Genomic DNA, 57,671 nt, shown 5'->3' with positions numbered 1-57,671 from the left:
CCTCTCCCTGCGTCGATGCCGATGGAATTGCTGCTAATGCTCAAGACCCCTTTTCGGGGCATCTGCGGCTTTATGTCCAGCACCCATCTTAGCCTGAGCAAGGAGCAGATCCCCTTCATTCTCGCGCCGCCTGAGAAAAACGTGCCGCGCGACGTGGCGTTGCGCCAGTGGCCCCTGCAACGACTGGCGCTGCTGCTGGGTATCGTGGATGAACGGCAGATTGTGCTCTACAGCGAACTCTATCGACGCGGTGAAATCCCTTATCCGTATTGGGATAAATACACCAGCCAGTCTTTAGCGGGGATGAGGGCAATGAATGATATCAAGCGCGGATCGGGTCTGACATTGCCGCAGAAGAAGTTGGTGCTGGGTTTTTATATCAGCCACCCGGATGAGTTCGTCGCTCTGGAGAAGAGCCTGGACAATCTGATTCGGATGGGGTTCCCGTGCATCCTGGCGATTGATGAGACGAGCCCGGACTTTACCGCGGTGTGCGAGCACATGAACACGGTAACACGCAAAGATCTGCAGGCATTTACCCTCGCAGCAATCAAAGAGGCGGACTTCCGTTTCGACTGTTTCGCCGTACCTGCGGGGCGGGAAGACCTGCATACCTGGGGTTATCACTGGACGGAGTATAGCCCCGTGGGCAGTCAGGGCACTCAGCAGCAGATGATTCTGGGGATCCTTAATGCCCAGAAGAAATATGTGATTCTAATGTGAAGTGAGGAAATCGATGAGAACGCGCCTGATGTTCACGCTGTTATCGCTGCTGTCCGCACAGGCGGTGGCGAACCGGACTGAATTCAACATTAATACCGACACTCTCAGCGAACGTGCCTGTTACTTCGACGGTAAACGCTATTCCGAAGGCGCTGAGTTGCAGAACGGCACAGAGACTATTCGCTGCGGTGTGCTGGACGATGTGACTGAAAACGGCGCATTGGGGTGGTTGCGGGAAGGCGATACAGAGAAAACCAGCATCAGGCAACGTCAGGATGACACGGGCCGGGTCATAGAGATCCGTAAATAAGCTGCCCGGAACGGGATGTGGGCTGTTGAGTTAAACACATGACAATTTTTGCCAGGAATCACCATGCTTTCAATACTTCCCCTCATTGGGCGAACTGACGCCTTGTTTGTTCAGGACATCGGCGATGTTGGAACCGCGCTGGATAGGCACGTTTCCCGGTCCCGCTTTCTTGTTTTAGGCGGTGCAGGCTCAATCGGTCAGGCCGTCACCCGGGAGATTTTTAAACGCCAGCCCAAAAAACTGCATGTTGTTGATATTAGTGAAAACAACATCGTCGAACTGGTTCGTGATATCCGCAGTTCACTGGGTTATATCGACGGGGATTTTCAGACCTTTGCCCTGGATATCGGTTCTCTCGAGTATGACGCGTTTATCGAGGCCGATGGCCAGTATGACTATGTTCTCAACTTGTCTGCCCTCAAGCATGTACGCAGTGAAAAAGATCCGTACACCCTGATGAGAATGATCGACGTCAACGTCTTCAATACTGACAAGACACTTCGACAGTCTATTGCGGCAGGCGTTAAAAAATACTTTTGCGTGTCCACCGATAAGGCGGCCAACCCCGTCAATATGATGGGGGCCTCCAAGCGGATTATGGAGATGTTCCTGATGCGCAGAAGCGAACAAATCAGTATCTCTACCGCGCGTTTTGCCAATGTGGCGTTCTCAGATGGTTCCCTGCTTCACGGTTTTAATCAGAGGCTGCAGAAGCATCAACCGATCGTGGCCCCGAACGATATAAAACGCTATTTCGTGACCCCGCAGGAAGCCGGTGAACTGTGTTTGATGTCCTGCATTTTTGGTGAAAACAGAGACATTTTCTTCCCTAAATTGCGCGAAGAGCAGCATCTCATCACCTTTGCGGAGATCGCCGCCAAATACCTCCAACAGCGGGGATATGAGCCATATCTCTGTCGGGATGAAAATGAGGCGCGCGAGCTTGCAAGAACATTGCCGGAGCAGGGGCGTTGGCCTTGCCTGTTCACCACCAGCGATACGACGGGCGAAAAAGAGTTCGAAGAGTTCTTTACGGAAAAAGAAATACTGGATATGGCGCGATTCAACCGTATCGGTGTGATTAAAAATGCCCCCATTTACCCGTCAGAATTGCTGGACGTCTTTGAGCAAAAAATTGCTGCGATGAGAGCAAATCGTCGATGGAGCAAGGAGGAGATCGTTTCTCTTTTCTTCGAGGTGATACCCGATTTCGGTCATCAGGAAACCGGTAAGTACCTAGATGCAAAGATGTAAGGTGGATCAAATGCAATCATCCCGTCTGGTCGCGTTTATTCGCGATATATATAAAACCAATGGGGTTATCCCGTTGCATGCGCCAGTTTTTTCTGAAAAGGAACGCATTAACGTCACGGACACGATTGAGAGTTCGTTTGTGTCCAGCGTGGGTAACTATGTCGGTGAATTTGAACGCCGGATAGAGGCGTTTACCGGCAGTACGCGTGCGGTTGCGACCGTCAACGGAACGGCTGCGCTTCACGCCGCCTTATACATGGCCGGTATTAAGCGAAACGACCTGGTGATCACCCAGGCCCTGACGTTTGTGGCAACCTGCAATGCGCTTTACCACATGGGCGCGCAACCCGTATTTGTCGATGTCTCGAAAACCAGTCTGAGCCTCTGCCCGCGAGCTGTTGAGGCGTATCTACAAGAGCATGCTGTTCTGACCGAGTTGGGGTGCTACCACAAGCGAACGGGGCAGCGTATCAAGGCGGTTGTGCCGATGCACACCTTCGGCCACCCTGCTGAACTGGATGAATTACTGCTGCTATGCCAGCAATGGCACCTGATCCTGATCGAGGATGCGGCTGAAAGCCTGGGATCCTTCTACAAGGGCCAACATACGGGTACGGTGGGCGAGTTTGGCACCCTCAGTTTCAACGGCAACAAGATAATCACCACGGGCGGCGGCGGTATGGTGTTATGTCGGCGTGTAGAGCAGGGCGTTCATACCCGGCATGTCACAACGACGGCGAAGGTGCCCCATCCTTATGAATTTTTCCACGATGAACCGGGGTTTAACTACCGCCTGCCGAACCTCAATGCTGCGCTGGGGTGCGCTCAGATGGAAGCACTCCCGACGTTCCTGAAACAGAAACGGGCATTAGCACAGCACTATGCGGCATTCTTCCAGGGGCAGGATTGTCAGTTTGTACGGGAACCGGGATACGCGAGTTCCAACTACTGGCTCAATGCCATCATCTGCGAGAGCGAGACCCAGCGTGACGCGTTGCTGACAGAAACCAACGCCAGTGGCGTGATGACTCGCCCCGTCTGGAAACTCATGCATCGACTGCCGATGTTTGCCGGTGCGTTTCGCGGCGAACTGAAGGTCTCTGAGTGGCTTGAAAGCCGGGTGATTAACCTGCCCAGTTCGCCTGTTGAGGTCTGACGCAATGAGACGAATTGCTGTCTTTACCGGCACCCGGGCGGAGTATGGGTTGCTCTATTGGTTGATGAAAGAGATCGCTGCGGCTCCCGATCTGGAACTGAAAACGGTGGTTTCCGGCGCGCATTTGTCACCCGAATTTGGACTGACCTACCGGCAGATCGAACAAGATGGTTTTCAGATAGATGAGCGCGTTGAGATGCTGCTCTCTTCTGACACTGCGGTGGGCGTCATCAAAAGCATGGGGCTTGCGCTAATCGGCATGGCCGATGTCCTGGCACGACTTACGCCGGATGTGCTGGTGATCCTCGGGGATCGTTACGAGGCGCTGGCGATGGCACAGGCGGCGATGATCATGCGAATTCCCGTGGCGCACCTGCATGGCGGTGAAATTACCGAAGGCGCTTACGATGATGCCATTCGTCATGCGATCACCAAGCTAAGTTATCTCCATTTCACCGCCAATGACGCCTATCGTCAGCGTGTGATCCAGCTTGGAGAAGCGCCTGAGCGCGTGTTCAATTTGGGGGCCGTGGGGCTTGATCACATCGACAGGACACCGCTGATGTCCAGGGATGCGTTGAGCGCATCCCTCGGGTTCGCGCTCGACAAACCCTATTTCGTGGTGACTTACCATCCCGTCACACTTTTTTCAGAGCCTGCGGTAGAGAGCTTTCAGGCATTGCTGAACGCGCTGGATGATTATCCTGACTACCAGGTGATTGTGACGTACCCCAACGCGGATGATGGCGGGCGACAACTCATTCCGTTACTTGAGCACTATGCGGCGTTACAGCCAGAGCGGGTGCTGGCTATCCCTTCCCTGGGCCACCAGCGATACCTCAGTGCGGTCAAACATTGCGCTGCCGTTATAGGCAACTCTTCCAGCGGCATCATCGAAGTTCCTTCGCTCGGGGTGCCAACGGTGAATATTGGGCAGCGGCAGAAGGGGAGAATGGCGGCTGCCAGCGTGGTGAATTGCCAGCCCGATAGCGCCTCTATTTCGTCTGCCATCAACGACGCGCTGTGTCCTCTTCCCGCCAGTGCCTTTACCAACCCGTATGGCACGGGGGATGTGAGCGCCCGTATTGTGGCGGTACTGCGTCGTTATCCGCTGACATCAGCCAAAGCTTTTCATGATATCGCCAGGAGTTTACCCCAATGATCCGCATTATCGCCGAGGCCGGCGTCAATCATAATGGGGACGAGTCCCTGGCCCATGCGCTTGTCGATGCTGCTCATCAGGCCGGTGCAGACATCGTGAAATTTCAAACGTTCAGGGCAGATAAACTGGTTACCGGCAATGCCCGGCAAGCCGATTATCAGACGACCAATACGGGGAAATCGGAAAGCCAGCTCGCCATGCTCTCCCGATTAGAGCTCTCTTTTGATGCGCATCTTAGCCTCATCCGCCATTGCGAAGCGCTGGGGATCGGATTTCTTTCCACGGCCTTTGATGACGACAGCCTTGATTTCCTGGTCCGCGATATCAAGCTGCAAACCCTGAAAATTCCCTCTGGTGAGCTGACCAATGCGCCCTTTGTCCTCAGGCATGCCCGCAGCGGCTGCAACCTGATTGTGTCCACCGGGATGGCGACCCTTGCCGAGGTGGAATCAGCCCTGGCGGTAATCGCCTTTGGCATGATCCGGGAACACGATGCAACGCCGGGTATGGAATCCTTTATGGCGGCCTATGCCTCACCGCAGGGGCAGGCGGCGCTGCGCGAAAAAGTGACGCTGCTGCACTGCACCACCGAATACCCGGCGCCGATGTCTGATATCAATCTTAACGCGATGGACACTCTGGCCCAGGCCTTCGGCCTGCCGGTGGGTTACTCCGACCATAGCGAGGGCATTACGGTGCCTGTTGCTGCCGCCGCCCGTGGTGCCTGTCTTATCGAAAAACACTTTACCCTCGATAAAACGATGGCCGGGCCCGATCACAAGGCGTCACTGGAACCGTCTGAGCTGGCCGACATGGTCAATGCGATCCGCAATGTGGAGGTGGCGCTCGGCAATGGCATCAAGGGACCGCGCCCGTGTGAGCTGAAAAACAAAGCCATTGCCAGAAAGAGCCTGGTGGCGGCCTGCGACATCGCACCGGGTACCGTGCTCAATGAGCAGAACGTGGCGATCATGCGACCCGGCGAGGGCATGAGCCCCTATTCCTGGTGGGATGTTATCGGCAAGCGAGCAAGCCATGCCTACCTGGCGGGAGATCTGATCCGTGAATAAGCCGCTGATTATGATCGGCGCAGGGGGCCATGCTTCAGTACTGGCCGATATCCTCACCCGACAGGGGCAGACGATCCTTGCGTTGGTTGCGCCAGACTCATCCGGAAAAGGGGCGTTGGCTGGATTACCGCTGTGGCAGGACGAGACGCTCTGTATGACGGTCCCCCCCGAAGAATGCCTGTTGGTCAACGGGATAGGCTCATTACCGGGATGCGGACTGCGCGCCCGAATCTTCTCGCGCTATAGCGAAAAGGGATATCGCTTTGCCTGCGTACTTGCACAGGAAGCGGTTATCTCCCCCCATGCAAGCCTCGGACAGGGGGTACAGGTGATGCCGGGTGCCATTGTACAAAGCGGTGCGCAGATCGGTGACAACAGCATCATCAATACCGGTGCCATTGTCGAGCATGACAGCGTGGTGGGCCGCCACGCTCACCTTGCCCCACGCGCCGTTTTATGTGGTGGCGTGACTCTGGGGGAGCGCGTGCATGTCGGTAGCGGAGCCATCGTTGTCCAGGGGCTGCAACTGGGGAACGAGGCTGTTGTCGGCGCCGGGGCGACTTTGACCCGTAATTTGCCTGAAAATCACATTGTCTATCCTGCCCGTCCTTATCTGACCGAGCGGAATAATAAACAGGGATAATATTGCAATGAGCAAAGATTGGAAAAAGATCTTGTTATCACCCCAGGATTCTCTGCGTGATGCCTTGTCTATCGTCAATGAAGAAGCCCTGCGCGTGGCCATGGTTGTTGATGATCAGGAGAGACTGTTGGGGGTCGTCACGGATGGCGATATCAGACGCGCAATTCTGGCTGACGTGAGCCTGAGCACTGCCGTTGCAGAGGTCATGAACTGCACCCCGGTGACTTCTCCCATGAATTGCAGCCGAAATGAAGTTCTAACAGAAATGAAGACGCGCAGTATTCTTTCTATTCCGGTGGTGGCTGAGGATGGTCGCCTGGTCGGGCTGGAAACCTGGGAGACGGCTTCGGCTCATCGGCGATATGAAAATCCTGTCTTTATCATGGCGGGTGGGTTCGGTACGCGCCTGAAACCGCTGACAGATCATTGTCCAAAGCCGATGCTGAAAATTGGCGGAAAGCCGATGCTGGAAATCCTGGTTGAGCGTTTTGCAAAAACCGGATTCAAAAATATATATATTTCAACCCACTATTTGCCAGACATTATCAGGGATTATTTTGGTGACGGGCGTCACTGGGGGGTTAATATTGAATATGTGCACGAAGAAACGCCTCTTGGTACCGGCGGAGCTTTGGGGTTGCTACCCGACAACATCCCTGACTTACCCCTGATTATGATCAATGGCGATGTGCTGACCTCGCTCGATTTTGAACGTTTCATGCTATTTCATGATACGCACTCACCGGCAGCCACCATGTGTATTCGCCAGTATGAATACCAGGTACCTTATGGCGTTATCAGTTGTGATGGCGAAAAAGTTATCGAAATGACAGAAAAACCGATCCACCGTTATTTCGTTAATGCAGGTATTTATATGCTGAGCCAGACGGTTCTTAAAAGCGTGCCCAAAGGGATATCCATTGATATGCCCGCGCTGCTGGATTCGAATATCAATAATGGCTCCAGTGTATTGATGTTCCCCATTCACGAATATTGGTTAGATATTGGCCGTCTGGATGATTTCCATCGTGCTCAGGCCGATATTCATCAGTTGGTGTGGTAAATGAAAATAGCCATCATCCCAGCACGTGGGGGGAGCAAACGTCTACCTGGAAAGAATATAAAGGTTTTATCCGGTAAGCCCATGATCGCCTGGTCTATTGAGGCGGCGCTAAACAGTACATTATTTGATCGGGTGCTGGTGAGTACCGATTGCCAGGAAATCTCGGATATCGCAGAGCACTATGGTGCCATTGTGCCTTGTTTAAGACCTGCTATACTGGCAAGCGATACGGCAACGACGAATGATGTTATTTCTCATATGGTTGCGATTGTTGAGGCGCAGTGGGGAAACGTGAATACGATCACCTTACTGCAACCGACATCACCGCTACGAACAGCGTCAAATATTGTTGAGGCTCACGCGTTGTATGAGAAAATGGAGGCGTTGAGCGTTATTTCTGTCTGCGAAATGGAGCATCCTGTCCAGTTATGTAATAAACTACCAGCAGATCATTCTATGTCTGGTTTTGTTCAGGAAAAATATAATGTGAGAAGTCAGGAGTTAGAGTCCTATTACCGGATTAATGGGGCTATCTATATTTTTGACAGAACATTTGTGGGTTCTTTAACCGGTATCTATGGCGATAAATCATACGCCTACATTATGAAGCAAGATGACTCTATCGATATTGATAGCATGCTGGATTTCGACATTGCAGAAATCATTATGACCCGACGATGACCTCACGTTTGCCATTAAATAGAGATGTAAAACTACCGACATGATTGAAAATAACGCATACCGTTGAAAAAAGACATATGTCCCATTTCAAGGGTAAATCCTTATAATAAATAGGTGTACTTATTGGCCGAAAAGTAAAAATAGAGGGTTGGCAATAAAACATAATAGGGAGGGGCATAACTTTTTTTAAGGAGTGTTCGTTTTTTTATGTGAGTTGCATCCCATATTTTTGATACAACGTTTCGATTATTTGATTAAAATTCCATTGACTCCCCCTAAGTTAAATTCTTTAATTGGCAACTTTAGTGTTGCAAGTGTGTGTGCCTTATGAAAATACTCCTGGTCGAAGACGACAAGTTGCTTAATCATCATTTAACCAGTTTATTGACTGAGTCCGACAATCAGGTATACAGCACAGATCGTGCCCGGGTAGCACTGCACTATGCGGCTGATTACCCTATTGATGTGGCCATTATCGATCTCGGTTTACCTGATCTGAGTGGTGTGCAACTCATCAGTGAGTTGAGAGCGCGGCGAATACCCTTTCCCATCATTGTGTTGACCGCCCGTGGCAGTTGGCAGGATAAGGTGGAAGGGCTGGAGGCCGGGGCTGATGACTATATGGTCAAACCGTTTCAGAAAGATGAGTTGCTGGCGCGGCTCAACGCCTTAGTGCGCCGAAGCGCTGGTTTCATCTCTCCCAGGGTGAAGGTGGGAAATTATGAACTGGACCTCTCCCGTAAAGTGTTGACCATTGGTAGCGAAGCGGTCGTACTGACCAGCTTTGAATATCAGATCCTGGAGTATTTGATGCGCAATGCTCTCCAGGTCGTCTCTAAGCAACAGCTACTCGACCAGCTTTATGGCGATGGCGAGGGGGATCCGAATGTCGTGGAGGTAATGGTCAGCCGTCTGCGCAAAAAGCTGGATCCAGAAGGAACTATTCTGCCCATTTCCACTATTCGTCGTCAGGGTTACATCTTTACTATCCCCTGCAACTGAATACGACTATTCAGCTTTTTATCTGCTGTCGAGAACCCATGCAACTGATCCTTCGCTCCCTCCATTTCAAGCTGATCATGAGCGCCATGTTGATCATTGCGTTCATGATGTCCTTCTCGGTCTATGTGCTCTACATGGGGCACGCCGAAGAGCAGTCCCAGAAGGTCAGTACCCGCATGCAGGAGAATCTGTCCAGACTCCTCTCTGCCGGGCATCCGGCCTCGCATGGGTTCAAGAATTTTGACAACACCCGGCAGGATATCAGCGATCCCGAGCTGGACACATTGATCTGTCGCGCCGATGGCCAACTGAGCTGGTCGAGCCTGTTTATCCCGGAGGTGATCAAGTCCAAAGAAACCCTTTGCCAGGATCTGATGAACTACCTTGGGGGATTATCTCAGGATTATTTTTTCAAGCATTACACCATCAAAAGCGGTGAGAGTTACTTTATCTACAGCCTGCGCTTCCAGCGCAACCATGGTGATGGCCCCACTACCTACTATGTGGTGATGTTCAACTCCGACGCCGACTTTCGTGCCCACACGCGTGCCTATCTTTACTGGTGCATTCGCCAGGCGCTGTTGGCTTATTCGTTACTCGGTGTTCTGTTGATGCTCGCCTGTTTCTGGAGCCTTTCTTCACTGCGCACCATGGCACATCAAATAGATGAAATCCGGGAAGGTAAACGGGAAGCGCTCTCCCATAATTACGAGCGGGAATTACTGCCGTTAACCGAATCGGTTAACCAGCTACTGGAAAATGAGCGGCAACAGACTCAGCGCTACCAGCATGCTTTGAACGATCTGGCGCACAGCCTGAAGACCCGTCTGTCTTTGATCCAGATTACGACGCAGGAGTTCAGGTCCGGTCGGGAGAGCCATGACAATCTCGAAGATCAGATAGTTATTATGGATCAGATTATCCAGTATCAGCTTCGTCGTGCGGTCTCCGGGCGTAAGCGCCTCGCCAGCAGAGGCACGGAACCGGTGCCCCTCATCGAGAAACTGCTGGCGAACCTCTCCAGGGTCTACCGGCATAAGAAGTTGCAGACTCGCTTTTTATTTGATGATGATGTTTTTTTTGCCGGCGAACAGGGCGATTTGATGGAGCTGATGGGCAATCTCCTCGACAATGCGTTCAAGTTTGCGATCAGTGAAATCAAGGTGACCGTTAGCCATCACTACAATCGGCTGAAGATTGAGGTCGAGGACGACGGTCCCGGTGTCGCGCCGGACAAGTTACAACAGATCTTCTTGCGCGGGGTGCGGGCCGACAGCTCATCCGGTCAGGGGATAGGCCTCGCCGTGGCGACTGAAATCGTACACAGTTATGGCGGGCAAATCAGGGTTGAGAAGTCCCCTCTGGGCGGGGCTCATTTTATTTTGATATTCTCTGACTAGGCAGTCTCCTGTAATGACGTTACGGCGGTCAACGAAATCTGGCCGTCGTTTTCACAGACCCTCTCCGGCGCAAATCCGATCAGTTAATGCTCTGCTGATCCCATTATTAAACGTCATCCTGATGACCACTTCCCCTGCGGGTTGCTTTTTCATGCTACACCTCAACCACCGATCTTTTAATTAACGCATCCATTTTTAAATCGTTTCATTTTTCTAATGGAACTGAGCAAATAGTATACCAGAAAGAATAACCGTCAATGTTCTGAGAATGGCGGCGTTCATCGTTATGACTGAATAAATTATTTATTATTCTAAATTAATTATCTGAATAAGTAATTTTACGTCCTGGGGTATTTTTGTACGCATTATTTAAATAATCCTATTTGTTTAATTTTAGAGATGTGAAAATCATTTCACAAGTCACAGATCTTGTTTGTGAAATGATGTTTTATATTGCAGGGTTCGATGTTCTTGTTTTCTTGGGTTGCTGTTCTTTTAATTTTAGATAATTGTTTTAATGATATTTCAATGTAACCAAAAGATTACTGCGATTGTTAATTTTTATTGCAATTTAATGACATCTCCCCGTTTGTTTGACGTTTTCATGAACAGGTCATGGGGGCGTTCTACTCAGGTGCTGTCTGCTCTTAGGTAACGGCCAGTACTGTTTGATTTGTAGTCTATTTTTTACTCTGAAATTGTTTCGGAGTGCGTTTTTAGTTTAATAAAATAGGAATAAATAATGACGCGTGCTTTTAAACTGAGTTGCATTGCATTAGTTTTATCTTCCGCAAGTGCTCAGGCATTAACACTTGATTATCGCCACGAGTATAAACAAGACAGTAAGACACAAGCTAACCGTTTAAAACTTTCACACACGGCGCCAAATGGTGTTTTCGCCAGCGTTGAAGGTAAAATGGAAGAAAGCACAAAGGTTCAGAGTGATGGTTTCAAAGAAGGTAACGGTTCTTTCTCTGGTAGCGGCAGTGAATGGGAATTAGGCAAGAACTACGTCATCAACGATAAACTGACGTTAGCGCCAGCGTTAAACCTCGATAACGGTGATAAATTTGTTGGCTATCGTGCACAGGTTAAAGCCATTTATAAACTCAACGAGAACTGGGTGACAACCCTTCGCTGGCGTGGTGGTATCCAGAATGATGAAGATCCAAACGTTGCTAACAAAAACTATAACCAGTTTAACTGGGAGTTAGGATATGCAAACTCTCATTTCTCAGTTATGGGTGATGTAGAGCGTCGCTTTACTAACTACGATGATTATGAAGGTGACAACGGTTACTGGTTGTTCAACTTGACGGCGGCAATGCCGATTAATAAGCAATGGACGCCTTATACTGAAGTCGGTTATGTACCGCGTTATAACACCGTGGACGAAGAAGATGAAATGGAATTCCGTTATCGTTTAGGGGTTAAATACAACTTCTAATCGTTGAAATTCTACGATTCGCAGAGTGTTCCTGCGACAGTATAATCCGCTCCCCGGATGACTGATTGATATCAGTCTCCGGGGATTTGCTTAGGAATTATTGTATTTATGAGGCATTGCTCACGTTTTACGGGCGAGTGACGTCTTTTTTTACCGAGAATCCCAGACGCGCTGGTTTGTTTGACACCTGTTACTACGAGAAATCTAAAAACTCTATAAAATCAATATAATATAAATTATCCCTGCTGTTATTCCCGCATTGATGCCTGCCCTTTTTTTGACCTTCCTGACAATAACTCGTTGATCTGTATCAGGGGGTATCGCCCACTCTCCTGGAGAGTACAGAGAACCAACGTCATCTTGTTTACATCAATACAGCCAATGTGGTTATTCCATGTCGACACACCTTAAATGCAAAAACATCTTTATCAACTCTATGTTTATTAAAGAAAATATACAAAGTTTTTGAGTGATTTTCTATGTCAATAATTATTCACGGTTTGCCGATATAAAATCTGTGTAAGTAGATGTTTGTCGACTTTTCATCTTAAATTATGCTATTTGGTACTAGACAAAACTAGCCACTGGTTATCAAATGGTTAAATAATATTTCGCCGAATGTAAAGCAACGACCAGCGTCATAAAGGACGGCGTGCATTCTGGTGTTTATAAACACGACAACACCTCTCCAGGAGAATTTATGTCTTCCACTGTTAATCAAAACGAAAGCCGAACGTTCTTCGGCCATCCCTATCCGTTGGGATCGCTATTCTTCACAGAAATGTGGGAGCGATTCTCGTTTTACGGCATCCGCCCCTTACTGATCCTGTTTATGGCTGCGACCGTCTACGACGGCGGCATGGGACTGGCCCGTGAAAATGCGTCTGCCATTGTGGGTATTTTTGCCGGTACCATGTATCTTGCCGCGCTGCCTGGCGGTTGGCTGGCGGATAACTGGCTTGGTCAGCAGAAGGCCGTCTGGTACGGCTCTATTCTGATTGCGCTCGGTCACCTCTCTATCGCACTGTCCGCCTGGATGGGAGATAACCTGTTCTTTATCGGCCTGATGTTTATCGTCCTCGGTTCCGGCTTGTTCAAAACCTGTATCTCGGTGATGGTGGGGACGCTGTATAAGAAAGGCGATGCGCGTCGTGACGGCGGTTTCTCGTTGTTTTATATGGGGATCAATATCGGGTCCTTTATCGCGCCGCTGATTTCCGGCTGGCTGATTAAATCCCACGGCTGGCACTGGGGCTTTGGTATCGGCGGTATCGGAATGCTGGTGGCGTTGATTATCTTCCGCGTGTTTGCCGTTCCAGCGATGAAACGCTATGACAGCGAAGTGGGTCTGGATTCAACCTGGAACAGTCCTGTCGCGAAGAAGAAGGGCGTGGGTGGCTGGCTTTTGGCGCTGGCTGTCGGTATGGCGATCGTCGTAACGCTGATTGCTCAGGGTGTGATTGTGATTAACCCGGTCGCGGTGGCCAGCATGCTGGTTTACGTGATTGCGGCTTCTGTCGCGCTCTACTTCATTTATCTGTTTGTGTTTGCTGGTCTCAGCCGTAAAGAGCGCGCCAGGCTGCTGGTATGCTTTATTCTGCTGGTTTCTGCCGCCTTCTTCTGGTCTGCCTTTGAGCAGAAACCGACATCGTTCAACCTGTTTGCTAACGACTATACCAACCGCATGATCGGCGATTTCGAAATTCCGGCCGTATGGTTCCAGTCGATCAACGCATTGTTCATTATTCTGCTGGCGCCGGTATTTAGCTGGGCATGGCCGAAGCTGGCGCAGAACAATGTGCGTCCGAGCAGTATTACCAAGTTCGTGATCGGTATTTTGTGTGCCGCCGCAGGTTTCGGTTTGATGATGCTGGCTGCGCAAAACGTCCTGAGTAACGGCGGGGCGGGCGTATCGCCGCTGTGGCTGGTCGGGAGTATCCTGATGCTGACGCTTGGTGAACTGTGTCTGAGCCCGATAGGGCTTGCCACCATGACGCTGCTGGCGCCAGACAGAATGCGCGGTCAGATGATGGGGCTGTGGTTCTGTGCCAGTGCGCTGGGTAATCTGGCGGCAGGTTTGATTGGCGGTCATGTGAAAGCCGACCAACTGGATATGTTGCCGGATCTCTTCGCGCGTTGCTCCATTGCGCTGCTTATCTGTGCCGCCGTGCTGATCGTACTGATTGTTCCGGTGCGTCGTATGCTGGCAAATGCTCAGGTGAAAACAGAGCCAAAACCGGTAACCAACGCCTGATAAGCCGTGGTGTTGAACCGTAAAAAAACCGGCATGTGATGTGCCGGTTTTTTTCGTCTGAAGGGAGCCTTTAATCAGAATGGCTTCCGGCAGAGTGGGGCAGAGATGAACTGCCGGCTTACCCTCACTTCCCGAAAAGTAGCGCGGTATATTTCGTTGAAATGGCGCCGCTACGCTTTCCGTCTGCGCCGTAGTACCGGTCTTCGCGGCATATCCGTTCTTTGACATCGCAGAAAGTACCGTTGGCAAAGGTAAACTCGGTCGTATCAAATTCCCCCTGTGAAAACAGTCTCTTTGCGGCTTTTTCACCGAGGTACTTTTCGGTCTTATCGCGGGAAACGCCCTTCGCGCTGTCAGCGCAAATATACTGGTCGCAGAGCACGCCCGCTTCTGGAGAATGGAGCGCAGCGGGTTGCTTCGCACAGGCAGATGTCGCCACGGCAGCCAGCAGCAATGGCAGTGAATATGAAAGAATGTTTTTATTCAATGGAGTATCTCACTAAGTCGTTGGGAGCGTTCAGTCTAATCGGAACAATAGCGCGCTGCCAACCGCTTATCCTCAGGCATCCGGGAGGAGGGGGGAGTCATTCCCTTAACTCATGGGGTCAATACGACAGAGCCATCGTTAAATAACACCCCCGTGATCTGTTCGCGGGGGTGTTGATGAGGTTAAGGCGTAACGATGTTGAACCAGAACTCAAATTTATCCATGTAGCCGAGCATCTGGTCGAGTTTGGCGCCATCACCGGTCACCTTCACGTCGCCGCTATCCTGCGCCTGTTTCAGCGTGACCTCTTTCAGGATAATTTTGTTCAACGTGTCGCGATTCAGTGAAATGGTTGCGTCAGCCTCTTTCGCTTCGGCATTGGCGGTGTGGTTCAGCACGCCGTTCTCCAGCTCCAGCTTGTACTTGCCGCCGTCGCTACCGAGGTCGATGTTGAACACTGATTTCGCATCACCGGCTTTTTGACCGTTGATATGCACCGCCAGATAATCAAAGAACATTTCCGGGGTCATCGCACGTACGGTATCCGGGCTGGCGGTGTTCGGGGTCGGACCTTTCACCACGCCATTACGCAGTTCCTGCGCGCCGGTCAGGTAGAAGTTACGCCACGGGCCGGACTCGGCCTGATAGCCCAGTTGCTCCAGCGCATCCGCTTCCAGGTTACGCGCATCCTGGTTACCCGGATCAGCGAATACCACTTTACTGACCACCTGGGCAACCCAACGGTAGTTACCCTGGTCAAAGTCGGTTTTCGCTTTTTGCAGGATGGCGTCCGCACCGCCCATATATTCGACGAATTTCTTCGCTGCTTCTTCTGGCGGCAGTTCGTCCAGGGTCGCCGGATTGCCGTCAAACCAGCCGAGATAGAGCACGTAGGTGGCTTTCACATCGTGGCTGACCGAACCGTAGTAACCACGGTTCGCCCACGTATGCGCCAGTGAATCAGGCAGTTTAAAGTTGGCGGCAATCTCATCGCGGGTCAGGCCTTCGTTGGCCATACGCAAGGTCTGGTCGTTGATATAACGATAGAGATCACGCTGGCTCTTCAGCAGTTTGACGACATTCTCGTTACCCCACGTTGGCCAGTGGTGTTGCGCCATGATGATTTCGGCCTTATCACCCCAGCGCACGATTGCCGCGTTGATGTATTTCGACCACGGCAGTGGTTCACGAATTTTCGCGCCGCGCAGCGAGTAAGTGTTGTGCAGGGTGTGGGTCACATCTTCTGCGGATTCAATGAGTTTTTTCTCTTCGATAAACCACAGCATTTCTGAAGGCGCTTCGGAGCCCGGAGCCAGCATAAAGTCATAGGTCAGGCCATCAATGACTTCCTTCTGACCGTCTTTCTCAATGAAATTGGTCGGCGCAATCAGGGTGACGGTACCGGCAGACGTCGTCGTCCCCAGACCCGCACCCACCTGGCCTTTGGCATCCGGCTTCAGCAGGTTGCCGTACATATAGCTGGCACGGCGACTCATTACATTACCGGCCATAATGTTTTCCGCGACGGCGGCTTCCATAAAGCCAGCAGGCGCATACACTTTCACTTTACCGGATTTCACATCGGCTTCATCCACCACACCGCGCACGCCGCCATAGTGGTCAACGTGGCTGTGAGTGTAGATAACAGCGACTACCGGTTTGTTTCCGCGGTTTTTAAAGTAGAGATCCATACCGACTTTTGCGGTTTCCGCAGAAACCAGCGGGTCGACGACGGTAATCCCCTCTTTCCCTTCGATAATGGTCATATTCGACAGGTCAAGGTTGCGGATTTGGTATACACCGTCAGTGACTTCAAACAGGCCGCTGATGTTAATCAACTGAGACTGACGCCAGAGGCTTGGGTTTACCGTATCAGGCGCTTTTTCCCCTTCTTTAATAAAGGCATACTGCTGTGGGTTCCAGACTACGTTCCCCTGTTCGCCATGAATAATGTCGGAAGGAAGGGCGGCAATAAAACCTTTGTGGGCGTCGGTAAAGTCAGTGTTGTCGGAGAACGGAAGCTGGTTGTAGAGTTGTTCGTTGGCTTGCTTAGTGGCGGATGTGGCATCCTTAGAGGCGGTATCGGCATAGGCTGGAACAATGAATGTTGTTAACAAGCCTGCCAGTGCAATCCCTCTGGCGATGGGTTTTAGTCTCATTATGATTCTCACATTTTTTAGGTTTAGTGATGAATATCAGTTCGATCCCTAAAGTTACATTCTGTAACCCTCGCAATTAAATATAACCCGTTGTTAACATTCAGCCAGTTAATCCATACAAAAACTTAATTTAATAAATTTCGCTTAACATTTTGATTAATCTATCAGGATTAAAGCATCAGCGACGGGAAATCGATAAAGGGGATGCTGCCGGGAGAGGGAGGTGTAAACATCACTGCGGGTTTGTACGCCTTGAAAAAGGGCCGCATAAAATCGGGTAACGCTGAAAGGTGATCGCATGTTGGTAGATGAAAAAGCACCAGGCTGGTCTATGCTCAAAAAGAGTAATGACGACCTCTGGTTTTGACTCTATGAATAATAACGATAATTACACATTTTGGGTGGTGGTGATGAACAGGATGCTGCTCACTATTTTGGCGTGTTTTATGGTCATTCTGGCGCTCCCTTCCCAGGCGGCGGAACCCCGACAGCAGCCCACAGAACAAGAGCGTGCGCGCACGGTGTATATTTTTCATCAGCCCATTGTCATGTTGCAGGCGAAGTTTGGCCTGACCACGCCAGAAGAACGCGTTCTGCGTATCCACAATACATTGCGTAATTTCACCCAGGCCGACGTGCGCGAGCCGTTGAAAATTGTGCCTGTCACCCGTTATCGCCAGCAGGGACGGCTGATCGTGATGAACGGTAAACCGGTCATGCTATTGGCGGAAGGGGATCTGGATGAAGGGGACGACCTGACGCTCGACCAGGCGGCACAGCGCGTACTGGCCCGGATGGAGATCCAGCGCACCTCGCTGCGCGACCAGTATGACCGCGGCTGGCTTTCCCTCGCCGCTGTGAAAACCGCTGCAGGTTTGCTGGGACTCACGCTGTTCTGGTATGGCGCTTACCGCTCCTGGCGGTGGGTACGTCGACATTATCGACGTAAAATTTTCGAAAACCGCAGTTGGGTCCCGCAAAACTGGCGGCGTTTCGTTGGTGCGATTGAAACCCGATTATATGCGTTGTGGATGATTTTGCTCGGTATTATGGCGTTCTATGTCTGGCTAAGCTGGGTATTCAGCCTGTTTCCATGGACCCGGGTGTGGGGGGAATCGCTGGGAGACTGGTCAGTGCGGGTGGTCAGGGAAATCGCGCTGTCGATTGTCTCCGCATTACCAGGACTAATGATTGTCCTGCTCATTTTTGCCATCACCGCGCTGATTTTAAAACTGCTCAAAGTGATCCTTAATCAAGTGGAAGCCGGGCGGTTGACGTTGCCGGGCATTCACCCTGAAACGGTTGGCGCGACCCGTAAGCTTATCTCCGTGGTGGTGTGGCTGTTTGCGCTTTCGGCGGCGTATCCTTTTCTTCCCGGCGCGAATTCACTGGCGTTTAAAGGCATTAGCGTCTTTTTCGGTTTGATGCTCACACTCGGTTCTGCGGGGGTGATGAATCACGCCATGAGCGGGCTGGTACTCATCTATTCACGTGCGCTGCGCAAAGGTGATGTGATCCGTATTGCCGACAACGAAGGGCTGGTCAGTGAAATCGGTATGCTGGCTACCAAGATTATTACCCGGGAAAACTACGTCGTCACGGTTCCCAATGCGGTGGTGGTCAGTGGCAAAATTACCAATCTCAGCGCGCAAAATCCGGACGGCGGCGTCAATTTAACTGTGGGCGTCACTATCGGTTATGACACCCCCTGGCGTCAGGTGCATGCCATGCTTGAGCTGGCGGCCAACCGCGCCCAGGGCATCGATCATACGCAGCCGCCGTTGGTGCGCCAGCTCAGTCTGATGGACTGGTACATCTCTTATGAGCTACAGGTTCGTCTGCAGCCCGATACGTCGCTGGCGGCTGCCCGCGATGCCTTGCATAGCAATATTCAGGACGTTTTCAACGAATTCAATGTGCAAATCATGTCGCCGAACTTTGTTATGCAACCGAAAGGGGCGGTGATGGTGGCGAAGGACAATTGGTATGCTTCACCCGCAATGCCGCCCGAAAAGTCAGAGGCATAAAGGGGTTAGCGGCGATAAATTTCCACGCGATTTCGTCCGTTGCTCTTGGCGAGATAGAGCGCCTGGTCTGCCTTCTCGATCAGCTGTTTGTAGTCCGGGTGATAATCGTACTCGGCGATGCCGATGCTGGTGGTGACCGAGAAGGTTTCCACCGGTGATGCCGAAATCCGTAAAGCGGCAATTTTTGTCCGCAGCGTTTCCAGAATGATGCTCGCCTGCGACACCTCGGATTCGACAAGCAGTACCATAAACTCTTCGCCGCCGTAGCGGAAAACGTAATCGCTGCTGCGGATATGTTCATAAATGACCGCGGCGACATTTTTCAGCGTGGTGTCTCCGGCATTATGCCCGTAGCGATCGTTGATCTGCTTGAAATAATCAATGTCGAGCATGGCCAATACGAACGGTTTACGCGAATGCAGCGCAAGGGAAATTTCACGGCGCATAATGGTGGGAATAAAGCGGCGGTTAAGCAACTGCGTCAGCGAATCTTTGCCGTTCTCTTGTTTCACCAACTCTTCAAACATGGAAGACAGGAGAAAGTGGATTTGCGCGGATAACTGGCGAATCTCCTGGAGCAAACTCATCCGTTCGTCTGCTGAAGGCTGTTGGCCATTCAGTAATACCTGAGTCAGGTTGCCGTCGATCTGCTGTATCAACTGCTCCATCCCGGAAAGCAATTTTCCGTTACCGAGAATGTGTTTTCCCTTATGCGATAGCCACATACCAAAGTCAGATTTCGACAAAAAGATCAGCTCTTCGACAGGCAAGCCGGTGGCGATATTGTAGATAAACTGATTTTCCCAGTCCGTCAGGGAGCGGATCTGGCGTTCCCGCTCTACGTTGACATCATCGTAAATCGTCAACAGGCGATACTGTTCCTGCGTGTTCATTGAGTTCTGGTAATTGGGGGAATACGAGACGGTCATTGCCTCTATCGCCGTGTCCATTGCCAGACTGCTAAAGCAGATCGCATCGCTGAGCACGGTCGTCGGGTAAACGGATTTCGCCTTCAGCAGGCGATACAGCTCATCTTTCAATCTACGCGCGCCACGGGCGACCAGGTCTATCGGCAGGCCGATGCGGGCATGAACGACGCCAATATCGCGCTGTTTAGCCAGCAGTTGGTGGAGATCTTCCTGCGCGCTTCCTAACACGCTGCGTAACCAGTGAAACATACTGTGGCTGAGTCGGGTTGCCACCTGCTCGGTATTGAGGAACAGCGCGCTCTCGGCGTGTGAAAGCATATAGTCATAAAAGACGGTAACCAGATGACGAATCTCCTCGTCGGTTAACGAGGTCAAAATCTCGTGAACCTCAGGGGAGGTTTGGTGTAGCAACGTTTGCCATTCTGTAAGGAGTAATTTGTCGTTACCGGGTTCTACCTGTTCCATCTTTCCGCCGAATGTAAATACCATTAAAGAGTTGGGTGGATATTACGAGGAATTTCAGTGCGATGGTCAAGCTAAAGAGTGAGGCCAGGGCGCGCTGAAGCACTCATTGTCTATCGCTTATGCACTTCACTGAAATTATGGCACAGCAAGCGTACAGTCGCTGAGCAGAAGCCGTTCATGGCACGCCGTATCAGTGATTATTTAAAAATAAACGCAAATTGCATTGCCAGGTATTATTCCCTTAACGAAAATAGTCTGTTTAATATCCGTTTGTGTTTTTTTAACGTTAAGATATATAGTTTACAACTCATCCTGGCGTAGACGGTCTGGTATTCGTATGCATATTCATCCTCCTGTACAACCCGATCAGAGTATTGAGCGTTTAACCGCGGTACTGAAACCGTTGGCAGAAAAAATGAAGGTGATACCGCGCAAGAGGATTACGTGGGATTATCAGGGCCAGTCACAGCTCTATCTGTTCATCGAAGGCGAACTTTCAATATTGCGGGCCTCGGATGGGCTTCTGATCGCCACGCTGTATGACCCTCATCTTTTTGGGCTTGCTGAGATGATTCAGCCTGTTCGGGGGCATATTTTACGCGCCGAGAAGGATTCAACAATCCTGCGGGTTGATTCGCAAAAGGCTGCTGAGGTGTTTCGTCGGGAAGGATTATGGGAGGACGTCGCAGCGCTGCTCTCGTATCACTCTGCGTATCTGTTTTATCGGGATGCGTTGATTGTGCAGCAAGGCACCTATTCCGTTATTCGTAGCCACTTGCAGGAGATGATTTTACTGCCGGAGGAGACCCGAATGAGAACCTCGATCCTCGAGTATATTCAGGAGAGAACCCACCTTTCTCGCAGTAGTGTATTGAATGTGCTTTCTGCATTAAAGCAGGGGGGCTACATAGCGTTTAAACGGGGTGGTTATTTGACGGAGCTGACAGAGTTGCCCGAACGGTTTTAATTTCTTAGTGGTTACAGGAATGTCATTATTCTCAACGCGTTATCTCGCCCGTTAATTATTTTGTCCAAAAATAAATAAATTTAAGATTACCCCTCTGCGTGTTTTTATTTATATTTTCTGCGTTTTTATACAAATGCACGCGATCGTATAGATTGCAACACGTGAATAATGGGATAATTATGAAAAAGACGCTTGTCGCTTTAATTATTGTTAACGCGGTTACAGCATCAACCGCATTTGCCGCTGCGGACACCGGAACCTGGTATGCCGGGGGTAAATTTGGCTGGTCGCACTATTTTGATACCAGCAGCAGTAAAAACGGGGGAAATAACTCATCAACGGATTTCGATTTTAATCATGATAATGTGGGTGGCGGAGTGTATACCGGTTATCAGATTACCCCGTGGCTGGCGGTAGAAGGGGGATATGACTATTTGGGGAATATGGGCGTCGAAGGCCATCATGGGGCTTCGGGCGCTAAAATGAAGAGTCAGGGGCTGCAGTTGTCATTAAAAGCCAGTTATGGTCTGAATGATAACTGGGATATTTATGGTCGGGCGGGGGCGATGGGTTACCGTGCGGAATCCGATATCAGTGGTAAAAATCGCTTTGATACTGGCGTGCGTCCGTTAGTTGCGGTAGGGACGGAATATGCTTTCAATCAAAACCTGGCCGGTCGCTTAGAATATCAGTGGGTGAGCAATGTCGGGAATGCGAATCAGATTGGCGTCAGCAGCGATGTCAGTTCCCTGAATGTTGGTCTGACGTACCGTTTCGGTCAATAATGCGAGAGGCCGTAATCGTAAAACCCGATACCGAATGTGTCGGGTTTTAACCGTCAATTGGGTTATGACACTGACTGGAGTGTCATCGAAATTTCCTGCAACCCTTGCACATTATGCTGCGTCAGATAGTTGTCGTTCATATTGCCTAATTGCTCCAGTTTCGTCAGTGCGGCATAAACCCGCGCTGTCTCGCTGTGGGTGTCAAAAATATCTTTCCTGGTGCTCCGTTGCAGATACGTCTGTTTAAGGTTTGCCGTTAACGTGCTTATTTTTTGTTGATTTTGCTGGTGTAGCGGTCGCAACGTGGCTGTGGTTACCTGCGCCTGCACGGTGTCTGGCGCAACCACGGGAACGGTCAGGCTATTTAATTGTTGCACGGTGTCAGGCGAGTGAGTGCTACATGCGGTGAGCATGCACAGACTGAGTAAAAGAGGAGAAATACGGATCTTCATAAAAATATAACGCTCCTGGTAAATAACTTGAAAGCAATTATCCTGTTCGCTTTTTGCCTGGCGAGAAGATATTTGTTTAATTTTAAATTATGTCCGCTGAATGTTTAAAATTAAACAAGTTGGGTTGTGTCAAATAACGGGCTAAGTGATAACCTGATTTCAGTTATCTACACTACGACATAAGCGTTGAACGTTGTCGAAAATATTTAATGTTATTGGGCTGTTTACTCTTTAGCGCGTTACGGCTCGTTTGGAATCTCCACTTAAATATTTGCCTGGCAACACTACGCTAGCAAAGAGGCAATTATGAAGCTGAATAAAATTGTTGGATATATGGCGATGGCCGGTGTGTTATCGACGGCGGTTATCTCATCACCGGTGATGGCAAATGACGCGCCGAAGGAGGCCACGCCGTCCACGAAAGCCGCAAATGAAGCACTTTATCACCAACTGCCATTTTCAGATAACACCGACTTCTCGAATGCACATAAAGGGTTTATTGCACCGTTGCCTCAGGATGTGATTAAAGGCGAAAAAGGCAATGTTGTCTGGAATCCGCAGCAATATGCCTTTATTAAAGAAGGGCAAAAATCGCCTGATACCGTTAATCCAAGCCTCTGGCGTCAGGCTCAGTTGATTAATATCAGCGGCCTGTTTGAAGTGACCGATGGGGTATATCAGATCCGTAATCTGGATCTGTCAAATATGACCATTATCGAAGGGAAAGAGGGGATTACCGTTGTCGACCCGCTGGTTTCTGCGGAAACCGCAAAGGTCGGTATCGATCTCTATTACAAAAACCGTGGCAAGAGACCGGTGGTTGCCGTGATTTATACCCACAGCCACGTTGACCACTATGGCGGCGTGCGCGGCGTGGTGGATGAAGCCGATGTGAAGTCCGGTAAAGTGAAAGTGTATGCGCCAGCTGGATTTATGAAAGAGGCGGTTTCGGAGAACATTATGGCCGGTAATGTGATGAGCCGTCGCGCCAGCTATATGTACGGCAATTTGTTGAAATCCAATGAAAAAGGCCAGGTCGGCGCCGGGCTGGGGACCACCACCTCTGCCGGTACGGTGACGCTTATTGAACCCACCAACATCATTGAGAAAGACGGCCAGAAAGAGGTCATTGATGGGCTGACCTATGACTTTATGATGGCACCCGGTTCCGAAGCGCCTTCTGAAATGCTGTGGTATGTCGAAGAGAAGCAAATGATTGAAGCCGCAGAGGATGTGACCCATACCCTGCACAATACGTATTCACTGCGTGGGGCAAAAATCCGCGATCCGCTGGCCTGGTCGAAATACATTAATGCCGCCATTGAACGTTGGGGTGACAAAGCGCAGATCATTATGGCGCAGCACCACTGGCCGACCTGGGGTAACGAGAATGTTGTTAAGTTAATGAAAAGCCAGCGAGATATGTATCGTTATATCAACGACCAGACGCTGCGTATGGCGAACAAAGGGCTGACCCGCGATGAGATTGCCGCCAACTTCAAACTGCCGGAAGGGCTGGCGAACTCCTGGGCAAGCCGCGGCTACTACGGTTCGGTTAGCCATGATGTGAAAGCCACCTACGTGCTCTATCTCGGCTGGTTTAATGGTAATCCGGCATCGTTGGATGAACTTCCTCCCGTTGAGGCAGCGAAGAAATATGTTGATTACATGGGGGGACCGGATCAGATCCTGAAGAAGGCCAAAGAGGATTACACGCAGGGGAATTATCGCTGGGTGGCGCAGGTCGTGAGTAACGTGGTGTTTGCCGACCCGCAGAATGCCACGGCGCGTAATCTGGAGGCGGATGCGCTGGAGCAACTGGGCTATCAGGCCGAGTCCGGCCCGTGGCGTAACTTCTACCTGACCGGCGCACAGGAGCTGCGTAATGGCGTGGTGAAAGGCCCGACCCCGAACACTGCCAGCCCGGACACCGTACGCGCCATGAGCCCGGAAATGTTCTTTGATTATCTTGGCGTGCATCTCAACGGTGAAAAAGCGGCTAATGCAAAAGCCATTTTCAATGTTGATCTGGGTAAGGATGGCGGTATCTACAAACTGGAGCTTGAGAACGGTGTGCTGAACCATACCGCCAATGAGCAGTCCAGCCATGCCGATGCGACGATTACCCTCAATCGTGCAACGCTGAATAAAATTATCCTGAAAGAAGAGACGCTAAAACAGGCGCAGGATAACGGTAGCGTGACGATTACCGGTAATGCAGCGAAGTTTGACGAAATGCTGAGTTTTATGGATTCGTTCGACTTCTGGTTTAATATCGTGACTCCCTGACTGATGCGCCCAAAACGGCTTTTGGCTGTTTTGGGCATCATCGTTTTTTGAAATCAGGTCTATTCTATGAATGGGATAAATACGCTTTTCTTGGAACTATTTTCCCCATCGTGATTTTTCTGGTGAATAAAACAGACAATGAAAATAATTTCAGCAGGTAATTAATGAAAAAAATAACTCTGGTGTGTACCGGTTTGCTCTTTTCTTCGCTTTCCCATGCGAGCGCGTTGTATTTCTATGAAATTGGGACCGAAGATACCGCGCTGGCAGGGGCAGGACAGGCCGCCAGGGCACAGGATGCCTCGACCATTGTCACCAATCCGGCGGGTATGACCCGTTTACCCGATCATATGTTTACCGGGGGATTGCAGGTGATGGATGGTGATATTCCGTATCACCTCGATGATTCCAGTAAAGAAAGTCCGGGTAATGTGATGAATATTTTTCCGGGCGCCAGTTCTTTCTATTCTCAAAAAATAAATGACAGGCTATACGCCGGAATTGGATTATACGGAAACTATGGGCTGGGAATTGATTTTGGTGATTGGGCGGGCGATCGTTTGATCAAAAAAAGCACCATGGTGGCAATGACGCTGAGTCCTTCCGTGGCCTATAAATTAAATGACAGGCTGTCGATTGGCGCTTCTGCCAATGCAAACTATGGCTATTTATCATTAACCCGTAATGTTAATGGTGATGATGAAAAAGAGAATGATCACGACTGGGCGATGAGCTATCGCCTGGGGTTACTGATGGATCTGACAGACAGCACGCGGGCGGGCATCACCTGGACGAGCAAAACCGATTACGACTTTAACATCAACGGCAAAGCACGCTTCCCGAATTTACCCAATGTTGAATACGATCTGCCTATTTCGGCGCAGGTTCGGGCGCCGCAGCAGATTATGTTCAGTCTGGTGCATGACATTAACCAACACTGGTCCGTGATGGGCGATCTTGGCTGGCAAGACTGGAGCCAGTTTGGTAGTCCGCAGGTCACGATTGCCGGGCAGGAGAGTCAACAGCAGAATCGCCTGAAAGACTCCTGGCATACAGCGTTAGGCGTGCAGTACCGCCCAACCGAGCAGTGGCGGCTGAATGCGGGCGTTGCATTCGACAGTACGGTGTATAATTCGCAAAGCGATGTGGCGCTGTCATTGCCGACCGGTGATGAATGGCGATTTGCGACCGGTGCTCAGTATCAGATAACCCCGGCGAGCAATGTGGGTTTTGCCGTATCGTATCTGCATATGCAATCGTCAAAAGTGAAATCACCAGAGGCATTATCCGGGAGTTATGACCATCCCTACCTCTGGTTTGCGAGCGTCAACTATAGCTATCAGTTCTGAGCAGAGAGAAGCTTAGGCATCACCGGTGGGTGACGCCTTCGTAAATGAGTTTCAGGGCGAAAGCGCCAATAATGGTGCCGATAACGCGGCTGGCGACGCGATTGACCCGCGCATAACCGCGACGAACCGCTGGCAGAGAAAAAGCCTGACTGAGGAAAATTCGCCAGATAACGGAAGAGAGCACAATGCCAGCCCAGGCCATCAGCCTGGCCCATGTCGGTGTTTCTGCGCTCAGCGTCACCGAAAAAATACTGATAAAAAATAATACGGTTTGTGGATTGGAGAGATCGGTGATTAGCCCACGGCGAAAAAACACATACCACGGGGCGGAAATCGGTTGCGAAAGGGCGGACATTTGCGGCGTCGCCTGGTGGCGAATACTGTTCCAGGCAAACCACAGCAGGTAGGCTCCGCCCACGATTTTGATAATCGAAAAGATCCCCTCGCATTGGGTAATCAATGTTGCCATGCCGAATAACCCAAGACCGGAATAAAACGCATCTCCCAACGCCACACCCAGACCGGTCAATACGCCAGCCCGCCGACCGGATGCCAGACTGGTTTGCACCACCACAAAGAGATTCGCACCAGGGTTAAAAAACGTTAACACGAACAAGCTCACGGTGAGCACAACGGCGTGGATGGGATCCATAGGCAACACTTCCGAATAATGGGTGAATTAACATCATCTTATTGGTAGCAAAACGGCGCGAGTGAGAGAGGGATCACAAACAAGTGAGGTTATTCTGACAGGAAGAATGACGGTTGCAGATCGTCACCCGACGTTGAAGCTGCTGAAAAGATCCTTACCGCTTTCTGTATTTTCTGTATCAGAAAAGGCTGGCGTTTATTCTGTGTGTAGATAAACAGATAATGGTGGTCTATTGATTTTTATATCAGGTGTTTTTTTTGAGTGTTTAAAATATAAAATAATATCGCCAGCACCGTTTCTGTGTTTTGCTGATAATAATAAAATTACATAATAGCGTAGAGTTAAGATAATAGGTCTCTTCTTTAAGAGAATTGCAAATATATTATGGCGGAGTTTGTATTATTCTGAATGCCGATGTTGCATGGCTGCCGCCCGTCACTGAAGCGCAGGGTGATATTGGTCTCAACATGCTGTAAGTCATCCGGATTCTGGCGGTGGCGTTAGCCCGGCAGGCGTTGGCGCAGGCGGTGTTGTCGCTGCCGCCACGCAAAATCAATTTATACTGCTTTTCGCGCTGGATTTTTTGTAGGACATGAACTACTTATTAATCATCCTTGTAGGGTGCTGTAACATTCATGTGTGATGATAGCGTAATAACAAAAAATGGGAGTTTTTATATGAAGACAGGATATAAGGTATTGATTGGGGCGTTGGCGTTAGTGGTTTCAAATGCGTATGCAGCAGAGTTGATGACCAAAGTCGAGTTTGAAAAAGTAGAATCACAGTATACCAAAGTGGGTACCATTTCTACGAGCAACGAAGTCTCTACTTCTGATGCGAAAGAAGACCTCCTGAAGAAAGCTGATGAACAAGGTGCCGATGTTGTCGTACTCACATCAGGTCAGACGGATAATAAAATCCATGGCACCGCCAATATTTATAAAAAGAAATAACGCGCTTCACTGATATACAAAACCCGCCGGTTCCACTGGCGGGTTATTCTTTTAATCGCCGCCAGAATGTTGTTCTGCTCACACCCAGATACCGCGCTGCTGCGGTTTTATCCCCGTTAAACTGTGCGAGAACCTCCTGAGCCGTGAGTGATGTGGGGGCTGGGGTCGCTTCGTCTGTGGCAGTCAGTTCCGGTAACAGTCGCTGTAGAAAATGGACGTCGAGCGCAGGTTGCGGCTCAACGCTTAAGAAAAGCGCCAGACGTTCCATCATATTGCGCAACTCACGAATATTTCCTGGCCAGCCATATCGCAGCAGGACCGCCTGGCTTTGCTGTAAGCCTTCGCGTACCGATTCGCTAAACGGCGCCTCTAATGCGGCCAGAGACTGTTTTAAAAATCCTTCCGCCAGCGGCACAATGTCGGGGTGGCGCTCACGTAGCGCGGGCAGCGTCAGGCGCAAAATGCTGAGACGATAAAACAGATCGGTACGAAATTGTCCCTGTTTCATCTGCTGTTCCAGGTTGCAGTGGGTGGCGCTAATCACCCGCACATCCACCGGGATAGGCTGGTGCCCGCCGACGCGCGTCACCTCTTTTTCTTCCAGTACGCGCAATAGCCGGGTCTGTAGCGGCAGGGGCATCTCGCCTATCTCATCCAGAAACAGCGTCCCGCCGTGGGCGATTTCAAACAGTCCGGCACGTCCTCCGCGTCGTGAACCGGTAAAGGCTCCCTCTTCGTAACCAAACAACTCCGCTTCGAGTAAGGATTCGGCAATCGCCCCGCAATTGACGGCGACAAAAGGCGGGGAGCGCCTGCCGCTGCGACCGCCCTGACGGGTAAAATATTCGCGATGAATGGCCTGGGCTGCCAGCTCTTTTCCGGTGCCCGTTTCTCCCTGAATCAGGACGGGCGCGCGGGAACGGGCGTAGAGCATGATCGTGTGTCGAACCTGCTCCATTTGCAGCGAATGGCCGCGCATATCGCCCAAATCATAACGGGTGCGCAACCCGTTTTCAGAGGCGTACGGGCGGTGTTGTCGCCGCGTCAGACGGGTCATATCCAGCGCGTCGCTAAAGGCCTGACGCACGGTGGCGGCCGAATAAATAAAGATCCCCGTCATGCCCGCTTCTTCTGCCAGATCGGTGATCAGTCCCGCGCCGACCACGGCTTCAGTGCCGTTCGCCTTCAGTTCATTAATTTGCCCGCGCGCGTCTTCTTCGGTGATATAGCTGCGTTGATCGAGGCGCAGCTTAAAGGTTTTTTGGAACGCCATCAGGGCTGGCAGCGTCTCCTGATAGGTCACCACGCCGATCGAAGAGGTGAGCTTGCCTGCTTTCGCCAGCGCCTGTAAGACATCGAAGCCGCTGGGTTTAATCAGGATCACGGGAATGGACAGTCGACTTTTCAAATACGCGCCATTCGATCCCGCGGCGATAATTGCATCGCAGCGTTCGCTGGCCAGCTTCTTGCGGATATAGGTCACGGCTTTTTCAAAGCCGAGCTGGATGGGGGTGATGGTCGCCTGGTGATCGAACTCGAGACTGATGTCGCGAAACAGCTCGAACAGCCGTGTCACCGAGACCGTCCAGATCACCGGCTTATCATCATTTACCCGCGGTGGAAGGTGCGTATCCGCCATAGTCGCCCAAAAAAATGAAGGAACAGAGTATTGGGTTTAGTCTTGTTTCATAAATGTTGCAATGAAACAGCAGCGCACGTTTCATGAAACGTTAACTGGCACGCATTTTTTCACTTCGAATATCACTCAAACAGATAATTCATTGTTTTAAAACAAATAAAAACAGAGTGACTGTCATCCCACCTGCGTTGGCATAGCCCTTGCTTTATGTGAATCAACTAAAGTAACAAGCTGATAACAAAAAGGACGGGATATGTCTCTACATTCACCGGGGCAGGCGTTTCGCGCCGCGCTCACCAAAGAAAACCCATTGCAGATTGTCGGCACCATCAACGCAAATCACGCTCTTCTGGCCCAGCGCGCCGGATATCAGGCGATTTATCTCTCTGGCGGCGGTGTCGCGGCCGGTTCGTTGGGACTGCCGGATCTGGGGATCTCCACGCTGGATGATGTGCTGACCGACATTCGCCGTATCACCGACGTCTGCCCGCTGCCGCTGCTGGTGGATGCCGATATCGGTTTTGGCTCTTCAGCGTTCAGCGTTGCGCGTACGGTGAAATCGATGATCAAAGCCGGTGCCGCTGCTCTGCATATTGAAGATCAGGTCGGTGCCAAGCGTTGTGGTCATCGCCCCAATAAAGCCATTGTCTCGAAAGAGGAGATGGTGGACAGGATCCGGGCGGCGGTCGATGCCCGCACCGATCCCGATTTTGTCATCATGGCGCGTACCGATGCGCTGGCGGTCGAAGGGCTGGATGCGGCTATCGACCGTGCCCGGGCGTACGTTGAAGCCGGGGCCGACATGGTGTTCCCGGAGGCGATCACCGAGCTTTCAATGTATCGCCAGTTTGCCGACGCGGTACAGGTTCCTATCCTCGCTAACATCACCGAGTTCGGCGCGACGCCGCTGTTTACCACTGATGAACTGCGCAGCGCCAACGTCGCCATGGCGCTCTATCCGTTGTCTGCGTTTCGCGCAATGAACCGCGCCGCTGAGCGCGTCTATAACGTGCTGCGCCAGGAAGGGACGCAAAAGAACGTTATCGACACCATGCAAACGCGCAATGAACTGTACGAGAGCATCAATTACTACCAGTACGAAGAGAAGCTCGACGCGCTGTTTGCCAAACGTAATTCGTAGGCCTGATAAAGCGCAGCCGCCATCTGGCAATGCCGGATGGCACTGCGTTTATCCGGTCGACAAGATGAATTTGTACCTTACACATTAAAACAATGACGAGGACACTATGAGCGACACGACGATCCTGCAAAATAATACCCATGTCATTAAACCGAAAAAATCAGTGGCCCTTTCTGGCGTCGCGGCGGGAAATACCGCGCTGTGCACCGTCGGCAAGAGCGGTAATGATTTGCACTATCGCGGCTACGATATTCTCGATCTGGCCCAGCATTGCGAATTTGAAGAAGTGGCGCATTTGCTGATTCACGGCAAGCTGCCGACCCGCGATGAACTCCAGGCGTATAAAATCAAATTAAAAGCGCTGCGCGGATTACCTGCCAATGTGCGTACCGTGCTGGAAGCGCTGCCTGCGGCGTCGCACCCGATGGACGTTATGCGCACGGGCGTTTCCGCATTGGGCTGTACGCTGCCGGAAAAAGAGGGGCACACCGTCTCTGGCGCTCGCGACATCGCCGATAAGCTGCTGGCCTCGCTCAGTTCCATCCTTCTTTACTGGTATCACTACAGTCACAACGGCGAACGTATCCAGCCGGAAACCGACGACGACTCGGTTGGCGGGCATTTTCTGCATCTGCTGCACGGTGAGAAACCGTCGAAAAGCTGGGAAAAGGCGATGCACATCTCGCTGGTGCTGTATGCCGAGCATGAATTTAACGCCTCCACCTTTACCAGCCGGGTGATTTCAGGAACGGGCTCCGACGTCTATTCGGCGATTATCGGCGCGATTGGCGCACTGCGTGGCCCGAAACACGGCGGCGCGAACGAAGTGTCGCTGGAAATTCAACAGCGCTATGAAACTCCGGACGAAGCCGAGGCCGATATCCGCAAGCGCGTGGAAAATAAAGAGGTGGTGATTGGTTTCGGTCATCCGGTCTACACCATCGCCGATCCGCGTCATCAGGTGATCAAGAAGGTGGCAAAGCAGCTTTCTCAGGAAGGCGGGTCGCTGAAGATGTACAACATCGCCGACCGTCTGGAAGAGGTGATGTGGGAAACGAAAAAGATGTTCCCGAATCTCGACTGGTTCTCGGCGGTCTCCTACAACATGATGGGCGTCCCGACCGAAATGTTTACGCCGCTGTTTGTGATTGCCCGCGTCACCGGCTGGGCGGCGCACATCATCGAACAGCGCCAGGATAATAAAATTATCCGTCCTTCCGCCAATTATACCGGCCCGGAAGATCGCGAATTTGTTCCACTGAATGAACGCAATTAATTAATAACCTCTAAATAGTTACCCAATGGATTTCGAGTTGCATCAAGGCGGCGACGCAGCGAATCCCCAGGAGCTTACACAAGTAAGTGACTGGGGTGAGCGAGGAAGCCAAGGCAGATGCAGCTTGAAAGACGAAGGGTAAAAAGGAAATGTACCCTATGTCCGCACATATTTCGAACGTCCGTCCCGAATTTGACCGTGAAATCGTTGATATCGTTGATTACGTAATGAATTACGAGATCACCTCAAAGGTGGCGTATGACACCGCGCATTACTGTCTGCTCGACACATTAGGCTGTGGTCTGGAAGCGCTGGAATATCCGGCCTGTAAGAAACTGCTGGGGCCAGTGGTCCCGGGCACGGTGGTGCCCAACGGCGTACGCGTGCCGGGCACCCAATTTCAGCTCGATCCGGTACAGGCCGCCTTTAACATCGGCGCGATGATCCGCTGGCTCGACTTTAACGATACCTGGCTGGCGGCGGAGTGGGGCCATCCTTCCGACAACCTCGGCGGCATTCTGGCGACGGCAGACTGGCTCTCGCGTAACGCGGTCGCCGCCGGAAAAGCGCCGTTGACCATGAAGCAAGTGCTGACCGGCATGATCAAAGCTCATGAAATTCAGGGCTGTATTGCGCTGGAAAACTCCTTCAACCGCGTCGGGCTGGATCACGTACTGCTGGTGAAAGTGGCCTCTACCGCGGTGGTTGCCGAAATGCTGGGGCTGACCCGCGATGAGATCCTCAATGCGGTGTCACTGGCGTGGGTTGACGGCCAATCGCTGCGCACCTATCGCCATGCGCCGAACACCGGCACGCGTAAATCGTGGGCGGCAGGGGATGCCACGTCTCGCGCGGTACGTCTGGCGCTGATGGCGAAAACCGGTGAGATGGGTTATCCATCGGCGCTGACGGCAAAAACCTGGGGCTTTTACGATGTCTCCTTCAATGGCGAGTCGTTCCGCTTCCAGCGTCCGTACGGCTCTTACGTGATGGAGAACGTGCTGTTTAAGATCTCCTTCCCGGCGGAATTCCACTCGCAGACAGCAGTAGAAGCGGCAATGACCCTCCATGCGCAAATGCAGGCCGCCGGTAAAACCGCGGCGGACATCGAGAAGGTGACCATCCGTACTCATGAAGCCTGTATTCGCATTATCGACAAAAAAGGGCCGTTGAATAACCCGGCTGACCGTGACCACTGTATCCAGTACATGGTGGCTATCCCGCTGCTGTTCGGACGCTTAACGGCGGCAGACTATGAAGACGGCGTGGCCCAGGATAAACGCATCGACGCACTGCGCGAGAAGATCAACTGCTTTGAAGATCCGGCTTTTACCACCGACTATCACGATCCGCAAAAACGCGCTATCGCCAACGCGATCACCCTTGAATTTACCGACGGCTCACGCTTTGAAGAGGTGGTGGTGGAGTACCCGATCGGTCACGCGCGTCGTCGTAAAGACGGCATGCCAAAACTGGTCGATAAATTCAAAATCAACCTGGCGCGTCAGTTCCCGACCCGTCAGCAGCAGCGCATCCTGGAGGTTTCCCTGGACAGAACTCGCCTGGAGCAGATGCCCGTTAATGAGTATTTGGATCTGTACGTGATCTAACAACGAGCAGTAAGGCGTAAGTTCAACAGGAGAGCATTATGTCTTTTAGCGAGTTTTATCATCGTTCTATCGAACAACCTGAATCATTCTGGGCCGAACAGGCCCAGCGTATTGACTGGCAGCAGCCTTTTACTCAGGTGCTGGACCACAGCAATCCGCCGTTTGCCCGCTGGTTTTGCGGCGGCACGACCAATCTGTGCCATAACGCCATTGACCGTTGGGTGGCTAAGCAACCCAACGCGCTGGCGCTGATTGCCGTCTCATCAGAAACCGAAGAAGAGCGTACGTACACCTTCAGCCAGTTGTATGACGAAGTGAATGTGGTGGCGTCGATGCTACAGTCGCTTGGCGTACAGCGTGGCGATCGGGTGTTGGTGTATATGCCGATGATTGCCGAGGCGCACATTATGTTGCTGGCCTGCGCGCGTATTGGCGCGATTCACTCGGTGGTGTTCGGCGGCTTCGCTTCGCACAGCGTGGCGGCGCGCATTGACGATGCCAAACCGGTGCTGATTGTCTCGGCCGATGCCGGGGCGCGGGGCGGTAAAATCCTGCCGTATAAAAAGCTGCTGGATGAGGCCATCGCTCAGGCAGAGCATCAGCCACGCCATGTCCTGCTGGTGGATCGCGGGCTGGCGAAAATGGCACGCGTGCCGGGGCGCGATCGTGATTTTGCGACGCTACGCCAGCAGCATCTCGGCGCGAAGGTGCCTGTCGCCTGGCTGGAATCGAACGAAACCTCCTGCATTCTGTATACCTCGGGAACCACCGGAAAACCGAAAGGGGTGCAACGTGACGTCGGGGGCTATGCGGTGGCGCTGGCGACCAGCATGGACACCATTTTTGGCGGTAAAGCGGGCGGCGTCTTCTTTTGCGCGTCGGATATCGGCTGGGTGGTTGGGCACTCCTACATTGTTTATGCACCGCTGCTGGCGGGGATGGCGACCATTGTTTATGAAGGGTTGCCGACGTATCCGGACTGCGGCGTATGGTGGAAAATCGTCGAAAAATATCAGGTTAGCCGGATGTTCTCCGCACCGACCGCCATCCGTGTGCTGAAGAAATTCCCGACCGCGCAGATTCGCAACCACGACCTCTCCTCGCTGGAAGTGCTCTACCTGGCAGGTGAACCGTTGGACGAGCCTACTGCCAGTTGGGTGACGGAAACGTTAGGCGTACCGGTTGTCGACAATTACTGGCAGACGGAGTCCGGCTGGCCGATTATGGCGCTTGCCCGCGGACTGGACGACCGTCCCTCGCGGCTCGGCAGTCCCGGCGTGCCGATGTATGGCTACAACGTACAGTTGCTCAATGAAGTGACCGGCGAACCGTGCGGTGTCAACGAAAAGGGAATGCTGGTGATTGAGGGACCGCTGCCGCCGGGGTGTATTCAGACCATCTGGGGCGATGACAGGCGTTTTGTGGACACCTACTGGTCGCTGTTCTCCCGCCCAGTCTACGCCACCTTTGACTGGGGGATCCGCGATGCTGACGGCTATTACTTTATCCTCGGACGAACGGACGATGTGATTAATGTCGCCGGACACCGTCTGGGCACCCGTGAAATCGAGGAGAGTATCTCCAGCTACCCGAACGTGGCGGAAGTGGCGGTGGTAGGGGTGAAAGATGCGCTGAAGGGGCAAGTGGCGGTCGCGTTTGTTATTCCCAAACTGAGCGACAGTCTGGAAGACCGCGATGTGGCGCACAGCGAAGAGAAAGCGATCATGGCGCTGGTGGACAGTCAGATCGGCAATTTTGGTCGTCCGGCACACGTCTGGTTTGTTTCTCAGTTGCCGAAGACGCGATCCGGGAAGATGCTCAGGCGTACGATCCAGGCCATTTGCGAAGGGCGCGATCCGGGCGATCTAACGACCATTGACGATCCTGCGTCGCTCGATCAGATCCGTCAGGCGATTGAGGAGTAGTTCTGGTGCCCGGTGGCGCTTCGCTTACCGGGCCTACAGACCATCCGACAATCTGTTAACCCCAGCTCACCCGATAATGATAGTGCCCGGCGCTAAGCTGGAATTCCGGCGAGACGGAAGGACTCCAGGAATCATCGCCGCCGACACCCATATGAAAACCATCAATATTAATCCAGGTCCCGGCTTCAGGCTGTAGCAAATGGCGGTGGCTGGTTACCATCAATTGCTGCTGGCTGTAGCGACTGATGTTGAAGTGGAAGTCGCCGCGCCAGCGGTGTGCGCCATATTTCAGCTCGCGCGTCCCGCAGCGCAGACCATTTTCACTCGGGAAGACGTAGGGGGTATACATCTCATCTAGAGGGAGATCCCAACGGTCGAAACAGGCGGAGGCAAGGCGATCCGGATAGTTTTCGTGTGGCCCCAGCCCCAACCAGTTCACCCGTTCTGCGACCTGGGCGAGTTGGCAACTCAGACCGATACGCGCCGGATGCGGCGTACCGCTGGCGACCTCAACATCCACGCTAATCTGCATCTCACCATGACCGTCGATACGGTACGTTTTACGACTGATAAACAGCGTTTCGCCCTGATATTGCCAGGCGTGGGTGGTGGTCAGCAGCACGGCGCGGGAAAGTGCGTCGGCGTCGCATTGCAGCAGCACTGCGTGCAACTGGTAGTGACCGGCGGCCTTCCAGCGTTCAACCCAGGCGTTCGGGTCGATACGGGCGACTTCACTCACCCCGATGTCGTTGTCCAGCGGCGCCCGCGTGAACTGGTCAATAAGCGGGGTCAGCAACTGTGCTTCATCGTTGATCCAGTACTGTGTCAGCACACCCTGCTGGCGACAGAATTCCCAGCGTTTGTCGTTCGCCGTAATGTTGAAGGCGGTTTCGCTGGCGGTAAGCTGCGGGGCTGTGTCGGCGCGTGGAGGCAGTTGCGTATCAAGGGTCTGATTCAGCTTCCACTGCTGCCAGGCGCTGATATGTCCGGCCTGCGACCAGGCGGTTGCCTGCGGCTGCTCGACACGCACCGTTAACCACTGTTGACCTGCCGTTTTGGCCGCAGGAATCTCTGGCAGCACGATGACCTGGCGGCCCTGGGGGGCGATATCCAGAACCACTTCTCCGGTCGCAAGTGGGTTGCCGTCCTGCGTCAAGGTCCAGTGCAGAATCTCGTTATCGCTATGGCGGAACAGGTATTCGCTGGTCACTTCAATCGTGCATTCTGCGCCCGGCAGTCGCGAAAACTGAAAAAACTGCTGTGCGTGTTTCGCTTCATACAGCGCGGGGTGCGGCGTGCGATCGGCAAATACCAGCCCATTCATACAGAACTGGCGATCGTTGGGCGTGTCGCCGAAGTCGCCACCGTAGGCGGACCAGGGCTGACCGTCGGCGTCGTATTTGATCAATGACTGATCGACCCAGTCCCAGACAAAACCACCCTGCAGGCGCGGATACTGACGAAACGCCTGCCAGTATTTGGCGAAGCCGCCGAGGCTGTTGCCCATCGCGTGGGCGTATTCGCAGAGGATCAGCGGACGCTGTTCGCCGGGCATCGACAGCCATTTTTTGATCGACCATTTCGGGACGGCGGGGAAGGGTTGATCCTGATCGACGCGGGCATACATCGGGCAGATGATGTCGGTGGCGGCGGTATCCGCGCCACCACCTTCGTACTGCACCGGGCGAGAGGGATCCTCTGATTTCAGCCAACGGTACAGCGCGTCATGGTTAGCGCCGTGACCGGATTCGTTGCCCAGCGACCAGATGATAATGCTGGGGTGGTTACGATCGCGCTGTACCATACGCGTGACGCGCTGGCTCATGGCAGGCAGCCAGGTCGGATCGTCACTCAGGCGATTCATCGGCACCATACCGTGGGTTTCGATATTGGCTTCATCCACCACATACAGGCCGTAGCGGTCGCACAGGGTATACCACAGCGGATGATTCGGGTAATGGGCGCAGCGCACGGCGTTAAAGTTATTCTGCTTCATCAGCAGAATGTCCTGCACCATGGTCTCTTCGTCCATCACCTGACCGTTTTCAGGATGATGTTCGTGGCGGTTGGCGCCACGGATCAGCAGGGGTTTGCCGTTCAGCAGCAACAGTCCATTTTCAATACAGACCTGGCGGAAGCCGACGTCACAGGCTTCGGCTTCAATCAGCGTGCCGTCAGCGGTATGTAGTTGCACGACGGCGCGGTACAGATTTGGCGTTTCTGCGCTCCACAGCGCCGGGCGCTCGACGTTAATGCGCAGCGTCGTGCGGTCTGCGTAGGCGCCGCGCTCATCAATGATATCGCTGCCAAACGGTGAGGTGCTTGTCCCGGCCAGTGTGTCTCCTTGCCACAGTTGTACGGTGACGCGGAGATCGTCACGCGGGACGCCCGCCAGTCTGACGTCCGTCTCCAGCACCGCACGGTTGAAATCATCGTTAAAACGGGTATTGACGCGCAGGTCGCGGATTTGCGTGTCGGGTTTATGCAGCAAAGAGACATCGCGAAAGATACCGCTCATTCGCCACATGTCCTGATCTTCCAGATAGCTGCCGTCGCTCCAGCGCAGCACCATCACCGCCAGGCGGTTTTCCCCCGTGAGCAGGAAGTCGCTGAGATCAAATTCGGACGGCAGACGACTGTCCTGACCGTAGCCCACCCAGCGACCATTGCACCACAGATGAAAAGCCGAGTTCACGCCATCAAAAATAATGCGGGTCTGCCCTGACTGCCGCCAGCTTTCATTAATATCAAATGTGAGCGAGTAACATCCCGTGGGGTTCTCAGCCGGAACATACGGGGGATTCACCGGGAACGGATAGGTGATGTTCGAATAGATGGGGACGTCGTAGCCTTCCATTTGCCAGTTTGAGGGTACGGTAATGGTATCAGTATGCGGCAAATCCCCCGAAAGCCAGCTTTCCGGGATCGCTTCAGGTGAGGCAAACCAGGCAAATTTCCATGCACCGTTAAGGCTTCGTCGTTGCTCTGACTGTAGATTGTTTTTCGCATCATCAGCAGTGCGCCAGCTATAAAACGGCGGATGCGCTTCAAGGCGATGATGCTGCGTGACACCGGGGTTTTCCCAGTCGCGTCTGGCCAGTACGGCGGCGAGTGAATCTGTGTTCAGGGGCATGGCAGGATCCTGTCTTTATGTGTTATTCGTTCACAATTTTAATCAACATAAAGTGCGCTGCGAGAACCTGTAAAGCCGGGGACGTAGAGTGGGTGAACTGACTCACAGTAATGACGGTGAGCCGGATTTGAGCGGAGAAACCTGACCGGGGTTGAGCGATAGTTGTTATCTTTAATATGTTGATAGAAAAGTGAAAGATAAAATAGTGAGGGAAATGTGAGTGACTCTGCGGCAAAGAACATTCTGTCTATCTACCGGCGTCATGCTGATGCCTATGCCAGCCAGCGATCGCGGACACTTTTCGAAAAACGCTGGCTGGATAAATTCATCGCCGTCATTGGCGGGAAGGGAAGCATTCTCGATATCGGTTGTGGAAATGGTCAGCCGATTGCTGACTATCTTATCCAGCAAGGTTTTCAGCTTACCGGTGTTGATGGCTCTGCGGCGATGCTGGCGCGCGCCAGGGCGTCTTTTCCCGACCAGCGCTGGCTGGAGCAGGATATGCGCGAATTAACGCTCAATGACACTTTTGACGGTCTGATTGCGTGGGACAGCTTTTTCCATTTAACCCAGCAGGACCAGCAAAAGATGTTCCCGATTTTTGCGCAGCTCAGTCATCCTGGCAGTGCGTTAATGTTTACCAGCGGCCCCGAAAACGGGGTAGCCATGGGGCAGTTTGAGGGCGAACCGTTGTTCCATGCCAGTCTTGCCCCACAAGAGTACCGCGCACTCCTGTCAGCAAACGGTTTTGAGGTTGTGGATATGATGATGGAAGATCCCCACTGCACGGGGCACACCATCTGGCTGGCGAAAAAACGAGGTTAAGCGTTCGCTCACGCCACACCCTGGAAGGTTTTGCGCCATTAAAATGTGAGCGTTTCACCATCTTCCGGCACGTTCACGAATTCTGCAATTTTGTTATCCCGGGCATACTGCCTGAGCGCGTCACGGGTGAGTAGGCAGTGGTTTATGGCTTCCATATGGGTGGCCATAATCTGTGCCTGCGGCAGTGCGAAGTGGGTTTTTAGTACGTCTTCCGCGCCCATAATGATCGGGCCGAAACCGAGAACGTGCGCAAACCCTGCATTCACGACCACCACATCAGGCTGGAAGGTCGACATCGCGGTTTCCACCTCGTCGCGCCAGATTGTATCGCCGACCAGATACAGCGTTTTCTCCTCCGGATGCTGGAAAATCACCCCGCAAGCCTCCCCTAAACGTTCCGCCATTTGTGGAATGGCGTAAGCGCGATCCGAACCGTGCTGACCGCCGGTTTTACGCAGGGTGATATCGCCCAACACGGTGTTATCCGACAAAACGGTAAGCCGGGTGAAGCCCTGATCCCGCAACGTTTGCGCATCCCGGGCATTTTGCACGTAGACAGGTTTGTCCTTGGGTATCGTGCGGGCCGCGGCCTCATCCCAGTGATCTTCATGCAGGTGGGTGACGATCAGGGCGTCGGCTTTCAACAGCGTGTCAATATTGCACGGGAGTTCCACCGTGGGATTTCGGATCTCCGCGCGCGCCGTTCCGGCAAACCCTGGGTATGCGCCTTGCGGGGCCAGCATCGGGTCTACCAGAAACGTTTTGTGGCCAAAGGTGATGAGCTGCGTGGCATTACGGATTTGGGTGATATTCATGATGTTTACTCCACGTGGTGAGTCAGTGATGCCATCGTAGAGTGTTGTCCAGAAGATGAATGTGGGCAAATGGGCAAGTCACGATGAGATTGGGCCAATCGACCCGTCGGTTTCAGCGTAATCGCCCGGCGCATTCCTGAAATCAATAAACACGTCGGCTCACGCCACGCCAGGATGTGGCAAACAGGTACAGCCTCAAAAAATACAGGTATAATCCCCATAAATATTCAACCGGTTTAGATACGAAGATGACGAAACTCACCTTACAAGAGCAGATGCTTAAAGCTGGATTAGTGACCAGCAAAAAAATGGCCAAAGTCCAGAGAACGGCTAAAAAATCACGCGTTCAGGCTCGTGAGGCAAGAGAGGCCGTGGAAGAGAATAAAAAAGCGCAACTTGAGCGTGATAAACAGCTCAGCGAACAACAAAAACAGGCTGTTTTATCGAAAGAGTATAAAGCGCAGGTGAAGCAGCTGATTGAAATGAACCGAATCACCATTTCAAGAGGCGATATTGGTTTTAACTTCACCGACAATAATTTAATCAAAAAAATCATGGTGGATAAGCTGACTCAGACTCAGCTGATCAACGGTCGTCTCGCGATTGCGCGTTTGGTTGTAGATAACAGTAGCGAGAGCGAATACGCGATTATCCCCGCGAGCGTAGCCGACAAGATCGCCCAGCGAGATGCGAGCAGTATTGTGTTACACAGCGCGCTGAGTGCAGAAGAGCAGGATGAAGAAGATCCGTATGCTGACTTTAAAGTACCCGATGATTTGATGTGGTAAATAAAGGTAGTCCAGACTTAAGCCAAAGGCATAGTCTGTGCAGGCGTTGTGCTTTACACTGCGCGCAGCAAAACTGAGTAGATAAACGATTAATCAGGCGGTAATGGCGATGAACGGAACAATCACAACGTGGTTTAAAGATAAAGGCTTTGGATTTATCAAAGATGAAAACGGTGATAACCGTTATTTTCATGTGATTAAGGTCGCCAATCCGGAGCTTATTAAGAAAGATGCGGCGGTGACCTTCGAACCGACCACCAACAACAAGGGCTTGTCAGCCTATGCGGTGAAAGTCGTCCCGGAAAGCAAATACATCTACATTGCGGGCGAGCGCCTTAAGCTCACCTCGATCAAGTCTTTCCTGGTGTACAGCGAAGAAGTCCCTGTCGATACCGGCATTGATAAAGAAAACGCGGTGCTGTCGGTGGGGATCCTGATGAGCAATATCAGACCTAAAACAGACGCGAAGCCTGGCGAGATGCGCTCGGTGAAAAAACTGGCAATCACCACCTTCCAGGGCACGACGTTAATCTTCTCGGAAGATGAGATAGACATCGAGGCCACGGTAAAAATGCTCAAGATCTGAAATCATTCGGACTGACCCGTGCCGAAATTCTGTGGCTCAGATAAGCAGAATTTCGGCACCGCTTATCCCTCCCGGAAAATAAAACTTACCGGCACCGTTTTGGTCAACCAGACGCCATTATCGGCCTGATAAAATTTGATCCCTTTCTCGTGCATTAAGCGTGCATCAATCTTCAATACCACCGGTTTTCCGTGCCGCTTGCCAACTGCCGTTGCCGTAGCTTCACTTTCCTCTACCACTGCGAGGGGCACCCGACGATAACGATGACAGAGCAGTCTGCTGCGCACCTTTTTGTTTCTAATCATTACGTCTTACCCTCTGACAAGCGCCAGCCCTTAAGGTGTGGCATCAACGACCGGTTTGAGCGAGCGTTAAAAATGGGCGATGGTACAGGTTACCGTTTGCGTCGTTGTGATAGGGTGATTTTCTGTTTATTAACGTCGAAAATTCCTACAGGAGCCACAACATGTCGCAGCATAATCCGTTGAACGCCATCCTCGAAAAGCAAGATTTCTTGTTGCTGGATGGGGCGCTGGCAACGGAACTGGAAGCGCGTGGCTGTACGTTAGCGGACAGGCTCTGGTCCGCCAAAGTGTTAGTGGAAAACCCGGAAGTGATCCGCGAGGTTCACCTGGACTATTACCGCGCGGGCGCGCAGTGCGCCATTACCGCCAGCTATCAGGCCACATCCGCAGGTTTAGCGGCGCGCGGTTTCGATGAGACGCAATCAAAAGCACTTATCGGAAAGAGCGTTGAACTGGCGCGTAAAGCGCGGGAAGCGTATCTGGCTGAAAACCCGCAGGCGGGCACGCTGCTGGTGGCGGGCTCCGTGGGACCCTACGGTGCGTTTCTTGCTGACGGTTCTGAATACCGTGGCGACTACCTGCGTAGCCGCGAAGAATTTCAGGCGTTCCACCGTCCACGTGTGGAAGCGTTGCTGGATGCGGGCGCCGATCTGCTGGCCTGCGAAACGATGCCGAATTTTGTCGAGATCAAAGCACTGGCAGAACTGTTGAACGCCTGGCCGCGCGCCCGTGCGTGGTTCTCTTTCACCCTGCGCGACAGCGAGCATTTAAGCGACGGCACACCGCTGCGCGAGGTGGTCGCGTTCCTCAGCCATTTCCCACAGGTGGTGGCGATTGGCGTCAACTGCATTGCGCTGGAAAATACCACCGCCGCCTTGCAGCATTTGCAGGGACTGACGTCGCTGCCGCTGGTGGTCTACCCGAACTCGGGCGAGCATTACGATCCGGTGAGTAAAAGCTGGCATCAGCACGGCGAATGCAACGCGCGGCTGGCGGATTATCTGCCGCAGTGGTTGGCGGCGGGGGCGCGGTTGATTGGCGGGTGTTGTCGCACCACGCCAGAGGATATTGCCGCTATAAAAGCGCGAAGCTGACGTTAGGCCCGGTAAGGCGTTAGCCGCCATCTGGCATTGATTGCCTGATGGCGCTTCGCTTATCAGGCCTACAAATTTATCAGGCCTGCGAAAACATCACGCCGCATCTGCCAGTACAAACATCCCGTACGGGTGGATTTCGAGGTAGTAGTGCTCGCCGACGTCCGGTTGCAGGCGAGTCGCGTTAACCTGCAATAAGATCTCCTGCCCGTGCCACTCTACTGTCACCTCATACTGCGGTCCCATATAGGCTACATGCTGAATCACACAGCGCTGACACTCTTCGCCGCGATCGCTTAAGGTAATCGCTTCCGGACGTACGCCGACTGTGCCTTCTCCCTGGCTGGCAAAATGCAGCGCCCTCGGCAGGCGATAACCGTAGATATCAACAAACTCCTGACTGAAGGTGGCCGGGAACAGGTTGGCGTCGCCCATAAAGCTCGCCATAAAGCGCGACGCAGGTTGGCGATAGAGATCCTGTGGCGAGCCGATCTGCATGATATGCCCTTTGTTCATCACCAGCACGGTATCGGACACCGCGAAGGCCTCGCTCTGATCGTGGGTCACATACAGCGAGGTGATATCAAACTGCTTTTGCAGCTCGCGGATTTTATCGCGCATGCTGCGGCGCAGGTTGGCGTCGAGGTTACTCAGGGGTTCATCAAACAGCAGCACTTTGGGTTTGAGGATCAACGCGCGCGCCAGCGCTACGCGCTGCTGCTGACCGCCGGAGATCTGATCAACATAGCGGTCTTCGAATCCTTCCAGATCCACCATCGCCAGCGCCTCTTTGACGCGCGCTTTTACTTCGCTGCGTGATACGCCGAGCATCTTCAGACCATAGCCGACGTTTTCGCCCAGCGACATATGCGGAAACAGGGCATAAGACTGAAACACCATGCAGATATCGCGCTGCTGAATAGAGCGATGCGTGACGTCTTCGCCATCAATAAAAATCTGCCCTTCGCTCGGTTTCTCCAGCCCGGCGACCAGACGCAGAATGGTGGTTTTGCCGCAGCCGGAGGGACCGAGCAGCGTCACCATTTGCCCCTGCGGAATAGTGAGATTGATATTGTCGATAACCGTGTTGTTACCGAAACGTTTGGTGACGTTGCGCAGTTCAACAAAATTTTTCTGACTCATAGTGCGCTCCATTACGCCTGGTTTTTGGCTTTTGAACGGGAGATTCGTGCTTCCCCGATCAGCCAGTCAAAGAGGAAAATAATCGCCAGCATCACCACGATCAGAATCGAGCCGTAGGCGATCGCCACCCCGTATTCGCCATCTTCCACGCGGTTCAGAATGTAGGCCGTTGCCACGCGGGTATCTGGCGTGACGAGAAAGACAATGGCGCTGACGGTGGTAATGGCGCGTACGAAGCTGTAGATCAGCGCCGAAAGGATCGCCGGGCGTAGCAGCGGCAGCAGGATGTGCGTAATGGTGCGTAAGCTCCCGGCGCGCAGGCTGAGGGAGGCTTCATCGAGCGATTTATCGATTTGACCGAGGCCAGCGATCCCGGCACGGATGCCGACCGGCACGTTACGCATCACCATTGAGATAATCACTATCGCTGCCGTTCCGGTGAGGTAAACCGGGGCGCTGTTAAAGGCGAGAATATACGAGACGCCCGCCACGGTACCCGGTACGGCAAAGCACAGCATGGTGGTGAATTCGATGGTCTTTTTACCTTTGAACTGCTGGCGTACCACCACCCAGGCGATCAGCAAACCGAAGGCGGCGGTGATCGGCGCGGCGATGCCGGCGTAGAGCAGGGTATCAAGCAGTGAAGGCCATGCCCCGTCGCTCATCCCCTGGCCGAACAGCTTGATGAAGTTATCCAGCGTCAGGGTGTAGTCCACGCCCCAGTTGACGGTGAAACTGCCGTAGAAAATGCTGCCATAGAGCAGGGCGTTAAAGGCTATCCACACCGCCAGAATGGCGATTACGCTCCAGACCAGGGTGACCGGCAGCGGCTGCACGTCGCCACGGTAGGACTTACCGGAAACGGTGACGTAAGAACGTTTGCCGATCCACATGTACTGGATGCAGAACACCAGCAGTGAGAACAGCAGCAGGAACGCGCCGAGGGTGCTGGCAGCCTGATAATCCAGCTGTGAACCGGTGATATAGAAATAGATTTGCGTCGCCAGTACATCGAAGTTACCGCCGAGCACCAGCGGGTTACTGAAGTCAGCCAGCGACTGCACGATAACAATTAAGAAGGCGTTCGCCAGCGCCGGTTTAAGCAGTGGAACAAACACGCCGTTAAAGGTCTGCCAGCGGCTGGCGCGCAGGGTATAGGAGGCCTCTTCCAGTGATGGGTGAATGGTTTTGATTGCTCCGTCGAGGATCATAAACGCCATCGGGGTGAATGCCAGCACCTGTGCCAGCCAGATACCGGTAAAACCGTACAGCCAGTTGGTATTGGTTAAGCCGAACCACGCCACCATCAATTCGGTGATGTAGCCGGAGCGGCCCATCATCAGCGTGACGCCCAACCCGACCACAAACGGTGGGGTGACGATCGGCAAAATGGAGAAGATGCGCCCGATAATGGCGCTGCGTTTGGCGATGCGGGTGGTGTAGATCGCCAGCACCAGCCCGAAGAAGGTACACCCTACGCCCACCGCAATCGACAGGGCGATGGAGTTGAGGATCACCTGAATAATATGCGCCTGCGACAGCACGGTCATAAACGCCAGCGGGGCGAATTCGCCTGCGTCGTTGGTGAACATCGGGATAAAAATGGCGATGCTCGGCCAGACGATAAAGACGCCGATTAATGCCACGATGGCGACCAGTGAACCGATCACAAAACGGTCGCCGCCCAGCCATTCGAGGCGGGTCAGCGCCAGCGTCATGATCGCGCCCAGCGCGACAAACAGCACGATAGTCGCATATCCTAAACCGCGCCCTTCAATGGTGGCGCTGATGACGATAAACGCCATGCACAGTAGCGCCCAGCCCGCGTCAAGGTAATGGCGGCTACGCTGTTCGCGTTTCGCCTCCTGGAACGGGCGTACCAGCAGCAGACTCGGCAGCAGATACCATAACCAGCTGATATTGAACTGCGACCAGCCGTAGGACTCAAGAATTTCATCGCCCGTGGATTCCAGCAGGCCGTAATCGAGGCTCCAGCTTGGCAGCAGGGCAAACGCCAGCCAGCCCAGCAAAACCCAAAGGAATATCGCATCCCGTTTTTTCACGGGATGGAGTGCAAGTGTGTGTGACATACGTTTTCCGGTGCTCAATCCTGACGTAGGCCGGATAAGCGTAAGCGCCATCCGGCATTCAGGGTGACGATAATTGCCGGATGGCGGCGTTGCCTAATCCGGCCTACGTAACCTTACCTGGAGAAAGTCATCGTGATGCTTATTTACCCATCTTCACTTCGCTGACCCATTTATTGATCAATGCCTTACGTACATCTGTAGAGCCGTATTTATCCATGTCGTAGTTGATCAGTTTCAGGTCATCGAGCTTCAGCGAGTTCGGTGAGGTTTCAGCGGTGGTGTTGGTCAGGATCTGATAGGACTTGCCTTTCTTCCACGCCAGTTCCTGTGCGTCTTTCGACAGCACCCAGTCGACGAACAGTTTGGCGTTGTCGAGGTTACGTGCGCCCTTCAGGATGCTGACGCCGCCAATTTCATAGCCAGTACCTTCGCACGGTGAGATCAGTTCCAGCGGCGCGCCCTGTTCTTTTTCCAGCGAATAGTCGTGCAGGAAGCCGATGCCGATGGCGGTTTCGCCGCGAGCAGCGTTACGCGCCGGGGCAATCCCGGATTTGGTGTACTGAGAGACGTTGGCGTTCAGTTGTTTCAGGTAATCAAAGGCCTGGTCTTCGCCCCACAGTTGGGCGAAGGTCGCCAGCGCGGTGTAAGCGGTGCCGGAGCTTTGCGGGTCGGCAATCTGAATTTCACCTTTGTATTCAGGTTTGGTCAGATCTTTCCAGCACTTCGGCACCGGCAGATTTTTCTCTTTCAGACGCTGGGTGTTCACACCAAAGCCGAGAATACCGACGTAGACCGCAGAAGAGTAGTTGCCTTTCACTTTCGCCGGGTCGCGGAATTTCTCCATTACCTGCTCCAGATTTGGCGATTTGTAAGGCTGTAGAAGATCCATTTCACCGGCCTGAGACTGCGGATCAAGCGTGCCGCCGTACCAGACATCGGCCTGCGGGTTTTTCTTCTCGGCATCGACCTTCGCCAGCGTGCTGCCAGAACCGTTGCGGATGAACGACGTTTTCACGTCATATTTATCGCCGAAGGCTTTGGTTTCCGCTTCACACATTTCGTTGGTGGCGCTGCAGTAAACCACCAGGCGACCCTTGGCCTGTGCTGCACCGCTTAAGGTTGCCAGCGCAATGCCGGAAGCAATCAGGGTAGTGACCAGCGTTTTTTTCATTGTTTTATCCTTTGACCGGGAGAGGTTGTAATACCCGCCATCAATAGCGGCATCAGCAATAAACCCATAAATACGGCGGCGACCGAGAGCAAACTGAACATCCCGGACCAGCCATAGTGTTCAATCACCTGCGACAGAGGCCAGCCAGCCAACGCGGCACCCAGATAGGCGAACAGGCCGAGAAAACCGGTGATGGAGCCTGCTGCGGCTTTGTGTCCGCATTCGACAGCCGCGAGGCCAATCAACATTTGCGGGCCAAAGACAAAGAAGCCCACCGTAAAGAAGCAGACCGCCAGCAGTGCGTAGTGATGCACTGGAGCCAGCCAGAGCGCGGCGACGGAGACCATCAGCCCCAGCGTGAACAGCAAAATCATCGGTGCCCGCTGGCCGCTGAACAGCAAATCTGAGCCCCATCCGGCGAACAGTGCGCCAAGCAACCCGCCGACTTCAAACAGCATCACCGTCGCGTTGGCGCTGAGCAGATTGACGCCGTGGCTTTCCGTCAGCCAGATGTTGCCCCAGTCATTGAGCGCAATACGAATCAGATAGACCAGCACGTAAGAGACGCCGAGCAGCCAGATCATCGGGTTCTTCAGCATTGTGGTGCGTAACATTTGCCCTAACCCCATCGGTGGGCTTTGCTGCTGCTGGCGGAGTTCCAGCGGGTCATGTCGCCATTCACCTACCGTTGGTAATCCCTCTTCCAGGGGCGTACCTTTCAGTTGCAGCGTCAACCAAATGCCTAATGCCATGCTGATGATCCCCGGTGTCAGCATCGCCGCCTGCCAGCCCCATGAATGGGCGGCGAAGGCGCTAATGAGCGGGATAATGGCCCCGCCAATGTTGATCGACATATTCCAGCAGCCCCACCAGAAACCGCGTTCGTTGCGCGAATACCAGTGGGTGAGCAAGCGGGCGCAGGGCGGCCATCCCCAGCCCTGAAAAAATCCGTTTAGCGTCCAGACCGCCAGCAGCAACGTCAGTGACTCGCCAAAGGCGAATACCACGTTCAACAGTCCGGTGGCGAACAGTCCTACCCCCATAAACCAGCGCTGCCCGTGGCTGTCGTGCCATAGCCCGGCGGTGAATTTCGACAGGCCGTAGGTCAGGTAAAACAGCGACCCCAACAGGCCGATATCGCCTTTATCCAGTCCAAGATCCGTTTGCAGCGCCGGGAGTATGTAGTTCACGCTTTTACGCGTCAGATAAAACGCGGCATACCCGATGACCATGCACATCAGCAACCGGGGACGTAGAGTCCGGTATTGTTGGTCTGTTTCAGTTGCTGGGCGTGCGTGCATGGTGTCTCCGTTTGCGCTGACTATAGGAAAGTGAAAACCAAAGGGGATGAGAGAAAGTCCGCAGTGACTAAGACTTTTTCCTGGTTAATACGGGGTTTGTTGCAAAACTGTGGGCAAGTTAACAATTACTCGCGTGCCGTGCTGCGATTCCAGCGTCAATTCTCCACCAAGCGCATTCACGCGCTCGCGCATTCCCTGAATACCGAATCCGGGGATTTTTGTTGAGATGATACCCACGCCGTTATCTTTCACTTCCAGATGCAAGAGTGCGTTGTGCTCGCGCAACACGATGGATATCTCGCTGGCACCGGCATGTTTACAGACGTTATTCAGTAGCTCTTGTAACAGGCGGTAGAGGGTGAATTGCACCGTTTCACTCTCTGGCGGTTGCGCTATCTGGTAATCAAAGCGGCAGGTAATGCCGCGCTCAGCAAAGGCAAATTCGTTGACCAGATGATGCAACGCCTCTTTAAACGACAGCTCATCGAGGGCGGGCGGACGTAACTGGCGTAACAACTGGCGTGTCGAGTGATGAATACGTCGGGCAAGATCGTTTATTTGAGCGGCGGCAGCCAGCGTTTGCTCCGGATCGCGCGCCCGTTTTACCAGCTGTGACTGGATCTGAATGGCGGTGATGTTTTGGCCGATTTCGTCGTGCAGTTCGCGCGCCAGGTTTTTTCGCGTGTCTTCCTCGGTATGGATCAGTTTTTCAGTCAATGCCCGTCGGGCTGCTAATTCGGCCTCAAGGCGTTGACGATAGTGGTGCAGGTTTTGCGCCAGATGCTGTTGGCGGCTGATGGCAATTCCCAGACCAATGCCGAGCAGCGCCTGAGTCGCCAGGAAGATCTCCAGCTCAATGAGATTACTGAACCCCACGCCGACCTGACGGGCAATGGTGATCATCATGCTTCCTAACAGGCCGGAGAGCACGCCGCCCTGCCAGCCAAACTTCCACGCCATGACCACATTGGGCAAAAACACAACAATCAGCAGCAGGCGTTCAATTTCTGGCGATAGCACCATTTGAGTGCCGATACCGATAATAAAGAACAGGCTGCACCAGATGATGAGCGACGTGCGCAGCGGAGGGTTACTCGTATCCAGCCCCAGCAGATGATAGCGGTGCTGCTGGCGCAAAAATTCGAAGATCAGATAAACGAACGGCGTCAGCAGCACGCCCCCGGTAAACGAGGCGAGGCCGGGCAGCATCGCCGGGATTTTCATAAACGGTGAAAGCAGGGCGGTGTTAAGTAATGAGGTCGCGGTAACCGCCGCCAGCAGCAGCGTTAGCCGTTGCCAGTAAAGGGGAAACCGGTGCCAGAAAGTCTGAGTAATGCTGGCGGGGATCAGACTAATGAGCGGTGCGGCCAGCAGAATATACCCATTCAGTAACTGCTCGTTGTGTAGCCAGAGCAGTATCAGAATGGGCGGCAGTACCAAAGCGGGCCAGTAGCGGCGCGACAGCAGGATCAGCAGCGCAAGATAGACGCCGTGCGGCAAAAACAGCGCCGCCTGCTGACCGTTATGGGTCAGATAAAATCCAAGCGTCCAGAGCATCAACCAGCCCGTTCCCCAGGCCAACACAATGAACAGTGAGATCACCCAGTGACGAACGCTGCGTGACATTTAATGCCCCGTCAGCAACTGATGGTCGAGCGCGAAATGCACCAGCTCGATAGTGCTGTGGCACTGTAGTTTGCCCAGCACATTCGCGCGATGCACGTGAACCGTTTTATGGCTCAGATCGAGTCGGAAGGCGATCTCCTTTACGCTGTCACCTTTCACAAGGAGATCAAACACTTCGCGTTCTCGTGGGGTGAGGACATCCAGCACCTGCGGCTGTTGGTTACCACCGCGTAACGCCCGCAACGCGTCGGCGCACAGATAATGACCGCCCATGCCGACGGAACGTACTGCCTGCACCAGCTCTTCGGGTCCACAGCGTTTGGTCAGATAGCCGCTGGCTCCGGCATCCAGCGCGCTCTGCACAAAGGCTGGCGTATCATAGATGCTGAGGACAATGGCGCGGAAGTCGGGTTTTTGCGCACGCAGTCGCTTCAACAGACTCAGGCCATTTTCATCCGGCATGGCGATATCCAGTACGGCGACGTTTACGTCATGCCTTATCAGAGAAGGCCATGCCTCGGCAGCGCTGCTGTATTGACCGGTGACCTCGAGATCGTCTTCGAGGCCTAATAATTGCGCAAAGCCGGAACGAACCACCACGTGGTCATCCACCAGCACAACACGAATCATAATAATCTTCTCTTGCCAAATTATGACCCTATGATGCCTGTCAGCACTGTGCTGGCAATCATCGGGACGTAGTTATGTAATGAATGTAACAAAATCGCAATGTTTTGTCTGGCGCGCCTGTAGCCTGTAGGCCGGGTAAGGCACTTGCGCCGCCATCCGCCATTGGTGCCAGGCGTGTCGCGTGTTACTGCGCAAAATCGCTAACCTTTGCCGTTTTATTTCTAAAAACGCTTTGTTCTTAGCCAGAATTTTTAATTCCTTTATCAAACTCAGCCGCCACGAAATACTGCCTCCATAACAAAACAGGGGGAGCAGACAATATGGCTTTAACATCGCGTAGCACCGTCATTGCCGCACTGGCATTCATCGCTTTTCAGGCGCAGGCGGTTAACGTCACCGTCGCGTATCAGACGTCTGCGGAACCGGCGAAAGTGGCGCAGGCAGACAACACGTTCGCCAAAGAGAGCGGGGCCACCGTTGACTGGCGCAAGTTCGATAGCGGCGCGAGCATTGTGCGGGCGCTGGCCTCCGGCGATGTGCAGATCGGCAATCTGGGTTCCAGTCCATTGGCGGTAGCCGCCAGTCAGCAGGTGCCAATTGAAGTCTTTTTGCTCGCGTCAAAACTCGGTAATTCTGAAGCACTGGTGGTGAAGAAAAACATCAGCAAGCCCGAAGATCTGATCGGCAAACGGATCGCCGTTCCCTTTATTTCGACCACCCATTACAGTTTGCTGGCGGCCTTAAAGCACTGGGGGATTAAGCCCGGCCAGGTGGAGATTGTGAACCTGCAACCGCCTGCGATTATTGCCGCCTGGCAGCGCGGGGATATCGACGGCGCCTACGTCTGGGCACCTGCGGTGAACGCGCTGGAAAAAGACGGTAAGGTGCTGACCGACTCCGAAAAAGTGGGCGAGTGGGGCGCGCCGACGCTGGATGTCTGGGTAGTCCGTAAAGACTTTGCCGAGAAGCATCCGGAGGTGGTGAAAGCGTTCGCCAAAAGCGCCATCGATGCCCAGCAACCCTATCTCGCGAATCCTGATGAATGGCTGAAACAGCCGGAAAACATCAGCAAACTGTCGCGCCTAAGCGGCGTACCCGAAGCCGACGTGCCGGGACTGGTGAAAGGCAACACCTATCTGACGCCGCAACAGCAGACGGCTGAACTCACCGGACCGGTAAACAAAGCGATTATCGACACCGCACAGTTCCTCAAAGAGCAGGGCAAAGTGCCCGCCGTGGCGACAGATTACAGCCAGTACGTCACCGACCGCTTCGTGCAATAAAGGAGGCGCTGATGCTGCAAATTTCTCATCTCTTTGCGGATTACGGCGGTAAACCGGCGCTGGACGATATCAGTCTGACGCTCGACAGCGGCGAACTGCTGGTGGTGCTGGGGCCGTCGGGCTGTGGAAAAACCACACTACTGAACCTGATTGCCGGATTTGTGCCGTATCAGCGCGGCAGCATCCTGCTGGAGGGTAAGCCGGTGGACGGCCCAGGCGCAGAGCGCGGCGTGGTCTTTCAGCACGAAGGTCTGCTCCCCTGGCGTAACGTGCAGGATAACGTTGGATTTGGTCTGCAACTGGCGGGCGTAGAGAAAGCGCAACGTCAGCAGGTAGCGCAGGAGATGCTGAAAAAGGTCGGGCTGGAAGGGGCGGGAAAACGTTTTATCTGGCAGCTTTCCGGCGGGCAGCGCCAGCGGGTGGGGATTGCTCGCGCGCTGGCGGCGAATCCGCAGCTTTTGTTGCTGGACGAACCTTTCGGCGCGCTGGATGCTTTTACCCGCGAGCAGATGCAAACCCTGCTGCTGACGCTCTGGCATGAGACGGGCAAAAAGGTACTGCTGATTACGCATGATATTGAAGAGGCGGTATTTATGGCCACCGAACTGGTGCTGTTGTCCCCAGGGCCTGGTCGGGTGCTGGAACGCCTGCCGCTGAACTTTGCCCGCCGTTTTGTTGCGGGCGAGCCGAGTCGCAGCATTAAGTCCGATCCGCAGTTTATTGAGACCCGCGAATATGTGTTAAGCCGCGTCTTTGAGCAACGGGAGGCCTTTTCATGAGTGTGGTGATCGGTGATAAGCCGCGTCAGCGGACGTTGAAATGGCGCTGGCCATTCTCGCGACAGATAACGTTAAGTCTCGCCACGCTGGCGGTTATCCTCGCCGTGTGGTGGACGGTGGCGGTATTGCAGTTGGTAAGCCCGTTGTTTCTGCCACCGCCGGAGCAGGTATTGCAGAAACTGATCGCGATTGCCGGGCCACAGGGCTTTATGGATGCCACTCTGTGGCAACATCTGGCGGCCAGTTTGACTCGCATTGTGCTGGCGCTGCTGGCGGCGGTGGTTATCGGTATTCCGGTTGGGATCGCGATGGGATTAAGCCCAACGGTACGCGGCATTCTTGATCCCATAATCGAACTTTATCGCCCGGTGCCGCCGCTCGCCTATCTGCCGCTGATGGTTATCTGGTTTGGCATTGGCGAGACTTCCAAGATCCTGCTGATCTATCTGGCTATTTTCGCGCCTGTCGCGATGTCGGCGATGGCGGGAGTAAAAAGCGCGCAGCAGGTTCGCCTTCGCGCGGCAAGGTCGCTGGGCGCCAGCCGTATGCAGGTGCTGTGGTTTGTGATTCTGCCCGGTGCGTTACCGGAAATCCTCACAGGATTACGTATCGGACTGGGCGTTGGCTGGTCGACGCTGGTGGCGGCAGAGCTGATTGCGGCAACGCGAGGTTTAGGTTTTATGGTGCAGTCGGCGGGGGAGTTTCTGGCGACCGACGTGGTGCTGGTGGGTATCGCAGTCATTGCGGTGATTGCCTTTCTTTTAGAACTGGGTCTGCGTGTGCTCCAGCGACGCCTGACACCCTGGCATGGAGAAGTACAATGAGTGAACGTCTGAGCATTACCCCGCTGGGGCCGTACATTGGCGCGCAGGTTTCCGGTGCGGATTTAGCCCGCCCGCTGAGCGATAACCAGTTTGAACAGCTGTATCACGCGGTGCTGCGCCATCAGGTGGTGTTCCTGCGCGAGCAGGCCATCACGCCTCAGCAACAGCGCGCGCTGGCGCTGCGTTTCGGCGAGCTGCATATTCATCCGGTCTACCCGCATGCCGAAGGGGTCGATGAGATTATCGTGCTGGATACCCATAACGACAATCCGCCAGACAACGACAACTGGCACACCGATGTGACGTTTATTGAAACGCCGCCTGCCGGGGCGATTCTGGCAGCCAAAGAGCTGCCGTCAACCGGCGGCGATACGCTATGGACCAGCGGGATTGCGGCGTTTGAGGCGCTTTCAGCGCCTTTTCGCCAGCTGTTGAGCGGCCTTCACGCGGAGCATGATTTCCGTAAATCGTTTCAGGAATATAAATACCGCAAAAGCGAAGAAGATCATCAGCGTTGGCTGGAGGCGGTGGCAAAGCACCCGCCATTGCAGCATCCGGTCGTGCGTACCCATCCGGTGAGCGGTAAGCAGGCGCTGTTTGTGAATGAAGGTTTTACCACGCGGATTGTCGATGTGACGGAAAAAGAGAGTGAAGCGCTACTCGGATTCCTGTTTGCACACATCACAAAACCTGAGTTCCAGGTGCGCTGGCGCTGGCAGCCTGATGACGTGGCGATCTGGGATAATCGGGTGACGCAGCATTACGCCAACGCCGATTACCTGCCGCAGCGGCGCATAATGCACCGGGCGACCATTCTGGGCGATAAACCTTACTTCCGTGCTGGCTGAAAATTGGTTAATGGCGCTTCGCTTACCGGATCTCCATTTTTGTAGGCCGGAGATAGCGAAGCCGCCATCAGGTAAATAACGTAACGCTTAAGCCAATGAATAAGGGGAAACACCGGGATTGGGTTCCCGGAGGGACGCCATATCCGGTGGTCGCCCCGGATATCCCGGTATTAAACTCACGGTGTTAACTTAACGCAGGATTTTTTTCTCAGCCAGATCCAGCGCAAAGTAGCTGAAGATCAGATCCGCGCCCGCGCGTTTGATCGACCCTAAGCTTTCCAACACCACTTTCTCTTCATCAATCGCGCCAGCCATGGCGGCGAATTTGATCATCGCGTATTCGCCACTCACTTGATAAGCACCGATCGGCAGTTCGGTGCGTTCACGGATATCACGCAAAATATCCAGATATGCGCCAGCCGGTTTCACCATCAGGCAGTCAGCGCCCTGCGCTTCGTCGAGCAGTGATTCGCGGATCGCCTCACGACGGTTCATCGGGTTCATCTGGTAGGTTTTACGATCGCCTTTCAGCGCCGTGCCTGCCGCTTCGCGGAATGGGCCATAGAAAGAGGAGGCGAATTTGGTGGAATAGGACATGATGGCGGTGTCGGTAAAGCCTGCGGCATCGAGCGCCTGGCGGATTGCCTGCACCTGACCGTCCATTGCTGCGGAAGGGGCGATAAAGTCAGCGCCTGCTGCTGCTGCCACGACCGCTTGCTTACCCAGATTGGTCAGCGTTGTGTCATTATCCACACCGTGTTCGCACAGTACGCCACAATGACCGTGTGATGTGTATTCGCAGAAACAGGTGTCAGACATGACAATCATTTCCGGCACCGTTTGTTTGCAGATACGTGACATACGTGCCACCAGACCATCTTCCTTCCAGGCATCGCTGCCGGTGTCATCGGTATGGTGCGAAATGCCAAAGGTCATGACGGAACGAATGCCCGCGTTGGCAATGCGCTCAATTTCGCGCGCGAGATGCTTCTCTGGAATGCGCATGACGCCGGGCATCGCTTCAATTGCTTTATAGTCGTCGAGTTCTTCTTCAACAAAGATCGGCAACACCAGGTCATTTAAGCTGAGTGTTGTCTCTTCAAACATAGCGCGAAGCGCAGCGGATTTGCGCAGGCGGCGAGGGCGTTGGATTAAGTCTGTCATGGTATGCCTGATGTTTGTGGAATCGAAGGCCGTAGTATACCTGAAGCTGCGTGCGAGTGTTTTACGAAAGTTGGCCTTATGCTTTTGCTTTCACGATTTATTAAATAAATAGTTGAACAATATTTTGTTATGGCTGGCTAAATATTTATATTGGCGGGTGAAATCGTTGTTTTTTGCATATTTAAAATATCAATTTATTTTATTTTGTTATTATTTGAATGATGGCTAATTATTTATTCGCTGTTTTGTTTTTACTTGTTTTTATTATTGATGATTTGTATGGATCTTTCTTTTAAATTCTATATAACGCACTAATTTTTAATGATGTTTTTGAGGTTCTTATTAGATGGTTGCAGTGTTCTGTTTATTGTCCGATTTCGGACTGCCGGGAAAGAATAATTGAACCTTTTAGTGCGGGTACCGCATAATCGTCCTTGCGAAATACACTGTTTTTTTACGCATTGATAATTGACGGACCAACGATATTACGTCCCTGAGGAGGGATGACAAATGCACTCCTGGAAAAAGAAACTTGTAGTCTCACAATTAGCATTGGCTTGCACTTTGGCAATCGCCTCTCAGGCAAATGCTTCCACTGATATTTCTGGTACTACTTACACAACGTTTACGCACTATAACGACGCAACTTATGCTGACGGCGTTTATTATGATGGTTACGTCGGCTGGAACAACTACGCGACCGATAGCCTTTACAACGGAGATATCTACCCGGTAGTCAATAACGCGACCGTTAACGGCGTAATCTCCACCTACTATCTGGATGATGGTCTTTCGACGAATACCAATAGTAATAGTCTGACAATCAAAAACAGCACCGTGCACGGAATGATTACTTCAGAGTGCATGACGAGCGATTGTGCAGGTGGTCGTGATACGGGTTATGTTTATGATCGTCTGGCGTTGACCGTTGATAATTCAACGATCGACGATAATTACGAACATTATACTTATAATGGCACAAACACTGATGGCACTGCCGATACTCACGTTGTAGACGTTTATAACATGGGGACCGCCATCACCCTGGATCAGGAAGTCGATCTGGCGATTACCAATAACTCACATGTCGCGGGCATCACGCTGGCTCAGGGCTATGAGTGGGAAGATATTGACGACAACACCGTTAGTACTGGCGTAAACAGCGGCGAAGTGTTCAACAATACTATCACTGTGACTGATTCTACCGTGACGTCAGGTTCCTGGTCAGATGAAGGAACTTCAGGCTGGTTCGGCAATACCAATAACGCAAGTGACTATAGCAATACTCTGACTGCTGATGACGTTGCGATTGCCGCAATTGCGAATCCGTATGCAGACAATGCGATGCAGACGACGGTCAATCTCAGCAATTCTACTCTGATGGGCGATGTTGTGTTCTCCAGCAACTTCGACGAAAACTTCTTCCCGAACGGTGCTGATTCCTATCGTGATACCGATGCCGATCTCGACACCAATGGCTGGGATGGTACTGACCGCATGGATGTTACCCTGAATAATGGTAGCAAATGGGTCGGTGCGGCAATGTCTGTACATCAGGTTGATACCGATGGTGATGGTGTATATGACAGCGTAGCTGCGGGTACTGATGCGACGGCAACACTGATCGACATTGCAGCCAATAGCCTGTGGCCATCTTCCACCTATGGCATTAACACTGACGGTACCGCTTATGATGAAGACGGTCACGTTGTTGGCAACGAAGTTTATCAAAGCGGTCTGTTCAACGTAACGCTGAACGGCGGTTCTGAGTGGGATACTACCAAAGCCTCTCTGATTGATACGCTGAGCATCAACAGCGGCTCTCAGGTCAATGTAGCGGATTCCCGACTGGTTTCTGACTCCATCTCCCTGACCGGTGGTTCTGCTCTGAATATCGGTGAAGATGGTCATGTCGCTACTTGAAGTGGTCAACAAAAACTGGCCACCACTTTAGAGTTTTTCCAGTATCGATTTTCCGATTCGTTGGGTGGTAACC

Annotated in this window: 47 protein-coding genes and 1 pseudogene (1 of these 48 running past the window's edge); 32 read left to right on the top strand and 16 right to left on the bottom strand. The window is 52.8% G+C overall.

Features of this window, described 5'->3' with window-relative positions:
* From AC07NP_RS21315 to AC07NP_RS21255, 13 genes are all read left to right on the top strand, one after another.
* Positions 1 to 723, top strand: partial view of a hypothetical protein gene (locus AC07NP_RS21315; protein WP_494661653.1) — the final stretch only. 957 nt of this gene lie to the left of the window's left edge; only the last 723 of its 1,680 coding nucleotides appear in the window; the start codon falls outside the window, past its left edge; it ends in the stop codon at positions 721 to 723.
* Positions 724 to 736: 13 nt separating this feature from the next.
* Positions 737 to 1,033, top strand: a complete 297-nt coding sequence (locus AC07NP_RS21310; RefSeq protein ID WP_494661652.1) for a DUF1496 domain-containing protein — start codon at positions 737 to 739, stop codon at positions 1,031 to 1,033.
* Between the two features lie 63 nt (positions 1,034 to 1,096).
* Positions 1,097 to 2,287, top strand: coding sequence for a UDP-N-acetylglucosamine 4,6-dehydratase (locus AC07NP_RS21305; RefSeq protein ID WP_494661651.1), 1,191 nt, complete (start codon positions 1,097 to 1,099; stop codon positions 2,285 to 2,287).
* A gap of 10 nt (positions 2,288 to 2,297) precedes the next feature.
* Positions 2,298 to 3,443: a LegC family aminotransferase gene (locus AC07NP_RS21300; protein ID WP_494661650.1), complete on the top strand. Its 1,146-nt coding sequence runs from the start codon at positions 2,298 to 2,300 to the stop codon at positions 3,441 to 3,443.
* Positions 3,444 to 3,447: 4 nt separating this feature from the next.
* On the top strand, positions 3,448 to 4,605 hold the full coding sequence (gene neuC / locus AC07NP_RS21295) for a UDP-N-acetylglucosamine 2-epimerase (RefSeq protein WP_494661649.1): 1,158 nt from the start codon (positions 3,448 to 3,450) through the stop codon (positions 4,603 to 4,605).
* A complete protein-coding gene (gene neuB, locus AC07NP_RS21290; protein ID WP_494661648.1) occupies positions 4,602 to 5,675 on the top strand; it encodes an N-acetylneuraminate synthase in 1,074 nt (357 codons plus the stop codon). Before neuC ends, neuB begins: the two co-directional genes overlap by 4 nt.
* Positions 5,668 to 6,318, top strand: coding sequence for an acetyltransferase (locus tag AC07NP_RS21285; RefSeq protein ID WP_494661647.1), 651 nt, complete (start codon positions 5,668 to 5,670; stop codon positions 6,316 to 6,318). The genes neuB and AC07NP_RS21285 overlap by 8 nt, the downstream gene beginning before the upstream one ends.
* A gap of 7 nt (positions 6,319 to 6,325) precedes the next feature.
* Positions 6,326 to 7,381: a nucleotidyltransferase family protein gene (locus tag AC07NP_RS21280; RefSeq protein WP_494661646.1), complete on the top strand. Its 1,056-nt coding sequence runs from the start codon at positions 6,326 to 6,328 to the stop codon at positions 7,379 to 7,381.
* Positions 7,382 to 8,062 carry an acylneuraminate cytidylyltransferase family protein gene (locus tag AC07NP_RS21275; RefSeq protein WP_494661645.1) on the top strand — a complete coding sequence of 227 codons (681 nt, stop codon included), beginning with the start codon at positions 7,382 to 7,384 and terminating at the stop codon, positions 8,060 to 8,062. It begins immediately after the preceding gene.
* Between the two features lie 327 nt (positions 8,063 to 8,389).
* Positions 8,390 to 9,064: a response regulator gene (locus AC07NP_RS21270; RefSeq protein WP_203358750.1), complete on the top strand. Its 675-nt coding sequence runs from the start codon at positions 8,390 to 8,392 to the stop codon at positions 9,062 to 9,064.
* 38 nt (positions 9,065 to 9,102) lie between these two features.
* Positions 9,103 to 10,464, top strand: a complete 1,362-nt coding sequence (locus AC07NP_RS21265) for an ATP-binding protein (protein ID WP_494661644.1) — start codon at positions 9,103 to 9,105, stop codon at positions 10,462 to 10,464.
* 742 nt (positions 10,465 to 11,206) lie between these two features.
* Entirely contained in the window at positions 11,207 to 11,911 is a 705-nt protein-coding gene (locus AC07NP_RS21260; RefSeq protein ID WP_494661643.1) for an oligogalacturonate-specific porin KdgM family protein, read from the top strand.
* A gap of 700 nt (positions 11,912 to 12,611) precedes the next feature.
* Positions 12,612 to 14,165, top strand: coding sequence for a peptide MFS transporter (locus AC07NP_RS21255; protein ID WP_494661642.1), 1,554 nt, complete (start codon positions 12,612 to 12,614; stop codon positions 14,163 to 14,165).
* Positions 14,166 to 14,289: 124 nt separating this feature from the next.
* On the opposite strand, the gene AC07NP_RS21250 is transcribed toward AC07NP_RS21255, so the two are convergent.
* Both AC07NP_RS21250 and AC07NP_RS21245 read right to left on the bottom strand, forming a co-directional pair.
* Positions 14,290 to 14,652, bottom strand: a complete 363-nt coding sequence (locus AC07NP_RS21250; protein WP_494661641.1) for a YcgJ family protein — start codon at positions 14,650 to 14,652, stop codon at positions 14,290 to 14,292.
* Positions 14,653 to 14,834: 182 nt separating this feature from the next.
* Positions 14,835 to 16,811, bottom strand: coding sequence for an alkyl/aryl-sulfatase (locus tag AC07NP_RS21245; RefSeq protein WP_494661640.1), 1,977 nt, complete (start codon positions 16,809 to 16,811; stop codon positions 14,835 to 14,837).
* 410 nt (positions 16,812 to 17,221) lie between these two features.
* On the opposite strand from AC07NP_RS21245, the gene AC07NP_RS21240 reads away from it, so the two are divergent.
* Positions 17,222 to 18,838, top strand: coding sequence for a mechanosensitive ion channel family protein (locus AC07NP_RS21240; protein WP_494661656.1), 1,617 nt, complete (start codon positions 17,222 to 17,224; stop codon positions 18,836 to 18,838).
* Between the two features lie 5 nt (positions 18,839 to 18,843).
* On the opposite strand, the gene AC07NP_RS21235 is transcribed toward AC07NP_RS21240, so the two are convergent.
* Complete coding sequence (locus AC07NP_RS21235; protein ID WP_494661639.1) at positions 18,844 to 20,232, bottom strand: diguanylate cyclase; 1,389 nt, start codon at positions 20,230 to 20,232, stop codon at positions 18,844 to 18,846.
* Between the two features lie 337 nt (positions 20,233 to 20,569).
* Between AC07NP_RS21235 and AC07NP_RS21230 the strand changes: the two genes are divergently transcribed.
* Both AC07NP_RS21230 and AC07NP_RS21225 read left to right on the top strand, forming a co-directional pair.
* Positions 20,570 to 21,199, top strand: coding sequence for a winged helix-turn-helix transcriptional regulator (locus AC07NP_RS21230; protein WP_494661638.1), 630 nt, complete (start codon positions 20,570 to 20,572; stop codon positions 21,197 to 21,199).
* A 179-nt stretch (positions 21,200 to 21,378) separates the two neighbouring features.
* Positions 21,379 to 21,984 carry an outer membrane beta-barrel protein gene (locus AC07NP_RS21225; protein ID WP_494661637.1) on the top strand — a complete coding sequence of 202 codons (606 nt, stop codon included), beginning with the start codon at positions 21,379 to 21,381 and terminating at the stop codon, positions 21,982 to 21,984.
* A gap of 62 nt (positions 21,985 to 22,046) precedes the next feature.
* Here the strand turns inward: AC07NP_RS21225 and AC07NP_RS21220 are convergent, their stop codons facing one another.
* Positions 22,047 to 22,436 carry a KPN_03583 family lipoprotein gene (locus AC07NP_RS21220; protein WP_203358742.1) on the bottom strand — a complete coding sequence of 130 codons (390 nt, stop codon included), beginning with the start codon at positions 22,434 to 22,436 and terminating at the stop codon, positions 22,047 to 22,049.
* 306 nt (positions 22,437 to 22,742) lie between these two features.
* Between AC07NP_RS21220 and AC07NP_RS21215 the strand changes: the two genes are divergently transcribed.
* Entirely contained in the window at positions 22,743 to 24,725 is a 1,983-nt protein-coding gene (locus AC07NP_RS21215) for an alkyl/aryl-sulfatase (RefSeq protein ID WP_494661636.1), read from the top strand.
* Between the two features lie 164 nt (positions 24,726 to 24,889).
* A complete protein-coding gene (locus tag AC07NP_RS21210; RefSeq protein ID WP_494661635.1) occupies positions 24,890 to 26,074 on the top strand; it encodes an OmpP1/FadL family transporter in 1,185 nt (394 codons plus the stop codon).
* A 19-nt stretch (positions 26,075 to 26,093) separates the two neighbouring features.
* Here AC07NP_RS21210 and AC07NP_RS21205 read toward each other — a convergent pair whose 3' ends face one another.
* A complete protein-coding gene (locus AC07NP_RS21205; protein WP_494661634.1) occupies positions 26,094 to 26,726 on the bottom strand; it encodes a LysE family transporter in 633 nt (210 codons plus the stop codon).
* Between the two features lie 677 nt (positions 26,727 to 27,403).
* Between AC07NP_RS21205 and yahO the strand changes: the two genes are divergently transcribed.
* Positions 27,404 to 27,679 carry a DUF1471 family periplasmic protein YahO gene (gene yahO, locus AC07NP_RS21200; RefSeq protein WP_203358738.1) on the top strand — a complete coding sequence of 92 codons (276 nt, stop codon included), beginning with the start codon at positions 27,404 to 27,406 and terminating at the stop codon, positions 27,677 to 27,679.
* Positions 27,680 to 27,722: 43 nt separating this feature from the next.
* Here yahO and prpR read toward each other — a convergent pair whose 3' ends face one another.
* Complete coding sequence (gene prpR, locus AC07NP_RS21195) at positions 27,723 to 29,318, bottom strand: propionate catabolism operon regulatory protein PrpR (RefSeq protein ID WP_494661633.1); 1,596 nt, start codon at positions 29,316 to 29,318, stop codon at positions 27,723 to 27,725.
* 253 nt (positions 29,319 to 29,571) lie between these two features.
* On the opposite strand from prpR, the gene prpB reads away from it, so the two are divergent.
* The 4 genes from prpB (at position 29,572) to prpE (ending at position 35,270) form a co-directional block, all read left to right on the top strand.
* Positions 29,572 to 30,459 (top strand): methylisocitrate lyase, encoded by an 888-nt coding sequence (prpB, locus tag AC07NP_RS21190; protein ID WP_494661632.1) that lies wholly within the window; start codon positions 29,572 to 29,574, stop codon positions 30,457 to 30,459.
* Positions 30,460 to 30,565: 106 nt separating this feature from the next.
* Positions 30,566 to 31,735, top strand: coding sequence for a bifunctional 2-methylcitrate synthase/citrate synthase (prpC, locus tag AC07NP_RS21185; RefSeq protein WP_494661631.1), 1,170 nt, complete (start codon positions 30,566 to 30,568; stop codon positions 31,733 to 31,735).
* Between the two features lie 158 nt (positions 31,736 to 31,893).
* Positions 31,894 to 33,345: a bifunctional 2-methylcitrate dehydratase/aconitate hydratase gene (locus AC07NP_RS21180; RefSeq protein WP_494661630.1), complete on the top strand. Its 1,452-nt coding sequence runs from the start codon at positions 31,894 to 31,896 to the stop codon at positions 33,343 to 33,345.
* A gap of 38 nt (positions 33,346 to 33,383) precedes the next feature.
* Positions 33,384 to 35,270 carry a propionate--CoA ligase gene (prpE, locus tag AC07NP_RS21175; RefSeq protein ID WP_494661629.1) on the top strand — a complete coding sequence of 629 codons (1,887 nt, stop codon included), beginning with the start codon at positions 33,384 to 33,386 and terminating at the stop codon, positions 35,268 to 35,270.
* Positions 35,271 to 35,325: 55 nt separating this feature from the next.
* Here prpE and AC07NP_RS21170 read toward each other — a convergent pair whose 3' ends face one another.
* A complete protein-coding gene (locus AC07NP_RS21170; RefSeq protein WP_494661628.1) occupies positions 35,326 to 38,403 on the bottom strand; it encodes a beta-galactosidase in 3,078 nt (1,025 codons plus the stop codon).
* Between the two features lie 216 nt (positions 38,404 to 38,619).
* Here AC07NP_RS21170 and AC07NP_RS21165 point away from each other — a divergent pair, with 216 nt between their 5' ends.
* Positions 38,620 to 39,228, top strand: a complete 609-nt coding sequence (locus AC07NP_RS21165) for a class I SAM-dependent DNA methyltransferase (RefSeq protein ID WP_494661627.1) — start codon at positions 38,620 to 38,622, stop codon at positions 39,226 to 39,228.
* Positions 39,229 to 39,266: 38 nt separating this feature from the next.
* Here the strand turns inward: AC07NP_RS21165 and AC07NP_RS21160 are convergent, their stop codons facing one another.
* Positions 39,267 to 40,043: an MBL fold metallo-hydrolase gene (locus AC07NP_RS21160; RefSeq protein ID WP_494661626.1), complete on the bottom strand. Its 777-nt coding sequence runs from the start codon at positions 40,041 to 40,043 to the stop codon at positions 39,267 to 39,269.
* A gap of 248 nt (positions 40,044 to 40,291) precedes the next feature.
* Between AC07NP_RS21160 and AC07NP_RS21155 the strand changes: the two genes are divergently transcribed.
* Positions 40,292 to 40,831, top strand: coding sequence for a DUF2058 domain-containing protein (locus AC07NP_RS21155; protein ID WP_494661655.1), 540 nt, complete (start codon positions 40,292 to 40,294; stop codon positions 40,829 to 40,831).
* Between the two features lie 103 nt (positions 40,832 to 40,934).
* On the top strand, positions 40,935 to 41,417 hold the full coding sequence (locus tag AC07NP_RS21150; RefSeq protein ID WP_203358728.1) for a cold-shock protein: 483 nt from the start codon (positions 40,935 to 40,937) through the stop codon (positions 41,415 to 41,417).
* 62 nt (positions 41,418 to 41,479) lie between these two features.
* On the opposite strand, the gene AC07NP_RS21145 is transcribed toward AC07NP_RS21150, so the two are convergent.
* Positions 41,480 to 41,722 carry an RNA 2'-phosphotransferase gene (locus AC07NP_RS21145; protein WP_494661625.1) on the bottom strand — a complete coding sequence of 81 codons (243 nt, stop codon included), beginning with the start codon at positions 41,720 to 41,722 and terminating at the stop codon, positions 41,480 to 41,482.
* Positions 41,723 to 41,883: 161 nt separating this feature from the next.
* Here AC07NP_RS21145 and mmuM point away from each other — a divergent pair, with 161 nt between their 5' ends.
* A complete protein-coding gene (gene mmuM, locus AC07NP_RS21140) occupies positions 41,884 to 42,816 on the top strand; it encodes a homocysteine S-methyltransferase (protein ID WP_494661624.1) in 933 nt (310 codons plus the stop codon).
* A gap of 96 nt (positions 42,817 to 42,912) precedes the next feature.
* On the opposite strand, the gene fbpC is transcribed toward mmuM, so the two are convergent.
* From fbpC to AC07NP_RS21110, 6 genes are all read right to left on the bottom strand, one after another.
* Positions 42,913 to 43,959, bottom strand: a complete 1,047-nt coding sequence (gene fbpC / locus AC07NP_RS21135; protein WP_192611304.1) for a ferric ABC transporter ATP-binding protein — start codon at positions 43,957 to 43,959, stop codon at positions 42,913 to 42,915.
* Positions 43,960 to 43,970: 11 nt separating this feature from the next.
* Entirely contained in the window at positions 43,971 to 46,049 is a 2,079-nt protein-coding gene (locus tag AC07NP_RS21130; RefSeq protein WP_494661623.1) for an ABC transporter permease, read from the bottom strand.
* 139 nt (positions 46,050 to 46,188) lie between these two features.
* Positions 46,189 to 47,220, bottom strand: coding sequence for an ABC transporter substrate-binding protein (locus tag AC07NP_RS21125; protein ID WP_276292644.1), 1,032 nt, complete (start codon positions 47,218 to 47,220; stop codon positions 46,189 to 46,191).
* Complete coding sequence (gene uhpC, locus AC07NP_RS21120) at positions 47,217 to 48,545, bottom strand: MFS transporter family glucose-6-phosphate receptor UhpC (protein WP_494661654.1); 1,329 nt, start codon at positions 48,543 to 48,545, stop codon at positions 47,217 to 47,219. The genes AC07NP_RS21125 and uhpC overlap by 4 nt, the downstream gene beginning before the upstream one ends.
* 60 nt (positions 48,546 to 48,605) lie before the next feature.
* Positions 48,606 to 50,147, bottom strand: a complete 1,542-nt coding sequence (locus tag AC07NP_RS21115) for an MASE1 domain-containing sensor histidine kinase (RefSeq protein ID WP_494661622.1) — start codon at positions 50,145 to 50,147, stop codon at positions 48,606 to 48,608.
* Entirely contained in the window at positions 50,148 to 50,777 is a 630-nt protein-coding gene (locus AC07NP_RS21110) for a response regulator transcription factor (RefSeq protein ID WP_192611309.1), read from the bottom strand.
* Between the two features lie 320 nt (positions 50,778 to 51,097).
* Between AC07NP_RS21110 and tauA the strand changes: the two genes are divergently transcribed.
* Genes tauA through tauD form a run of 4 tightly spaced genes read left to right on the top strand, consistent with a single transcriptional unit; the run spans position 51,098 to position 54,511 of the window.
* On the top strand, positions 51,098 to 52,060 hold the full coding sequence (tauA, locus tag AC07NP_RS21105) for a taurine ABC transporter substrate-binding protein (protein WP_494661621.1): 963 nt from the start codon (positions 51,098 to 51,100) through the stop codon (positions 52,058 to 52,060).
* Between the two features lie 11 nt (positions 52,061 to 52,071).
* Complete coding sequence (gene tauB / locus AC07NP_RS21100; RefSeq protein WP_494661620.1) at positions 52,072 to 52,839, top strand: taurine ABC transporter ATP-binding subunit; 768 nt, start codon at positions 52,072 to 52,074, stop codon at positions 52,837 to 52,839.
* Entirely contained in the window at positions 52,836 to 53,663 is an 828-nt protein-coding gene (tauC, locus tag AC07NP_RS21095; protein ID WP_494661619.1) for a taurine ABC transporter permease TauC, read from the top strand. Before tauB ends, tauC begins: the two co-directional genes overlap by 4 nt.
* On the top strand, positions 53,660 to 54,511 hold the full coding sequence (gene tauD, locus AC07NP_RS21090; RefSeq protein WP_494661618.1) for a taurine dioxygenase: 852 nt from the start codon (positions 53,660 to 53,662) through the stop codon (positions 54,509 to 54,511). The genes tauC and tauD overlap by 4 nt, the downstream gene beginning before the upstream one ends.
* 189 nt (positions 54,512 to 54,700) lie before the next feature.
* Here the strand turns inward: tauD and hemB are convergent, their stop codons facing one another.
* Positions 54,701 to 55,675 (bottom strand): porphobilinogen synthase, encoded by a 975-nt coding sequence (hemB, locus tag AC07NP_RS21085; RefSeq protein ID WP_192611314.1) that lies wholly within the window; start codon positions 55,673 to 55,675, stop codon positions 54,701 to 54,703.
* 510 nt (positions 55,676 to 56,185) lie between these two features.
* Between hemB and AC07NP_RS21080 the strand changes: the two are divergent.
* Positions 56,186 to 57,595 (top strand): annotated as a pseudogene (locus AC07NP_RS21080) (autotransporter YaiT-related protein); the annotation flags it as partial.
* Positions 57,596 to 57,671 lie beyond the last annotated feature (76 nt).

This window comes from Citrobacter sp. GW821-FHT07H02 (genome assembly GCF_059418505.1).
Note: the sequence above shows the minus strand (reverse complement) of the source record. Positions and strands in the feature narration are given on the sequence as shown.

Bases quoted from the DNA above. Each gene is read 5' to 3' on its own strand.
- AC07NP_RS21310 (WP_494661652.1), top strand. From the start codon at position 737: ATGAGAACGCGCCTGATGTTCACGCTGTTATCGCTGCTGTCCGCACAG.
- AC07NP_RS21305 (WP_494661651.1), top strand. From the start codon at position 1,097: ATGCTTTCAATACTTCCCCTCATTGGGCGAACTGACGCCTTGTTTGTT.
- AC07NP_RS21300 (WP_494661650.1), top strand. From the start codon at position 2,298: ATGCAATCATCCCGTCTGGTCGCGTTTATTCGCGATATATATAAAACC.
- neuC (WP_494661649.1), top strand. From the start codon at position 3,448: ATGAGACGAATTGCTGTCTTTACCGGCACCCGGGCGGAGTATGGGTTG.
- neuB (WP_494661648.1), top strand. From the start codon at position 4,602: ATGATCCGCATTATCGCCGAGGCCGGCGTCAATCATAATGGGGACGAG.
- AC07NP_RS21280 (WP_494661646.1), top strand. From the start codon at position 6,326: ATGAGCAAAGATTGGAAAAAGATCTTGTTATCACCCCAGGATTCTCTG.
- AC07NP_RS21275 (WP_494661645.1), top strand. From the start codon at position 7,382: ATGAAAATAGCCATCATCCCAGCACGTGGGGGGAGCAAACGTCTACCT.
- AC07NP_RS21270 (WP_203358750.1), top strand. From the start codon at position 8,390: ATGAAAATACTCCTGGTCGAAGACGACAAGTTGCTTAATCATCATTTA.
- AC07NP_RS21265 (WP_494661644.1), top strand. From the start codon at position 9,103: ATGCAACTGATCCTTCGCTCCCTCCATTTCAAGCTGATCATGAGCGCC.
- AC07NP_RS21260 (WP_494661643.1), top strand. From the start codon at position 11,207: ATGACGCGTGCTTTTAAACTGAGTTGCATTGCATTAGTTTTATCTTCC.
- AC07NP_RS21255 (WP_494661642.1), top strand. From the start codon at position 12,612: ATGTCTTCCACTGTTAATCAAAACGAAAGCCGAACGTTCTTCGGCCAT.
- AC07NP_RS21245 (WP_494661640.1), bottom strand. From the start codon at position 16,811: ATGAGACTAAAACCCATCGCCAGAGGGATTGCACTGGCAGGCTTGTTA.
- AC07NP_RS21240 (WP_494661656.1), top strand. From the start codon at position 17,222: ATGAACAGGATGCTGCTCACTATTTTGGCGTGTTTTATGGTCATTCTG.
- AC07NP_RS21235 (WP_494661639.1), bottom strand. From the start codon at position 20,232: ATGGAACAGGTAGAACCCGGTAACGACAAATTACTCCTTACAGAATGG.
- AC07NP_RS21230 (WP_494661638.1), top strand. From the start codon at position 20,570: ATGCATATTCATCCTCCTGTACAACCCGATCAGAGTATTGAGCGTTTA.
- AC07NP_RS21225 (WP_494661637.1), top strand. From the start codon at position 21,379: ATGAAAAAGACGCTTGTCGCTTTAATTATTGTTAACGCGGTTACAGCA.
- AC07NP_RS21220 (WP_203358742.1), bottom strand. From the start codon at position 22,436: ATGAAGATCCGTATTTCTCCTCTTTTACTCAGTCTGTGCATGCTCACC.
- AC07NP_RS21215 (WP_494661636.1), top strand. From the start codon at position 22,743: ATGAAGCTGAATAAAATTGTTGGATATATGGCGATGGCCGGTGTGTTA.
- AC07NP_RS21210 (WP_494661635.1), top strand. From the start codon at position 24,890: ATGAAAAAAATAACTCTGGTGTGTACCGGTTTGCTCTTTTCTTCGCTT.
- AC07NP_RS21205 (WP_494661634.1), bottom strand. From the start codon at position 26,726: ATGGATCCCATCCACGCCGTTGTGCTCACCGTGAGCTTGTTCGTGTTA.
- yahO (WP_203358738.1), top strand. From the start codon at position 27,404: ATGAAGACAGGATATAAGGTATTGATTGGGGCGTTGGCGTTAGTGGTT.
- prpR (WP_494661633.1), bottom strand. From the start codon at position 29,318: ATGGCGGATACGCACCTTCCACCGCGGGTAAATGATGATAAGCCGGTG.
- prpB (WP_494661632.1), top strand. From the start codon at position 29,572: ATGTCTCTACATTCACCGGGGCAGGCGTTTCGCGCCGCGCTCACCAAA.
- prpC (WP_494661631.1), top strand. From the start codon at position 30,566: ATGAGCGACACGACGATCCTGCAAAATAATACCCATGTCATTAAACCG.
- AC07NP_RS21180 (WP_494661630.1), top strand. From the start codon at position 31,894: ATGTCCGCACATATTTCGAACGTCCGTCCCGAATTTGACCGTGAAATC.
- prpE (WP_494661629.1), top strand. From the start codon at position 33,384: ATGTCTTTTAGCGAGTTTTATCATCGTTCTATCGAACAACCTGAATCA.
- AC07NP_RS21170 (WP_494661628.1), bottom strand. From the start codon at position 38,403: ATGCCCCTGAACACAGATTCACTCGCCGCCGTACTGGCCAGACGCGAC.
- AC07NP_RS21160 (WP_494661626.1), bottom strand. From the start codon at position 40,043: ATGAATATCACCCAAATCCGTAATGCCACGCAGCTCATCACCTTTGGC.
- AC07NP_RS21155 (WP_494661655.1), top strand. From the start codon at position 40,292: ATGACGAAACTCACCTTACAAGAGCAGATGCTTAAAGCTGGATTAGTG.
- AC07NP_RS21150 (WP_203358728.1), top strand. From the start codon at position 40,935: ATGGCGATGAACGGAACAATCACAACGTGGTTTAAAGATAAAGGCTTT.
- AC07NP_RS21145 (WP_494661625.1), bottom strand. From the start codon at position 41,722: ATGATTAGAAACAAAAAGGTGCGCAGCAGACTGCTCTGTCATCGTTAT.
- mmuM (WP_494661624.1), top strand. From the start codon at position 41,884: ATGTCGCAGCATAATCCGTTGAACGCCATCCTCGAAAAGCAAGATTTC.
- fbpC (WP_192611304.1), bottom strand. From the start codon at position 43,959: ATGAGTCAGAAAAATTTTGTTGAACTGCGCAACGTCACCAAACGTTTC.
- AC07NP_RS21130 (WP_494661623.1), bottom strand. From the start codon at position 46,049: ATGTCACACACACTTGCACTCCATCCCGTGAAAAAACGGGATGCGATA.
- AC07NP_RS21125 (WP_276292644.1), bottom strand. From the start codon at position 47,220: ATGAAAAAAACGCTGGTCACTACCCTGATTGCTTCCGGCATTGCGCTG.
- AC07NP_RS21115 (WP_494661622.1), bottom strand. From the start codon at position 50,147: ATGTCACGCAGCGTTCGTCACTGGGTGATCTCACTGTTCATTGTGTTG.
- AC07NP_RS21110 (WP_192611309.1), bottom strand. From the start codon at position 50,777: ATGATTCGTGTTGTGCTGGTGGATGACCACGTGGTGGTTCGTTCCGGC.
- tauA (WP_494661621.1), top strand. From the start codon at position 51,098: ATGGCTTTAACATCGCGTAGCACCGTCATTGCCGCACTGGCATTCATC.
- tauB (WP_494661620.1), top strand. From the start codon at position 52,072: ATGCTGCAAATTTCTCATCTCTTTGCGGATTACGGCGGTAAACCGGCG.
- tauC (WP_494661619.1), top strand. From the start codon at position 52,836: ATGAGTGTGGTGATCGGTGATAAGCCGCGTCAGCGGACGTTGAAATGG.
- tauD (WP_494661618.1), top strand. From the start codon at position 53,660: ATGAGTGAACGTCTGAGCATTACCCCGCTGGGGCCGTACATTGGCGCG.
- hemB (WP_192611314.1), bottom strand. From the start codon at position 55,675: ATGACAGACTTAATCCAACGCCCTCGCCGCCTGCGCAAATCCGCTGCG.